The organism is Prevotella ihumii, from assembly GCF_900155655.1.
GTDB lineage: Bacteria > Bacteroidota > Bacteroidia > Bacteroidales > Bacteroidaceae > Prevotella > Prevotella ihumii.
Genome location: NZ_LT706987.1, coordinates 2076775 through 2134445 on the forward strand (window position 1 = coordinate 2076775; position 57671 = coordinate 2134445).

Annotated in this window: 45 protein-coding genes and 3 pseudogenes (1 of these 48 running past the window's edge); 25 read left to right on the plus strand and 23 right to left on the minus strand. The window is 43.3% G+C overall.

Annotated features, from left to right (window positions below):
* The coding region (locus CZ367_RS09300) for an IS66 family transposase (RefSeq protein WP_144006029.1) at positions 1 to 303 on the plus strand (303 nt) is incomplete at its 5' end.
* Between the two features lie 399 nt (positions 304 to 702).
* Here CZ367_RS09300 and CZ367_RS09305 read toward each other — a convergent pair.
* The 3 genes and pseudogenes from CZ367_RS09305 to CZ367_RS09315 form a co-directional block, all read right to left on the minus strand.
* Complete coding sequence (locus CZ367_RS09305) at positions 703 to 975, minus strand: hypothetical protein (RefSeq protein ID WP_394334143.1); 273 nt, start codon at positions 973 to 975, stop codon at positions 703 to 705.
* 307 nt (positions 976 to 1282) lie between these two features.
* A pseudogene (locus tag CZ367_RS09310) lies at positions 1283 to 3175 on the minus strand (TonB-dependent receptor); the annotation flags it as partial.
* Between the two features lie 212 nt (positions 3176 to 3387).
* Positions 3388 to 3609: a hypothetical protein gene (locus CZ367_RS09315; RefSeq protein WP_237581662.1), complete on the minus strand. Its 222-nt coding sequence runs from the start codon at positions 3607 to 3609 to the stop codon at positions 3388 to 3390.
* 314 nt (positions 3610 to 3923) lie between these two features.
* Here CZ367_RS09315 and CZ367_RS09320 point away from each other — a divergent pair, with 314 nt between their 5' ends.
* From CZ367_RS09320 to tnpB, 4 genes are all read left to right on the plus strand, one after another.
* The gene (locus tag CZ367_RS09320; RefSeq protein ID WP_237581664.1) at positions 3924 to 4307 is read left to right on the plus strand and encodes a hypothetical protein; all 384 of its coding nucleotides are present in this window, start codon (positions 3924 to 3926) and stop codon (positions 4305 to 4307) included.
* A gap of 7 nt (positions 4308 to 4314) precedes the next feature.
* Positions 4315 to 8637 (plus strand): CusA/CzcA family heavy metal efflux RND transporter, encoded by a 4323-nt coding sequence (locus tag CZ367_RS09325; protein ID WP_077196641.1) that lies wholly within the window; start codon positions 4315 to 4317, stop codon positions 8635 to 8637.
* A 180-nt stretch (positions 8638 to 8817) separates the two neighbouring features.
* The gene (locus CZ367_RS09330) at positions 8818 to 9801 is read left to right on the plus strand and encodes an efflux RND transporter periplasmic adaptor subunit (RefSeq protein ID WP_237581790.1); all 984 of its coding nucleotides are present in this window, start codon (positions 8818 to 8820) and stop codon (positions 9799 to 9801) included.
* Between the two features lie 105 nt (positions 9802 to 9906).
* Complete coding sequence (tnpB, locus tag CZ367_RS09335) at positions 9907 to 10251, plus strand: IS66 family insertion sequence element accessory protein TnpB (protein ID WP_077195221.1); 345 nt, start codon at positions 9907 to 9909, stop codon at positions 10249 to 10251.
* 503 nt (positions 10252 to 10754) lie between these two features.
* Here the strand turns inward: tnpB and CZ367_RS09345 are convergent.
* Positions 10755 to 11108: pseudogene (locus CZ367_RS09345) on the minus strand (glycoside hydrolase domain-containing protein); the annotation flags it as partial.
* Between the two features lie 158 nt (positions 11109 to 11266).
* Positions 11267 to 12634: a DDE transposase gene (locus tag CZ367_RS09350; protein WP_144005973.1), complete on the minus strand. Its 1368-nt coding sequence runs from the start codon at positions 12632 to 12634 to the stop codon at positions 11267 to 11269.
* A 1073-nt stretch (positions 12635 to 13707) separates the two neighbouring features.
* On the opposite strand from CZ367_RS09350, the gene CZ367_RS09355 reads away from it, so the two are divergent.
* Both CZ367_RS09355 and CZ367_RS09360 read left to right on the plus strand, forming a co-directional pair.
* Positions 13708 to 14733, plus strand: coding sequence for an IS110 family RNA-guided transposase (locus tag CZ367_RS09355; RefSeq protein ID WP_077196643.1), 1026 nt, complete (start codon positions 13708 to 13710; stop codon positions 14731 to 14733).
* 410 nt (positions 14734 to 15143) lie between these two features.
* Positions 15144 to 17495, plus strand: a complete 2352-nt coding sequence (locus CZ367_RS09360) for a TonB-dependent receptor (RefSeq protein ID WP_077197418.1) — start codon at positions 15144 to 15146, stop codon at positions 17493 to 17495.
* Positions 17496 to 17757: 262 nt separating this feature from the next.
* On the opposite strand, the gene CZ367_RS09365 is transcribed toward CZ367_RS09360, so the two are convergent.
* Entirely contained in the window at positions 17758 to 18480 is a 723-nt protein-coding gene (locus CZ367_RS09365) for an SDR family NAD(P)-dependent oxidoreductase (protein WP_077196644.1), read from the minus strand.
* A 287-nt stretch (positions 18481 to 18767) separates the two neighbouring features.
* Between CZ367_RS09365 and CZ367_RS09370 the strand changes: the two genes are divergently transcribed.
* The 11 genes from CZ367_RS09370 (at position 18768) to CZ367_RS09420 (ending at position 30231) form a co-directional block, all read left to right on the plus strand.
* A complete protein-coding gene (locus tag CZ367_RS09370; protein WP_077196645.1) occupies positions 18768 to 19118 on the plus strand; it encodes an NADH-quinone oxidoreductase subunit A in 351 nt (116 codons plus the stop codon).
* Positions 19109 to 20002, plus strand: coding sequence for an NADH-quinone oxidoreductase subunit B (locus tag CZ367_RS09375; protein ID WP_077196646.1), 894 nt, complete (start codon positions 19109 to 19111; stop codon positions 20000 to 20002). Before CZ367_RS09370 ends, CZ367_RS09375 begins: the two co-directional genes overlap by 10 nt.
* Positions 20003 to 20016: 14 nt before the next feature.
* A complete protein-coding gene (locus tag CZ367_RS09380; RefSeq protein WP_077196647.1) occupies positions 20017 to 21591 on the plus strand; it encodes an NADH-quinone oxidoreductase subunit D-related protein in 1575 nt (524 codons plus the stop codon).
* A gap of 45 nt (positions 21592 to 21636) precedes the next feature.
* Complete coding sequence (gene nuoH, locus CZ367_RS09385) at positions 21637 to 22731, plus strand: NADH-quinone oxidoreductase subunit NuoH (protein WP_077196648.1); 1095 nt, start codon at positions 21637 to 21639, stop codon at positions 22729 to 22731.
* 41 nt (positions 22732 to 22772) lie between these two features.
* Positions 22773 to 23306, plus strand: coding sequence for a NuoI/complex I 23 kDa subunit family protein (locus tag CZ367_RS09390; RefSeq protein ID WP_077196649.1), 534 nt, complete (start codon positions 22773 to 22775; stop codon positions 23304 to 23306).
* Between the two features lie 14 nt (positions 23307 to 23320).
* A complete protein-coding gene (locus CZ367_RS09395; RefSeq protein ID WP_077196650.1) occupies positions 23321 to 23857 on the plus strand; it encodes an NADH-quinone oxidoreductase subunit J family protein in 537 nt (178 codons plus the stop codon).
* Positions 23857 to 24165 (plus strand): NADH-quinone oxidoreductase subunit NuoK, encoded by a 309-nt coding sequence (nuoK, locus tag CZ367_RS09400; protein WP_077196651.1) that lies wholly within the window; start codon positions 23857 to 23859, stop codon positions 24163 to 24165. The genes CZ367_RS09395 and nuoK overlap by 1 nt, the downstream gene beginning before the upstream one ends.
* A 7-nt stretch (positions 24166 to 24172) precedes the next feature.
* Positions 24173 to 26197 carry an NADH-quinone oxidoreductase subunit 5 family protein gene (locus CZ367_RS09405; protein WP_077196652.1) on the plus strand — a complete coding sequence of 675 codons (2025 nt, stop codon included), beginning with the start codon at positions 24173 to 24175 and terminating at the stop codon, positions 26195 to 26197.
* 4 nt (positions 26198 to 26201) lie between these two features.
* Positions 26202 to 27713, plus strand: coding sequence for a complex I subunit 4 family protein (locus CZ367_RS09410; RefSeq protein WP_077196653.1), 1512 nt, complete (start codon positions 26202 to 26204; stop codon positions 27711 to 27713).
* 12 nt (positions 27714 to 27725) lie between these two features.
* Entirely contained in the window at positions 27726 to 29165 is a 1440-nt protein-coding gene (locus CZ367_RS09415; RefSeq protein WP_077196654.1) for an NADH-quinone oxidoreductase subunit N, read from the plus strand.
* A gap of 475 nt (positions 29166 to 29640) precedes the next feature.
* Positions 29641 to 30231 carry a hypothetical protein gene (locus tag CZ367_RS09420; RefSeq protein WP_077196655.1) on the plus strand — a complete coding sequence of 197 codons (591 nt, stop codon included), beginning with the start codon at positions 29641 to 29643 and terminating at the stop codon, positions 30229 to 30231.
* Between the two features lie 249 nt (positions 30232 to 30480).
* On the opposite strand, the gene CZ367_RS09425 is transcribed toward CZ367_RS09420, so the two are convergent.
* Entirely contained in the window at positions 30481 to 31848 is a 1368-nt protein-coding gene (locus CZ367_RS09425; protein WP_077196656.1) for a PD-(D/E)XK nuclease family protein, read from the minus strand.
* Between the two features lie 369 nt (positions 31849 to 32217).
* On the opposite strand from CZ367_RS09425, the gene CZ367_RS09430 reads away from it, so the two are divergent.
* Positions 32218 to 33273, plus strand: coding sequence for an asparaginase (locus tag CZ367_RS09430; RefSeq protein ID WP_077196657.1), 1056 nt, complete (start codon positions 32218 to 32220; stop codon positions 33271 to 33273).
* Positions 33274 to 34086: 813 nt separating this feature from the next.
* Here CZ367_RS09430 and CZ367_RS09435 read toward each other — a convergent pair.
* Complete coding sequence (locus CZ367_RS09435) at positions 34087 to 34512, minus strand: lysozyme family protein (RefSeq protein WP_077196658.1); 426 nt, start codon at positions 34510 to 34512, stop codon at positions 34087 to 34089.
* A 592-nt stretch (positions 34513 to 35104) separates the two neighbouring features.
* On the opposite strand from CZ367_RS09435, the gene trmB reads away from it, so the two are divergent.
* A complete protein-coding gene (gene trmB / locus CZ367_RS09440; protein WP_077197419.1) occupies positions 35105 to 35896 on the plus strand; it encodes a tRNA (guanosine(46)-N7)-methyltransferase TrmB in 792 nt (263 codons plus the stop codon).
* Between the two features lie 117 nt (positions 35897 to 36013).
* Here the strand turns inward: trmB and CZ367_RS09445 are convergent, their stop codons facing one another.
* The 6 genes from CZ367_RS09445 to ispE form a co-directional block, all read right to left on the minus strand.
* Complete coding sequence (locus tag CZ367_RS09445; RefSeq protein WP_077196659.1) at positions 36014 to 36952, minus strand: hypothetical protein; 939 nt, start codon at positions 36950 to 36952, stop codon at positions 36014 to 36016.
* 181 nt (positions 36953 to 37133) lie between these two features.
* Positions 37134 to 37832 carry an HAD family hydrolase gene (locus CZ367_RS09450; protein ID WP_077196660.1) on the minus strand — a complete coding sequence of 233 codons (699 nt, stop codon included), beginning with the start codon at positions 37830 to 37832 and terminating at the stop codon, positions 37134 to 37136.
* A 21-nt stretch (positions 37833 to 37853) separates the two neighbouring features.
* Positions 37854 to 38111: a hypothetical protein gene (locus CZ367_RS15095; protein WP_077196661.1), complete on the minus strand. Its 258-nt coding sequence runs from the start codon at positions 38109 to 38111 to the stop codon at positions 37854 to 37856.
* 297 nt (positions 38112 to 38408) lie between these two features.
* Positions 38409 to 38741 (minus strand): hypothetical protein, encoded by a 333-nt coding sequence (locus CZ367_RS09460; RefSeq protein ID WP_084793503.1) that lies wholly within the window; start codon positions 38739 to 38741, stop codon positions 38409 to 38411.
* Positions 38742 to 38860: 119 nt separating this feature from the next.
* Positions 38861 to 39400 (minus strand): hypothetical protein, encoded by a 540-nt coding sequence (locus CZ367_RS09465; RefSeq protein WP_144005974.1) that lies wholly within the window; start codon positions 39398 to 39400, stop codon positions 38861 to 38863.
* A 20-nt stretch (positions 39401 to 39420) separates the two neighbouring features.
* The gene (ispE, locus tag CZ367_RS09470) at positions 39421 to 40251 is read right to left on the minus strand and encodes a 4-(cytidine 5'-diphospho)-2-C-methyl-D-erythritol kinase (protein ID WP_077196663.1); all 831 of its coding nucleotides are present in this window, start codon (positions 40249 to 40251) and stop codon (positions 39421 to 39423) included.
* A 71-nt stretch (positions 40252 to 40322) separates the two neighbouring features.
* Here ispE and dnaB point away from each other — a divergent pair, with 71 nt between their 5' ends.
* Together dnaB and CZ367_RS15535 are read left to right on the plus strand one after the other, a co-directional pair.
* A complete protein-coding gene (dnaB, locus tag CZ367_RS09475) occupies positions 40323 to 41846 on the plus strand; it encodes a replicative DNA helicase (protein WP_077196664.1) in 1524 nt (507 codons plus the stop codon).
* Positions 41797 to 41952 carry a hypothetical protein gene (locus CZ367_RS15535; protein WP_154669325.1) on the plus strand — a complete coding sequence of 52 codons (156 nt, stop codon included), beginning with the start codon at positions 41797 to 41799 and terminating at the stop codon, positions 41950 to 41952. The genes dnaB and CZ367_RS15535 overlap by 50 nt, the downstream gene beginning before the upstream one ends.
* Before the next feature lie 189 nt (positions 41953 to 42141).
* Here CZ367_RS15535 and CZ367_RS09480 read toward each other — a convergent pair.
* Positions 42142 to 43443 (minus strand): annotated as a pseudogene (locus CZ367_RS09480) (IS1380 family transposase).
* A 212-nt stretch (positions 43444 to 43655) separates the two neighbouring features.
* Here CZ367_RS09480 and CZ367_RS15105 point away from each other — a divergent pair.
* Together CZ367_RS15105 and CZ367_RS09500 are read left to right on the plus strand one after the other, a co-directional pair.
* The gene (locus tag CZ367_RS15105) at positions 43656 to 43952 is read left to right on the plus strand and encodes a rhodanese-like domain-containing protein (protein ID WP_237581666.1); all 297 of its coding nucleotides are present in this window, start codon (positions 43656 to 43658) and stop codon (positions 43950 to 43952) included.
* A 413-nt stretch (positions 43953 to 44365) separates the two neighbouring features.
* The gene (locus tag CZ367_RS09500; protein WP_084793504.1) at positions 44366 to 47515 is read left to right on the plus strand and encodes a C10 family peptidase; all 3150 of its coding nucleotides are present in this window, start codon (positions 44366 to 44368) and stop codon (positions 47513 to 47515) included.
* Between the two features lie 561 nt (positions 47516 to 48076).
* Here the strand turns inward: CZ367_RS09500 and CZ367_RS09510 are convergent.
* The 8 genes from CZ367_RS09510 to CZ367_RS09545 all read right to left on the minus strand — a co-directional run bounded on the left by CZ367_RS09510 (position 48077) and on the right by CZ367_RS09545 (position 56362).
* Positions 48077 to 48571: an Lrp/AsnC family transcriptional regulator gene (locus tag CZ367_RS09510; RefSeq protein WP_077196669.1), complete on the minus strand. Its 495-nt coding sequence runs from the start codon at positions 48569 to 48571 to the stop codon at positions 48077 to 48079.
* A 100-nt stretch (positions 48572 to 48671) separates the two neighbouring features.
* On the minus strand, positions 48672 to 49136 hold the full coding sequence (locus tag CZ367_RS09515; protein WP_077196670.1) for an ExbD/TolR family protein: 465 nt from the start codon (positions 49134 to 49136) through the stop codon (positions 48672 to 48674).
* Positions 49133 to 49672, minus strand: a complete 540-nt coding sequence (locus tag CZ367_RS09520) for an ExbD/TolR family protein (protein ID WP_077196671.1) — start codon at positions 49670 to 49672, stop codon at positions 49133 to 49135. The genes CZ367_RS09515 and CZ367_RS09520 overlap by 4 nt, the downstream gene beginning before the upstream one ends.
* Positions 49673 to 49678: 6 nt before the next feature.
* Positions 49679 to 50191 (minus strand): hypothetical protein, encoded by a 513-nt coding sequence (locus tag CZ367_RS09525; RefSeq protein WP_077196672.1) that lies wholly within the window; start codon positions 50189 to 50191, stop codon positions 49679 to 49681.
* On the minus strand, positions 50192 to 51040 hold the full coding sequence (locus tag CZ367_RS09530; RefSeq protein WP_077196673.1) for a MotA/TolQ/ExbB proton channel family protein: 849 nt from the start codon (positions 51038 to 51040) through the stop codon (positions 50192 to 50194).
* A 423-nt stretch (positions 51041 to 51463) separates the two neighbouring features.
* A complete protein-coding gene (locus CZ367_RS09535) occupies positions 51464 to 52723 on the minus strand; it encodes a CobW family GTP-binding protein (RefSeq protein WP_077196674.1) in 1260 nt (419 codons plus the stop codon).
* A gap of 340 nt (positions 52724 to 53063) precedes the next feature.
* A complete protein-coding gene (locus tag CZ367_RS09540) occupies positions 53064 to 55226 on the minus strand; it encodes a tetratricopeptide repeat protein (RefSeq protein ID WP_077196675.1) in 2163 nt (720 codons plus the stop codon).
* Positions 55227 to 55462: 236 nt separating this feature from the next.
* Positions 55463 to 56362 (minus strand): ABC transporter substrate-binding protein, encoded by a 900-nt coding sequence (locus CZ367_RS09545; RefSeq protein ID WP_077196676.1) that lies wholly within the window; start codon positions 56360 to 56362, stop codon positions 55463 to 55465.
* A gap of 61 nt (positions 56363 to 56423) precedes the next feature.
* On the opposite strand from CZ367_RS09545, the gene radA reads away from it, so the two are divergent.
* Positions 56424 to 57671, plus strand: partial view of a DNA repair protein RadA gene (gene radA / locus CZ367_RS09550; RefSeq protein WP_077196677.1) — the 5' portion only. 132 nt of this gene lie beyond the right edge of the window; only the first 1248 of its 1380 coding nucleotides appear in the window; its start codon is at positions 56424 to 56426; its stop codon lies off the right edge, out of view.

The following is a 57671-nucleotide window of genomic DNA, read 5'->3' on the forward strand; positions in this document are numbered from 1 at the left end:
GCACTGCGTTATGCCTTCGCCGTATGGATACGCATTGGCAGGTATGTGCAGGACGGACACTTCAACATAGACAACAACCTCATGGAACAGGCCATCAGGCCCATCACGCTTGGAAGAAAGAACTACCTGTTCTGTGGTAACAATGAGGGAGCAGAGAACAACGCCATCTTCTATACCTTTATGGCGTGTTGCAGGGAAGCAGGCATAGAGCCATACAAATGGATGAAGGAAGTTCTTTCAAGGTCCCTGCCAGATATGACGGAGGAGGAACTCACGAAAATGCTACCTTCAAACTTCAAATAACAAATAACCCTTATATGCTGCCAGACATATAAGGGTTATTTGTTGGTGTGAAAGGCGGCTAATATTGGATGCTTACTAACTAACCATTATTAAAGGCGCTCTATATCAGATACTTACGAGCATATTAAGAAAGCCATATCAAACTCTGTTTTCGAGTGTTGATATGGCACTTTCTATCTTTTAAGAGAGGGTTTGTTTCAATATTATAGATTCGTACTTATTGCAATGGAGCATTGACGCTCCATTTTGACTCATTATTATATACCAGTTCGAAATTCTTAAGAATTATATTCTTCTAATTTGCATCAAAAAATGAACTTTTTGAACATATTATTTGAGAACATTGTTGTAGAGCTCCCAATATATATTTAATGCTGGTCATCATTATGACCTCAGTTTCTAATACTTAAATGTAGCAGTTAATGTTATCTTACGTCCATCAGCATGCGCATACTCTGCATCTCTTGCCATCAACATAGAAGCTGGTGTATAATAAGTATTATTAAGCAAGTTTGAGATACCTAAATTAAGTTCCCAATCCTTTAAACTTATTCTTGTTGAAAAGTTGAGTAAATTTATACTACTAACTTTTCCTTCTCCCTCGTTATATTTACCTTTATCTGTGGTGTTAAAGCGGTTACGGTCTCCTGTATGAACGTAATGTAGCTGCATATACATATTCTTCTATGTTGCTTTCCAAATAATTGGAAAATATTTGTAATTTATTAACTGTTCATTATCAATCACTTAGCGTGAAGTTTATTAGTACGATGACTTTAGAAGAAGCAACAGCCACCAGCCCGGCATGGGAACACCGGGTATGGAAAGGCTACGAACAACAGACCTATCAGACAAACTTCTATGAGTTGACACGGACGTATCCGCCCAACAATTTACTTCTTCAGAATATAGGTAAAACGCAACAATCTTATCGGAGATGACACCCGAAGGTCCATCAATTATGAAAAGGAGTCGTTTTATGAAGTTGTCCGAAAGTCTGTATGTTATTCTTTATCCCATCTGNGGGAGCATAATCAATATACATAGCAAACTTGGCTGCAGGGATAGATATGTTAGACATATAGGTATCCCATTTGTCTGAAGTAGACTTGAGCTTCCCCTCGAACCATGTGAAATTGGCACCTGCTTTTAAGTTGTTTAATATTTGCGCATCTGCATTCAATTCCATTCCATATACCTTTTGAGGTGTTCGGTTGACTACCCAAAAACCAGCTTCATCAATTTTAAGGTCGCTTCCCAACTTTGAATAAGTATAAAAAACAGATCCATTTAGCTGTAACCTATGATTGATATCAGAGTATACACCTAATTCAAAGTTATTTGTCTTTACTGGCTCAGTAATAATCTTGGATAAAACGTCTTCTTTAGCTGCACGCAGCGTCCGCCCTAAATCAAAAATAGAAAAACCTTGCGAAAAAGCAGCGAAAGGTTGAAATATCGACAACTTATTGAAAGATATACCTGCATTAAATGAGAAATTATCATATTTTAATTTACCTCCCTTAACATGTACTTCAGGACTGCTGAGTTTTGTACGCAATATATCGTAATCAGGTACATTGACATCTATAACGTCATAACGTCCTCCTAATTTTACATTAAGACATTGCCAAAGAGTTGTCTTTGTTTGCAAGAATGGAGCATGATTACTACTCTGAAGATTAGGAACCCAATAACGTCCATCTACAAGTGGCTGAGAGGTTTTATCTAAAAGATAATCATATCCATAAGTAAGACGAGTGAAGAGATTGTCAGATATTGACAAGAATGTATTAAATTGAGAACGGAAACCAATCTTTTGATCTTTGATGGTAGCTTGTCCACTTTTTTCTTCCCAGCGCGGTTTTTTCGGGTTATGTTTTCTGAAATCAAATATTGTATATAAACTTGTACCATATATGGACGCTTCAAAATCTGTATTTGAAAATAATTTACGAGCGGAAAATTTTAGATACGCATTATGATTATATGGTGTACCTTCATCGACAGCCTGTGGGTCTTTTTCACCGAAGATACCTATAGCTGGACTCTTTAGATATTCTCCTTTTTGCTGAACAAGAGCAGTATGCTGCAAGCTCCGATAGAAATTATACATAAATTCTATTTTATTTTTGGCTGATAATGCATAGTCTAATTTAATAAGAGCGTTTGACGTATAAGTATCACCTAACCCATAGCGTGGAGAGATATATTCACCAGAACCATCAATACTACTACCTGTTTTTACAAAAGAACCGCTAACAAGATAGTTTAATTTATCTATAGAACCATAAAGTTGTTGGTTGACACGATAGCCCATTCCTTGTGTTCCATGATAGAAATTATAAGTTGAACCTGAGAGAGAAGACTCACCGGCAATTTTTTTGTTCTTTGTATTCTTTTTTGTGATAATGTTTATCACACCACCGATAGCACCATTTCCGTATAATGCAGTCGAACCCTTTACTATTTCAATGTGATCAATAGCAGAAACATCTATAGAGCGTATATCTCGGTCTGTAGATCTTAATGGAGTGGATTGTGGAATCCCGTCTATTAATATGAGAGCACCCCTGCCTCGAAGAGTTTGTGAGCGTGAACTTGTTGTATTGCTTGCTAACGCCATGCTTGGAGTGAGTAAACCTAAAAGGTGAGATAAATCAGGTTCAGCTTTACTCATTGCTGCAATTTGCTTTTGATCAATAATTGTTACTGTTGCAGCAGCATTAGACTTTATTTCAGGGATACGCGTAGTATTTATAACGACTTCCTGTAAAAGATACGTTGAATCCGTCTTAATATGCTCTTTGGCATTACCAAATGCATACGTCGCAATAATCATACTAAGAATTAAGTAAATTTTTTTCTTCATGTGAAATAATATTTGTAAATAATTAATTAAGTGATTCATTTTAATGTCTTTGGTGAACACTAAATTATTTTGCAAAGGTATTAAATAAATAAAAATATTACAATACCTAAAATTTATGAATTTTCATCAACTTTTAGTAAATAGTCAATATAAGCCACCCTTCACACTAACATCCACACCGTTGTTCGCAAAAACAAACTTAATTGCCCTGTCTATTTCAGGTTAAAGTCTGCTGCTGACACCCATTGCCCTGCGAACGTAGTGCCAGTAAAGCTCGATTTTGTGGAAACGCTGTAGCGAATGGTGCCTTTGGTACTGCGTATATTATTGACTTCAATGCGGTTCCATCCGTATCCATTGCTGTCGTTAGCGTCAACGATATTCTGATAATAGGTCCTGTCCGGATCGGATGAGAGCGAGTCTGCGACACCCAACCTACGTTTGGCCTCTGCCCAGATATCCCCGCCTGTATTACCATTGGCTGAACGATTAGTGTGCTGACAATCAACACGTTCGACGAATAGCCGTATAAGATAGGTGCGCAAGCGCATCTACATTGAAAACCAAAGTCAATGCAATTGAAAAAACAGATTGATGAGCACTTTGCAACTGAGTTGCAACAAAATTGTGCTACCTTTGCATCATGATGCGGGGAAAAGCTCTCATAGTAAGTCTTTGGCTGGCAATGCTCATGGTGTTGCTGGTTTTGGCCGTGCCTCATCATCACCACCTGAGCAACGTTTGTTTCGTGGAAGAGAGGTGCGAAACAGACGGTCAAATCAATGACCGCCACACCCACCATCATTCTTCCGGACAGGAATCGCAGGCAGACAACTGTCCTGTAGAGCAAATCAGGCACATTGTTAAGGACGACGAGCATGCGCAGCCCATCATACAAGTGGCGCAGCAGCAGCCTCATTGGCTGTGCGCCCACGCTGCCGACATGCACCCGCACGTGCAGATAGTCTCGCCAGTTGGCGAAACGCCCGACCCCATCGTCCGATTGCTTGAGGCACATATAGCCTCAAGTGGACGAAGGGGTCCTCCCGCTTTATCATACCCATTGTTTTTATCTAGTGGCAGAGCAGTTGTCAACAACTGTTCCGCAGTAAGTCGTACATGTTCATACTAATAAGGTTATGATTAACAAGATTATCTATTTTTCCATTCAACACAAATTTCTGGTGGTACTCCTGTTGGCGGCCATCATCGGCGGCGGAGTGTATTCATTGCGAACCATCAACGTAGACTCCACGCCCGACATCACAAACAACCAGGTGCAGGTCATCACGGTTTCTGAAAATCTCTCGACGGCCGACATCGAGCAGTTCGTCACCTATCCCGTAGAGCTGGCCATGTCCAACCTGCCTGGCGTTGAGGGCATCCGTTCCATCTCACGCTTTGGCCTGTCTGTTGTTACCATCGTTTTCAAAGAGGATATGGGCACTTACCTGCCCCGCCAGTTGGTGCAAGAGAAGCTGGAAGAGGTGCGCGAGGACATTCCGGAGGGATTCGGAACGCCCGCGATGGGTCCCATCAGCACGGGACTGGGCGAGATTTTACAGTACACCCTTGTTCCCAAAGACACCGCCCGTTACAGTACGCAGGAGCTGCGCACCATTCAAGACTGGATAGTGAAGCGCCAGCTGTCCATGATTCCGGGCGTGGTGGAGGTCAACTCGTTTGGCGGAAGCATCAAGCAATACGAGGTGGCCCTCAACCCCCAGCGGCTCAACGCCATGCGCGTGAGCGTGGGCGAGGTGTACGAAGCCCTGAGAAAAAATAACGTCAACACGGGCGGCGCCTACATAGAGCGTGACCATATGGCCAGCTTCATCCGGGGCGAAGGACTGGTGAAGTCGGTTGACGACATTGAGAACATCGTGGTGAAGAATGTCAACGGCACCCCTGTTCTCGTGCGCGACGTAGCCGACAAGGTGGGCTTTGGCTCGCAAGTGAGGTACGGCGCTTTCACGCAAGATGGTCATGAGGCCGTCGGGGGCATGATCATGATGCTCAAGGGTGCCAACTCTGACAAGGTGGTCAGGGCGGTGAAGGAGCGCATGGAGAGTGTCAGAAAGTCGCTGCCCGACGGCATCGACATCAAACCTTTTCTCGATCGATCCAACCTTATCGAGCGTACAACGAGCACCATTGCGCGCAATTTGACAGAAGGGGCGCTCATCGTGATATTCGTGCTGGTGCTGTTATTGGGAAGTTTGCGTGGAGGTCTCATCGCCGCATCGGTCATTCCGCTGTCCTTACTGTTCGCCCTCATCATGATGCGGCTTTTCGGCGTGAGCGCCAACTTGATGAGCCTGGGTGCCATCGACTTTGGAATTATCGTCGATGGGGCGGTGATTATCGTAGAAGGCACGGTGTTCGAAATGGAGAAAAGAATCAAGAAACACAGCCAACTGGGCCGGGGCGGCATGAACGCCGTCGCCTTCGAGGCCGCCTCTTCAATGATGCATTCGGCCTTCTTCGGTCAGCTGATTATCCTCATCGTGTTCACCCCCATCATCTTTCTCTCTGGCGTCAGCGGAAAAATGTTCTCCCCCATGGTCTACACCTTCTCGTTCGCCGTACTGGGAGCCATCATTCTGTGTCTGACGTATGTGCCGATGATTTCATCTTTGCTGATTCGTCCACTGAGCCACCAGGGCGGATGGATGGTGCGGATGGAACGCAGCTTGCAGCGCATGGGCAACCGTGTGACGGGGCGCATCATACATGTTTATCACCCGCTGCTGCTGTATGCCCTGCGTCATAAAAAGATGGTACTTGTTTCTGCCGCTGCTTTGTTTCTGGCTGCCGCATTCGCTTTCATACGGATGGGAGGCGAATTTGTGCCTGAACTCGATGAGGGCGACATCGCCATGCAAACCTTCCTCCGCCCCGGCAGTTCGCTCTCGGAAACCATCAAGCGAGAGGAAGAGGTGGAACGCCTGCTGCTTCAGAGCTTTCCGGAAATCAAAACCGTATGCGCTCGCATTGGGGTGGCCGACATACCCACCGATCCGATGGGGTTCGACTACACGGACAGCTTCATCATTCTGGAAAAGGATCGCAGCAAATGGACATCGGCCAAGACCAAAGAAGAATTGATAGAAAAGATTAAAGACAAGTTGCAAATGCTGCCGGGGCTCAACTTCTCGTTCTCACAACCAGTGGCCCTCCGTTTCAACGAGCTGCTCACGGGTGTGCGCGAGGATGTGGCCGTGAAACTTTATGGCGACGATCTCGACAAACTCGGCGAACTGGGTGAGCGGATGGTGAGCATCATCAGTAGGATAGAGGGAGCCGAGGATGTGGCCCTTGAGCGCACGGACGGACTGCCGCAGATTACTGTGAAGTACGACAGGCAGCGAGTGGCGCAATACGGTTTGCACATCGATGACCTCAATGCCTATGTCAGCAGCGCATTTGCCGGAAGTTCGGCAGGGTCGGTGTTTGAGGGCGAGAAACGGTTTGACCTTGTCATCAGGCTCTCTGACGCTTACCGGAAGAGTATCAACGACCTGCGCCAACTTTACATACCGCTGCCCAGCGGGGCACAGATACCCTTGAGCGAGGTGGCGCAAATTGATTATGAGTCGGGGCCCATGCAGATTTCCCGCGAACAAACCTCGCGCAACATCTATGTCGGCGTGAACGTCAGAGGACGGGATGTGCAGTCGGTTGTGGATGAGATACAGGACAAACTCGATCAGCAACTGCGCCTGCCGGCTGGCTATCGGTTGGCGTATGGCGGTGAATTCCAGAAACTTCAGGAGGCCAAGAATCGCTTGATGATCGTCTTGCCCATCGCCCTGCTCCTGATTTTCGTGCTACTTTATTTCGCCTTGAAATCGCTCAAGCAGAGCCTCATGATTTACATGGCGGTTCCGCTGGCCACGGTCGGCGGCGTATTGGCCTTGCTGTTGCGCAGCATGCCCTTCTCCATTTCGGCCGGAGTGGGCTTCATCGTCCTCTTCGGAGTGGCCGTACTCAACGGTCTGGTACTCATCAATCGTTTCAACTCGTTAAAGAAAGAAGGTATGAACAACATCAACCGCAGAATCATCAAGGGTACGCAAGAGCGCATCCGCCCTATCCTTCTCACGGCTACGGCTGCCATGTTGGGTTTCCTGCCCATGGCTGTGTCGGGGTCGGCAGGTGCTGAAGTGCAGCGACCTTTGGCCACTGTGGTCATCGGCGGACTGTTCACGGCTACGCTGCTTACCTTGCTTGTCGTTCCTTTATTGTACGCTTTGGAAGAGAAAGCGCAGCGAAAAACTGCCAATAGGTTACCCAAAGCGGCCTTTGCCCTGATGCTGGCACTGCTGGCACCATGCGGCATGCAGGCTCAACAGCCAGTGAGTTTGCAGCAAGCCCTGCAGCTGGCCGAGCAATATCATCCAAGCATTCGTCTGGCACGGATGAGTGTCAGCCGTGAAGAGGCCATGGTCAAGGGCGTAAGCGAGGTGGGACTTACTGAGCTGTCGGCCGGGGTAGATGAGCTTGGCAGAGGCAACGACGCCACCTTTACCCTGTTGTCTGTCAGGCAAAACATTGACGTACTGGGGAACAAACAGCGCGTGCGCACCCAACGCCAAAAGGTGAATGTGGCTCGTGCGGAGATGAATCTCACCGAACATCAATTGCGCAAAGCCGTTTACCGCGATTATGCGCAGGCTTATATTCTAAGGCAAAGGATGAACGTGCATGCCATGATAGATTCTATCTACCAGAACTTCGAGCATGCGGCGAAAGTGCGTTACGAGGCAAGAGAAACGTCGAAGTTGGCTTATCTGGCCGCTAAGAAGAAGGCTGTTGAAACCAAAGAAAACTTCAAGCAGTCGGTGTTTGATTACCAAGTGGCGTTGAAGGCCTTGTCACGGTGGCTGGGAGAGGGACTCTATGAACCCACTACGGCTCCAGACGAGACGCTTGGAGAGGTAGCAGGCAGTGCAAATCCCGTATTGACTTGTCAGTCGGAGAGGGTCAAATTGGCCGAAGAAAACATCCGACTGGAAAAGTCCAAAGGGCTTCCCGCATTCTTCATAGAGGGTAGTACACAGCGCATTGGCGACAAAAACGGCTACTGGACATTCGACGTTGGCGTGAGTGTTCCGCTGTTCAGACGTTCGTACAAGGCCCGACAAAAGGCTGCCGCCCTGGACAGGGACATCGAAAACACGCAGTTTGACTTGCTGAAAAAACAGCTGGGTGACAACCAAGCACGCTTGCACACTGCGTACCAGAAGTGGCGTCACAAACTGCAATATTACCGGGACACAGCTCTTCCCACGGCCAGGGCGCAGCAACGTGGCGCGTCTTCTGCTTACAAACTGGGTGCAACCGATTACATCGGGTTCATTCAGACTATGGGTGACGCCGTGCAAACCGAGCTTGATTATTGGGAAGCATACGAACAATTCATCGACACAATCATCAATTTACAATATCCAACCATATAAAAAATGAAAACAAAAGCATATCTCATCCTTTCGCTCATCGTCCTTTTGGCAGCTTGTGGCAAGCAAACTAAGGACGCTGGCGAACAAGAAAAACAGTCATCGGACAGCATGACAAAGGTGGAACTCACCGATGAACAGGTGAAAAAGTTAGGCATCAAGGTGGGGAACATCGCCGACACGATGCTCATCAGCAGTGTGGACGTCAATGGAAAGCTGGCCGTTGACCCCCAGAGTGAGGCAACCATAACCCCGCAAATGGGCGGTAACGTCAAACAAATATTGGTTCATGAAGGGCAATCTGTGACCAAAGGAATGGTGGTGGCCTATCTGTCTCATCCTGATTTGGTAAACCTTCAGACGGATTATTTCTCGGCATTGAACCGACAGAGATACCTGAAAAAGGAGTTTGACCGCCAGACCATGATGCTGAACGAAGGTGTAGGAGCCGGCAAAGACTACGACCGTACGAAGTCGGAGCTGCAAACTGTGAGCGGTCAGGTGCAGATGCTTGCCGCCCAACTCAAACAACTGGGCATCAGTACGTCTGCCCTTCGCAAGGGAAAACCTATACTGGCCATCGCATTGACAAGTCCCATCAACGGCACGGTGGAACAAATCAACGTGCAGACGGGGCAATATGTATCACCCGAGATGGCCATGATGAAGATTGCCAACACCAGCAACATGTATGCAGAATTGCAGGTATTCCAACGTGATGTGCCGAAAATTAAGGTGGGACAGGCTGTAGCAATGAAGATAGTTCATGCCGACGGAACCGCCTGCAAGGGAAAAGTGTACTCCATAGGTAAGACTTTTAGAGCCGAAACGCAAACGGTTGATGTGCGTGTTCGTTTGGATGGACAGCACACGGGACTGATTGTAGGGATGTATGTACAGGCGAAGATTGCAACAAGCAGCGAAAGGACGAGAGTCGTTTCGTCTGATGCCATCGTTGAAGTGGATGGAAAATCCTATATCTTCACGGCGGCAAAGCAAGGGAACAACTGGCAGTTTGTCCCCACGATGGTCAAGAAGGTGAAGGAAGAAGGTGACCTCGTGGGCATAGAGACCAAGGAGCCGGCAGATCGTCTTTCACGCATTGTGCAGTCAGGTGCTTACTACCTGATTTCTGAGATGAAGAAAGACGAGACGGGAGAGGAATAAAACATGACCGAAACGGAATGGATGTTTGGTAGGCAGGAAGTAAGCATCCAATATTAGCCGCCTTTGTGTAACATTCTTACTTTACTACCTTTGCCCGAAAAACTTATGTTTGTACTCAACGAAACAAATGTTTTTCGGGTTTGTTGCACTCCTGTGGATATGCGTCAGGGTATTCTTCGCCTGTCCCAATTGGTACGCCGCAATGACTTCAATCCTTCTGATGGTGTTGTCTACGTTTTCTACAATCGAGCCCGTAACCGAATTAAATTGCTGCACTGGGAACGCTGTGGTTTTGTCGTGTATCATAAACAGATGGCACAGGGTTGCCTAAGTCCTAAAATCATACGGGCGAGAGCTGGATTTTATGAACTTCGCTGGGACGAATTGGTACTCTATATTGAAGGTATAAATCCTAATTGCTACCGAAGAAAAAGATACAATAAATCTTAGTATTTTCTTGCCAGTGTCAGATATTTTTTGTAATTTTACATCGTATAAAGAACTGATAATGTGATGGATATGCCTTATTGCACAATGACATCTGACTACCATTCTCTCACTCGGGAAGCTGTTGTTAAACTTCTTGAGCAAAGGGATGCTGAGCTTAAGAACAAGGATACTCAACTCAAGAACAAGGATGCTGAGCTTAAGAACAAGGATACTCAACTCAAGGATAAGGATGCTGAGCTCAAGGATAAGGATGCTGAGCTCAAGGATAAGGATGCTGAGCTCAAGGATAAGGATGCTGAGCTCAAGGATAAGGATGCTGAGCTCAAGGATAAGGATGCTGAGCTNCTTCAAATAACAAATAACCCTTATATGCTGCCAGACATATAAGGGTTATTTATTGGTGTGAAAGGCGGCTAATACTGGATGCTTACGGCAGGAAATTGCCTGGCTACCAAACATCCATTATGTTTTCAATATCAAAAGAACAAAACCGCAGTTGATGTTTATGGACGACGGTCGGTCATGAAGAACTCCAGCGTGCCGCCGGCCATGATATCCTTGTAATCAATGTACAGCTTGTTGTAGAGTTTGCCGTTGAACTTGATATGGCTGACATACATGTTCTTCGGACTGTTGCCATGCGCCAGGATGGTAAACGTCTTGCCATGTCCCACATTCACCTCAGCCTTGTCAAACAAAGGCGAGCCAAACATATACTTTCCGCCAGAGGGTTCCACCTGATAGATGCCCATGGACAACAAGATGTACCAGGCCGACATCTGTCCAACATCCTCGTTTCCGCTCAGACCATCGAAGTCGTTATGGTAGGGCATTTCAGTTAATTCCCTCTTAGAACTCTCCGAGGCAGCCAAAAACTGCATTCTTTTCCTTGGAGAAGTACCCAGAAAAAGAATATGCTGTATTATTTGTTCAAAAATCTCAAATACTGAGTCATATGGGCACACCTGCCCTTTCCATACTATCTATGGACTTGTAAAATTATCCTTAAGTTTTATTAGGCAGCCTTCTTCACACTCCGAGCCATCTCCCTTGCGGCAAGAATGGCAGCATTTGCTGTATGGATTCCGAAGAAGAGTAGTAGCCTCTCGCTAAACATATTGCACGCCTTGATGCGTCCAAGGCTATAGTGTTGCTTTTGATTTCCAAAGCTACCCTCCATTACCGTAGCTCTGAGGTTTCCAATAATCTTTCTCGCTATCTTGAGACATTCAGCTTCTTCTTTGGGTCTTGGACCTTTTCTAGTGAAACAGGTCGTTATGCCTTTTTCAGTACACATAGTGCGGTTGGCATTGTTGGCATATATGGAATCGGCACCGACACGCTTGACTTTGATTCCCGTCAAAGATTCCTGATATTCAATACATTGCTTAAGGCGGACACCCTCGTTGAATGCCTCAAAGCTGTGGTGCTCTATGAATGATATGCCGTCTATCTGTATGTTGTTGACCTTTGCACCAAACTCTACACGCTTGTTTTCCTTGCCCCTGACAATGGGACGTAGATAGGGACGGTCGATGCTGACGATACGGTGCTTGACTTCCTTGCCAGAGAATAGTTCTGACTGTTGGAGGCATACCTCACGCACAGCGGACAGCCGCTTTTCTTGTTCTGCCGACAGACAGATGCAAGGACTGTACTGTTTACGCAGACGATTCCATTGGGAAAGGAGTTTGGACAGGAGCCTCAGGAGTCTTCTCCTGAGCTTGCGCGTGGACGAGGCTGTGTGCTTGCGCTGCTTGGCGTATGCAAGCCTGGCCTTGTCAATATTATTATACTTGCTTCTCGGAATACGCTCTGAAAGGTGTTTACACTCGGAGACCAGCAGAGTGTGAAGCCAATGGCAACACTCCCAGAGCAGCTTGATATCCGTAGGAAAACGCAGGTAGCTCTCGTAACAGGTTGCATCCGTCAAACATAGATCTTTATCCTTGAGACTATCTTGCCATTTGGCGTACAATATGCTCTGAAAACTGTTTATGTCAAGAATGCGACCAAGACGATTGCGTATGGCACTTACAATCTTTCCATCCTTGATGGGACAGGAAGGGTCTAGCAGAACACCACAGAACATCTGCATGTGGATGCTTCCGTTAAACATCTCTATCAGACCATCGTCAGACAGACCTGTGTATGACTTAAGGAACATTAGGGCAATTTCTCCTTCACCCCAGAAAAGAGGCTTGTTGCCTCGCTTGCTCTTATGGCTAAGGTTCGTATACTCTGCTGCCAACTCCTTTAGGGGGAGCTGGGAATGAATGCGTCCAAGTTCGCTTTTTGCAAAGCTTTCACGATAACTCTGTAAAAAATCGAACTCTGTAAAGGGCAAAGTTGGTGTTATATCAGAAATTTTTTGTATCTTCACGACGAATTTTTTAAGTTTTCCCCCGATTCTGCCCGTGATGGGTCGTTCGGGGGATTTTATGTAAAGGTACAAATAATATATGATACTGACAAACAATTAGTTAAGAAAATTCTGAATATCCCTAACTTAGGACGGAAAACAGCGTATTACCCAAGGTGTTTCTAAAGATAGGATAGAAACGCCTTTTTGTGTATATTTATTCTTTTGTTTCGTAGTGGTTTAACACTTAAATTAGCAAAGTGGAACGAATAAAAAGCGTATAAATACCCTCTTTTTCTAATGTCTGCATCCCTTCGTTTCAAAACATATATGTTTGGCAGGATCATAGTTCAACTTTGAGGAGGTGAAAGTTGAACTATGAGGTCGTGAAAGTTGAACTATAAGAAGTGAAAAAGTCTATTTTCCTTCTTGTTTTAGTTCTATTTGTTGTTTTTAATAGCATATATTTCTGTGTTAATTACTCTTATATTACCTTGGTCTTTTCTTCATTTTGCATAAATAACTGATTGATAGTACATTATGTCATTCTGAAATTTAGCCCACTTTTCTGTATTACACCTCTTTTTGTTTTGTATGAGCGAAATATGTGCTGTGTATTTAACGTAAAAGTGAATAGTTTTAATGTTTATTGGTTGTATTTATACGCTTCTTGTGGGTTCTTTTCCTATTCTGATACAGTTTTAACCCTTATGGGCTACTCTTTTTAATCCAAATCGGTCGTCAGACCAGTCGGACCAGTCGGACCAGTCGGACGTGTCAGACAAGTCCGACTGGTCCGACTGGTCTAACGACCTCTAAGTTTGCAGAAGAATGCGACGCAGTCGCATAAACATTAAATAATCAAGGTAAAACTATGATTGCTAAAGACAGTTTCGTACCTTTGTTGTAAAAAGGTAGAATCGGTCTGTCGAAGAGGTAAACCAGCTAACGACCCAGCTAAAAGCTATAAATCGTTTCGGACCTCATCGACATAGTTGCAAAGACCAGATAGAAAGTTATCGACACGAAGCCTATTTAGAGTTCCAGTCCATACAACTATCGACCAATTCTACTTAATAAAATTGTACAAATATATGAAGAATTTATTTATCGGAGTTGATTTTTCGAAAGAAAAAGTTGATGTGGCTATCATTTTTGCAGACGGTCTGACAGAAACGGCCCCAAGAGTGTTCAACGAGTTCAAGACAACAGTGTCTGGCTACAAGCAACTGGTCAAGTGGGTGGAGAAGAATTCCTACGGCATCGATCCTTCCCTGTGGCTCTTCTGCGGTGAAAATACTGGCGACTACAGCAAAGGACTATGCAACTTCCTCTACGGCAAAGGCTACGACATGTGGCTTGAGAACGCCAAGAGCATCAAGGACGCATCAGGTCTCAGACGATTGAAGTCTGACCGCGCCGACGCCTCGATGATTGCAGAATACGCTATGAGAAATCACGACAAAGCCGTTATGTACGAGCCACTTAGCGAGTCACTTGCACAACTACGAGAGCTGTTTCTGTATCGTCAAATGGTGGTACGCCATAGATGCAGCTTTCAGGTGCGTAGAGGCGAGAAGAAGCTCACTATGGAGAAATCGCCTATCAAGACGATGATCTCGCAGAGCGGAAGGCATATCCTGTCAGAACTCAACAAGGAAGTAGAGAAGATAGACAAGCGAATCGCCGAGCTCATTAAGTCGGACGAAGAGCTCACCGAGGTGTTCACAATCGTGACCTCGGTGCCTGGCATAGGAACGCAGAACGCTGTCTGTCTGATGGTGTATACAGACAACTTCCGTCGTTTCAACTACGACTCGCGCAAGATTGCCTGCTATTACGGCTTAGCCCCATTCGGAAAAGACTCTGGCACCAGTGTGCATTCTGATCCGCATGTACATTATATGGCGAACCGCCAGATAAAGGCCATGCTGACACAAGTTGCACTGGCTGCCGTCAAATTCAATCCCGTTATGGCGAGGTACTATATGCGCCTCGTGGAACGCGGAAAGAAGAAGCAAGTTGCATTGAACAATGTCAAGAACAAACTTGTGCATTTGGTCACAGCAATGGTTAGAAACCGCCAAACATTCACCCCTGAATATAAAATCTCAGCATAAATTGAAAATAATGGTCAAAACATTTGGATATTAACATAGAAAGCGATTTGGGTTAAACAGAAATGTGTATAAAGCGTAGCTCTTAACTCGTATGTTTACCACTGATTGCGGGCGAAGAGACGATGCTTGGGAAACCAACTTCTAATACATATTAATCAGATTTAGGTATTTCGTAAGTTGTTAATAACTAACTTATTAAGGTAAAATGTTACTGATTTAATTAATTAGAATACGTCTAAATAGATTTATTTTTCCTTAGTTTTAGGTATTGCGTATCTGTTTACAAAGTTCTACCTTTGCACCCAGAATAGGGAAAGGTGTATATCCTACCTATCTAAAAGTTGTAATATATATAGTAATACTAAGGTTGCAATACTGTAACAAAAACCATTAACTACTAAGAAAAAATGATGGAACAAAACTACAAAAAAAACTACAAGCCACTACAGCTACTCTTTATGCTGATGTTGGCTATTTTACCTTCGGTAGCATTGGCAAAGGGAGAAGCTAAGACCAATGCCACAATTATGGGAACTGTAAAAGAACGCAATACCTCCGAACCCCTTATGCGAGCTACGGTGCGCATTTTAGGCACGTCAGTGGTGAGCGTAACCGACTTGGAGGGCAAATACCATATAGAAGATGTGCCTGAAGGCGAGCAGCGAATAGAAGTGCGATTGCAAGGCTATCACGCTGTTACCCAGACAATAACAGTGGTTGCTAACGAAATGCAGACCCTCAATTTCGAATTAGACAACGACGAAATATCATTAGATGAGGTGGTGGTATCGTCAAATCGCAGTGTGGCTTTGCGCAGAAATGCCCCCACGTTAGTGAATGTTATTGATACCCGAATGTTCAATATGACCAATTCGCAATGTTTGGGTCAAGGACTGAATTTCCAACCGGGTGTGCGCACCGAAGACAATTGTGCCAACTGTGGCTTTTCGCAAGTACGAATTAATGGTTTGGACGGTCATTACTCTCAAATTCTTATCGACTCACGCCCCGTATTCTCTGCTTTGCAAGGTGTGTACGGCTTAGAGCAAATTCCTGCTAATATGATAGAGCGCGTAGAAGTGGTACGTGGTGGCGGTTCAGCCCTTTTCGGTTCGTCAGCCATAGGTGGAACTATCAACATCATAACCAAAGAGCCGTTGAGCAATTATGCTGAAATGGCACACACCTTCTCTGCTTTTGAAGGTGGAAAAACGTTTGAGAACAACACCACGCTCAACACCTCTATCGTGTCTAATAATAATAAGGTGGGATTTTCTATCTATGGACACAGTCGCAACCGAGGCGGATACGACCGTGACCAAGACGGATTTACCGACTTGCCGAAGCTGATTAACAAAACTATCGGTATGAGTGCTTTCCTACGGCTGAACAATTATTCACGTCTGAAAGTGCAATACCACGCCTTGAACGAGTTTCGCCGTGGTGGCAACAACTTGCATCTGCCTGTGCACGAAGCTAATATTTCAGAAAAGTTGGACCACAATATCAATGGCGGAACATTGAACTACGACCTCTTTACCCCTAACGGACAGAACCATTTCACGGCTTACACTTCGTTCCAAAATGTGGCTCGCGACAGCTATTATGGCGGTACGGGCGATGGCTCGGACGAGAGCAAGGCAGAGGCATTAAAGGCATATAGCACCACAAAAGACTTGAACGTGATGGGCGGTGCGCAATATGTGCACAATTTTGATAAAATGCTCTTTATGCCAGCCGACCTCACCATAGGTGCGGAATATACCTACGACAGACTGAAAGACCACTCGTTGGGCTATGATATTATGACCAAACAAGCGGTGCGTACAGGAAGCGTGTTGTTTCAGAACGAATGGAAAACCGACCAGTGGGGCATTCTCTTGGGCGGACGATTTGACAAGCACAACCTCATAGAGCACCTTATTTTCAGTCCACGTGTCAATTTGCGTTACAACCCTACAAAGGATATTCATTTGCGACTGACATACGCTGGTGGTTTTCGTGCACCCCAAACCTTTGATGAAGACCTGCATACAAGTATGGCAGGCGGGGAACGCATAAAAACAAAGTTGGCAAAAGGACTGAAAGAAGAACGCTCTAATAGTGTGAGCCTTTCTGCCGATATGTACCATACCTTTGGACGTGTGCAAGCCAACTTGTTGGTGGAGGGATTTTATACCTATCTCAACAATGTTTTTGCACAACGTGTGTTGAACGAACACGATGCCAATGGTATTCGCATTATGGAACGTTACAATGCCAATAAGGCTGCTGTGTGGGGAATGAATATTGAGGGGAAAGCCGTGTTTGCACGTTGGTTTCAGCTGCAAAGTGGTCTCACCTTGCAACGTAGTGAATACAAAGAAGCTGTAGAATGGGATGAGGATGCACCTGCCGAAAAGAAATTCCTCCGTACACCGAATGTCTATGGTTACTTCACGGCACAGTCGTCGCCTGTCAAGAACTTTTCGATAGTACTGTCGGGCAACTATACGGGCAAAATGCTTGTGGGGCACGCAGCAGGTTCGGGAGTAGAGAAACCTGTGGCTGTAAATGTGCCTTCGTTTATGGTGTTGAGCCTGAAGATGAACTATGACTTCCAACTCTATAAACAGGTGAAAACCCAGCTCTACCTTGGTATTCAGAACATTGGCAATGCCTATCAGAAAGACATAGACAAGGGTTGGAATCGTGATGCGTCCTATATTTATGGTCCATCACTTCCACGCTGTTTCTACGTGGGAATGAAGTTAATGTATTGATTTTCTTAAAGGAGTTATTGCTCGTGCCTCTCTTAACCCTTTCTAACTCCTTAAAATACCTCCTTAAACCCAAATCAATCATTAGCCCGCAAAGGCTTTTTAAAGCGTTTAGATGTTATGCTTTTCTTCGTCTTTGCACCTTATTTTGGCTCTTTTCGTTTGTTTTTTCAGTTGTTTAGCTCGCTAAACGTCTTCAAAAACAACCAAAAAATAGCTCAAAATAAGCTCGCAAATCTCGAAGAAGTCTAACGACCGATTTGGGTTAAACTTTCATCTTTCTCCAAATCCAATTTGGAAGAATAGACCATAAAGTGGTGATAATGCTCCAACGGGTGTCTATCACCACTTTATGTTTACGCTTGTTGAGTGCTTTGATGATGCTTTTCGCCACCTTTTCGGGTTGCATTAGCAAAGGGAAATGCGTACCACTAAGGAGTTCGGTATCGACAAACCCTGGTTGGATATTGGTAAAATGTGTCTTTAGTTTTCGTTTTAATGCTTGCTGTTCTAACGCCTGAATATAAGTGGTTTGCATCGCTTTTGTAGCCGAATAGGCTGGGGCAGCGCCCAATCCCTTGGTGCCTGCAATAGACGAGATACACGCAATGTGTCCTTCTGCGTTATTATCAGCAAAATAGCGGAACGCAAAACCCATCATACGTGTGAATGCAAGTGCATTAGTCTGTATGGTTTTTAGCTCTTTCTCCTCCTCTAAGTTAGGATTTTGCCAACCTATACCAACCGAATAAAAGAACAAGTCTATACCTCCCATCTCCTCAATGAGTTCGGCACACAAGGCAGTGGCGTTCTCTTGGTTCACATCTATTGCTTTTGTTGTTACTCTTTCAGAAGCTAAAGCCTTTATTTTGTCTAACAATTCTGTTCTGCGAGCAGCTACGCCAACAGTCCACCCTTGAGCAATGAGCTGTTCTGCTACGGCTTTTCCTATGCCCGAAGATGCGCCTAATATGATGCAACGTTTCATAATCAGTATATTTTATTCAATTTCAAAATTAACAATTTGTTAGCATATAATATGAATAGGTGTGACGATTTCAGGTTAAACTTCATTAAAACGTTATTTTTGCTGTGTTTTGAGCCTTTGTTTAGGGTAATATAACACTTAGATTTGTAAGGTGCAGTTTGCAAAATTGCATATTTTTCTTAATTTTTCTTGCATTTAATTGATTTATTTTTGTAACTTTGCCACGTTTAAAAAACATCTTATACTTTACACATTAGCGAAATAATAATAGCTATATAAATATTTATATGTATTACACACTTTTTATCACCGTCTTAATAACGGCAGCCTTTTTGGTTTTAGCAGCATACGTTACTGCTAAATTATTGGGTCCCCGTTCATACAATCCTACAAAGGGTGAGCCTTACGAGTGTGGTATCCCAACTTACGGTCCATCTTGGCTGCCAGTACACGTGGGTTACTACCTGTTTGCCATTCTTTTTTTGATGTTTGATGTGGAAACAGTATTTCTGTACCCTTGGGCTGTTGTAGTGAAGACATACGGTCCTTTAGCTTTGGCTACAATAGGATTTTTTATGTTAGTGTTGGTATTTGGCCTTGCATACGCTTGGCGGAAAGGAGCGCTTGAATGGAAATAAGAAAGCCGAAAATTAAGTCAATGCCATACGATGAGTGGAAAGGCAACGACACTTTGGAGAAGATGGCAACCGACCTCAATGACGGGGGTACAAACCTTGTGTTGGGCAATCTTGACCAGTTGATAAACTGGGGGCGAAGCAACTCTCTTTGGTCGCTCACCTTTGCTACATCTTGCTGTGGTATCGAGTTTATGGCTGTGGGGTGTGCACGTTACGACTTCTCACGCTTTGGTTTTGAGGTAACACGTAACTCGCCACGTCAGGCAGACTTGATTATGTGTGCTGGTACTATCACAAACAAGATGGCACCAGCCTTGAAGCGTTTGTACGACCAAATGGCTGAACCTAAATACGTTATTGCCGTAGGTGGTTGCGCTATATCGGGTGGTCCTTTCAAGGATAGCTATCACGTAATGCGTGGTATCGACGAAATTATTCCTGTGGATGTATATATCCCTGGTTGCCCTCCACGTCCTGAAGCCATTATGTATGGTATGATGCAATTGCAACGCAAGGTGAAGGTTGAAAAATTCTTTGGTGGTGCTAACCATAAGCAAACCCAAGAAGAGAGTGTGCTCGGAAAGAGTAACTCGGCACTTATCTTTGAAGAGAAGCTCGGCATTTCTCCCGAAGACATCAAGGAGAAGCGTGAAGCTGCGTGGGCTGAAAGCAAGAAGCCTGCTGCAAAACCTGCACGCCCTGCCGCTGCCGCTAAGCCTGCTGCACCTGCAAAGACAGAAGGCGAAGCTCCTAAGAAGGACACCATCGTGGTAGATAAGCCTGTAACAAAAGAAGATGTGGAGAAGTTGGGAAAAGAGTTGGATAAGCTTAACGAGGCTGCACCAACAAAACCAACTGAAGAGAATACAGCAAACAACAATTAATAAGGTTCGGAAAAATGAAATTAGAAAACAAAGAATTTGGTTTTGAGCGTTTTGCCGACGAAATGGCAAAACTGAAGAAAGAGCAGCATTTCGACTACCTTGTTACGATTGTAGGAGAAGACTTCGGAGCAGAAGAAGGTCTCGGCTGTATCTATATATTTGAAAATACACAAACCCACGAGCGTTGCTCGGTGAAGCAAATGGCAAAGCAGGTGGGCGATGACTATGTTATCCCTACGGTCTGCAAGCTATGGGCTGATGCTGACTTGTTGGAACGTGAGGTTTATGATTTCTATGGCATAAAATTCCTTGGTCACCCTGATATGCGCCGTCTCTATCTGAGAAACGACTTCAAGGGCTATCCTCTTCGCAAGGACTACGATATGGACCCAGCGAAGAATATGTATACCACCGAGGACGACATCGAGGTAGACACCACAACAGAGTGGAACTTGACAGCTGATGGTAAGCTCGTTGCTACTGCTCATAAGCTCTTTACAGACGATGAGTTTGTGGTGAACGTTGGTCCTCAGCACCCTTCTACACACGGTGTGTTGCGTCTGCAAACTGTGCTCGATGGTGAAAAAGTGAAGCGCATTTATCCACACCTTGGCTATATTCACCGTGGTATAGAAAAGATGTGTGAATCGTACACTTATCCACAAACGTTGGCTTTGACCGACCGTATGAACTATCTCTCGGCTATGATGCACCGCCACGCTTTGGTAGGCGTTATAGAAGAGGCTATGGGGATAGAGTTGTCGGAGCGTATTCTTTATATTCGTACCATTATGGACGAGTTGCAACGCATTGACAATCACTTGCTTTACACCTCGTGCTGCGCTCAAGACTTGGGAGCATTGACAGGTATGCTCTACGGAATGCGCGACCGCGAACACGTATTGAACGTGATGGAGGAGACAACAGGTGGTCGCTTAATTCAGAACTATTATAGAATAGGTGGATTGCAAGCCGACATCGACCCTAACTTCGTGGCAAATACAAAGGCATTGTGCAAGTATCTTCGCCCAATGATACAAGAGTATCTTGATGTGTTCGGCGATAACGTGATTACACACCAACGCTTTGAAGGTATCGGTGCGATGAACCAAGAAGACTGTATCAACTATGCTGTAACTGGTCCTGCTGGTCGTGCAAGTGGATGGAGAAACGACGTTCGCAAGTATCACCCATACGCAATGTATAATAAGGTGGACTTTGAAGAAATAGTTTTGACCAATGGCGACTCTATGGATAGATATTATTGCCACATCAAGGAAATGTATCAGAGTTTGAACATCATTGAGCAACTCATTGACAACATTCCTGAAGGCGACTTCTATATCAAGCAGAAACCTATTATCAAGGTTCCTGAAGGTCAGTGGTACTTCTCTGTGGAAGGTGCAAGCGGCGAGTTTGGTGCTTATTTGGATTCACGTGGAGACAAGAGCGCATACCGCTTAAAGTTCCGCCCAATGGGTCTTACCTTGGTAGGTGCGATGGATAAGATGTTGCAAGGTCAGAAGATTGCCGACTTGGTGACAACTGGTGCTGCGTTAGACTTCGTTATCCCAGACATCGACCGTTAAGTGAGTTATGATAAAAAGTAATGAATTAAGAAATAAATCATATACATGTTCGATTTTAGTATAGTAACAAGATGGTTCGATGAGCTGCTAAGGGGAACTTTAGGGCTTGGTGATTTCGGTGCCATTCTTATCGAGTGTGTGATAGTTGGCTTGGCAATTATTATTGGCTATGCCGTTCTTGCTATCATACTCATCTTTATGGAACGCAAGGTTTGTGCTTATTTCCAATGTCGTATCGGTCCTGTTCGTGTGGGCTGGTGGGGAACATTGCAAGTATTTGCCGACGTGTTGAAGATGTTGATTAAGGAAATCTTCGTAGTAGATAAGGCTGATAAACTGCTCTACTACTTAGCTCCGTTCCTTGTCATCACAGCCTCTATCGGTACTTTCTCGTTCCTTCCTTGGAACAAGGGAGCAGCCGTGTTAGACTTCAACGTGGGTATCTTCCTTGTAACAGCTATTAGTTCTATTGGTGTTTTGGGTGTTTTCATCGCTGGTTGGGCAAGTAACAACAAGTACTCGGTGCTTTCTGCTATGCGTGCAGCCGTTCAGATGATTTCATACGAGCTCTCTTTGGGTATCTGCTTGATTTCTGCTGTTATCCTTACAAATACAATGCAGATTTCGGGTATTGTGGAAGCACAGACAGGTCCTTGGCAGTGGCTTATCTTCCAAGGCCATATTCCTGCAACGTTGGGCTTCTTGGTGTTCTGTATTGCTGGTAACGCTGAGGCTAACCGTGGTCCTTTCGACTTGGCTGAGGCTGAAAGCGAGTTGACAGCAGGTTATCACACCGAGTACAGCGGTATGGGATTTGGCTTCTACTACTTGGCAGAATACCTCAATCTCTTTGTGATTTCGGGTCTTGCTACAACCATCTTCCTTGGCGGTTGGGCACCTATTAATATAGGTATAGAGGGCTTCGATGCCTTGATGAACTACATCCCGGGCATCGTTTGGTTCCTTGGTAAGACCTTTGTGGTAGTATTCCTTCTTATGTGGATACGTTGGACTTTCCCTCGTTTGCGTGTTGACCAGATTTTGAAGCTCGAATGGAAGTATCTTATGCCATTGAGCCTTGTTATCTTGGTGCTTATGACAGTTTGTGTAGCGTTCGGTTGGACATTCACAATAGCATAAGAGGTTAATCATAAAGTAGAAATAAAGAATTCATTATTCTAATGGAAAATAAAGAATCATATTTCGGTGAGATAGGAAGTGCTTTTAAGACCTTGGCAACCGGTTTGAAGACCACAATGAAGGAATACTTCACGCCAAAGTCGACAGAGCAATATCCTGAAAACCGTAAAACAACGCTTCACGTTGCCCAACGCCACCGTGGTCGCTTGGTGTTCAAGCGTGATGAAAGCGAAAATTATAATTGCGTTGCTTGCTTGATGTGTGAGAAAGCGTGTCCTAATGGCACTATCCGCATCACAAGCGAAATGCGTACAGACCCTGAAACTGGTAAGAAGAAGCGTGCGCTTTTGAACTATCAGTACGATATGGGCGACTGTATGTTCTGCCAACTTTGTGTAAACGCTTGTAACTTTGATGCTATCGAGTTTACAAACGACTTTGAAAACGCTGTTTTCGATCGTTCGCAACTCGTTATCCATCTAAATGAAGAAGTGTACAAGGGCGGTTCGCTACCTAATATTATTGATGGTGGAGCTGATTGGCAAGTAGGAACGTTTAACACTAAAACCAAGTAATAGGAGATAAAGTTATGGCTAAATTAATTGTATTTGCTATTTTGGCGGTGGTGATACTTGCTTCTGCGGTATTCTGCGTGTCAACAAAGCGCATTATGCGAGCTGCAACAGCATTGTTGTTTGTGCTCTTTGGCGTAGCAGGACTTTATTTCCTGCTGGATTATACATTCCTCGGTACTGCCCAAATCAGTATTTATGCGGGTGGTATTACAGTAATGTATATCTTTGCTATTCAGTTGGTTAGCAAGCGTACACTTCAAGGTTTGTCTGAGAGATGGATGGGTAAGCGTACACTTCTTGCTGCATTGATAGCTTTGGTAGGTGCTGCCACAGTATTGGGTGTATTCTGTAAAAACAAGATTCTTTCAGAACTTGTGTCTACCAATACGCCAAACACTGAAGTTACAATGGAAGTTATCGGTAAGAACTTGATGAGTGCCGACAAGTATGGCTATGTATTGCCATTCGAGTTTATCTCAGTGTTCTTGTTGGCTTGTATCATCGGCGGCTTAGTTATTCTTAATATTCGTAAAAATGAGGAGGTAAAATAATGATACCAGTAGAATATTTTTTCGTCCTTAGTGGATTGTTATTTTTTATTGGAGTCTTTGGTTTTGTAACTCGTCGCAACCTTGTTGCAATGCTTATCTCCGTAGAGTTAGTTCTCAATAGCGTAGATCTCAATTTTGCTGCGTTCAATCGTATGCTCTATCCAGATGGATTTGAAGGTATGTTCTTTACCATCTTTTCAATCGGTGTGAGTGCGGCTGAGTCGGCTGTTGCCCTCGCTATTATTATTAATGTTTACCGTCATCTCCACAGCGATCAGGTGAACAGTATTGAAAATATGAAATTATAAGAAAGCTATGTTTGATTACGCATTTTTGATACTTCTCCTTCCATTCCTGAGCGCAATAGTTTTGGGATTGGCTGGTATGAAGATGCCGAGACCCGTAGCTGGTTTCATCGGCACAACGATGTTGGGCGTGCTTTTTGCAATGAGCCTTTACACTGCTTATCATTACTTCTTCTACACGGGCGAATACACTGCTATGGGGCAGACGTTCAATGTGGTGGACGGACGATTGGCAAGTGGTGTTTATCCAACAGTAACGGTCTTCAACATCACTTGGTTGAAGTTTTCTGAGTTCTTGACCTTTAACATTGGTTTCCGTTTGAGCCCAATCAGTGTGATGATGCTTGTTGTTATCACAACGATTAGCTTTATGGTTCACATCTATTCGTTTGGTTATATGGCTGAACGCGATGAGAAATATAAGTTTGAGGAATATGAACACGGTTTCCAACGTTTCTATGCCTACCTCTCAATGTTTACAATGTCAATGTTGGGCTTGGTAGTTGCAACTAACGTATTCCAGATGTATCTCTTTTGGGAGTTGGTGGGTGTATGTTCTTACTTGCTCATTGGTTTTTATTATCCAAAGCATACAGCAGTTCACGCAAGTAAGAAAGCGTTCATTGTTACACGCTTTGCCGACTTGTTCTTCCTCATTGGTATCTTGTTCTTTAGCTTCTATGTAGGCACATTCAATTATGATTTGTCTGCCGATCCTTCATTGGTTGGCAAGTTGACAGCCGTAGCTACCAATCCTAACACAGCTTGGGTAATCCCAACAGCATTGTTCTTGATGTTTATTGGTGGTGCAGGTAAGTCTGCAATGTTCCCACTTCACATTTGGTTGCCAGATGCTATGGAAGGTCCAACACCTGTTTCAGCGTTAATTCACGCTGCTACAATGGTTGTTGCAGGTGTATTCCAAGTGGCAAGTATGTTCCCAATCTACATTAAGTTCGGGGCTGTTGAACAGTTGCACTGGATAGCTTACATTGCTGCATTTACAGCGTTCTATGCTGCTGCAGTAGCTTGTTGTCAGCGTGACATTAAGCGTGGTTTGGCATTTTCAACCATCTCGCAGATTGCTTATATGCTCGTTGCACTCGGTGTATGTTTTGCTATTGAGAACGAAGAAGGCGGTTTGGGCTATATGGCTTCAATGTTCCACCTCTTTACCCACGCTATGTTCAAGGCGTTGTTGTTCCTTTGCTCTGGTGCAATTATTGTTATCATCGGCAGCAACTTCAAGGAATATATGGGCGGCTTGCACAAATATATGCCTATCACCAATGCTTGTTTCTTGATAGGTTGCATTGCTATCAGCGGTGTATGGCCTTTTGCAGGCTTCTTTTCTAAAGACGAAATCGTTAGTGCTTGTTTCCAATTCTCTCCAGCTTTGGGTTGGTTTATGACTTTGGTATCAGGTATGACCGCTTTCTATATGTTCCGTTTGTACTACGTTATCTTCTGGGGCAAGTCTTATTATGAAGAAGACCCTGAAAACCGTCGCAAACCACAGGAAGTACCATTTGTTATGTGGGGTCCATTGGTATTCCTCGCTATTATTTCTATCTTTGCTGGTTGGATACCATTTGGTCATTTTGTGTCAGCCACAGGTCAGAGTGCTGAAATCCATTTGCAGCACTTCCATTTCTCAAGTGTAGCTTGGTTCAGTCTTTTGGCAGCAGCTATTGGCATCAGTCTTGCCACATGGATGTATATGCCAAAGAACAATCCTGTTGCCGACATGCTTGCTAAGCGTATGCCAGTGATGCACAAAGCAGCTCTCAATCGTTTCTACATTGACAACGTTTGGCAGTTCTTTACCCACAAGGTGGTATTCCGTTTCTTCTCAATTCCTATTGCTTGGTTCGACCGTCAAGTTATCGATGGTACATTCAATTTCCTTGCTTGGGGAACTCAAGAGGCAGGCGAGAGCATTCGTCCTTGGCAGAGTGGCGACGTTCGCCATTATGCAATATGGTTCATTACAGGAACCGTGGCTTTAACATTAGTAATACTTTGCTTGATATAAAGAGATGAGTTGGATTTTAACGATATTTGTAATAATCCCCGTACTGATGCTCTTAGGCCTTTGGGTGGCTAAGAACGACAATCAGGTACGTGGCGTGATGGTAGCAGGTTCTACGGTCTTGTTGGCTGGAGCTATATGGCTCACCATCTATTTTGTGCAGCAGCGTGCAGCAGGAAACACCGATACAATGCTGTTGGCTAATTCTATGATGTGGTTCAAACCACTGAACATAGCTTTTGCCGTAGGTGTTGACGGTATTTCTGTTGTAATGATATTGCTTTCAGCTATCATCGTGTTCACAGGAACTTTTGCCAGCTGGCAGTTAGAACCAATGAAGAAGGAATATTTCCTTTGGTTCGTATTGCTTTCATCAGGTGTATTCGGTTTCTTTATCTCAACCGATATGTTCACGATGTTTATGTTCTATGAAGTAGCTTTGATTCCTATGTACCTTTTGATTGGTGTTTGGGGAACAGGCGCAAAGGAATATTCGGCAATGAAACTTACCCTTATGTTGATGGGTGGTTCAGGTTTGTTGATTTTCGGCTTCCTTGGCATCTACTACTTCAGCGGAGCTTCAACTATGGACGTTATCGAATTGGCAAAGATGCACGCAATGTCTAAGGAGGTTCAGAACATCTTCTTCCCATTCGTCTTTGTAGGTTTCGGTATTCTTGGCGCATTGTTCCCATTCCATACTTGGTCGCCTGACGGTCACGCTTCAGCCCCAACCGCTGTGTCAATGCTCCACGCAGGTGTATTGATGAAGTTGGGAGGCTATGGCTGCTTGCGTATCGCTATGTTCATTATGCCTGATGCACTCGAAATGTGGGCACCTGTGTTCCTTGTACTTACTACTATCTCTGTGGTATATGGTGCGCTTTCGGCTTGTGTACAGACCGACTTGAAGTACATCAATGCTTACTCATCAGTTTCACACTGCGGTATGGTGCTTTTCGCTTTGGTTATGACCACACAGACTGCCATTACAGGTGCTATCCTTCAGATGCTTTCACACGGATTGATGACCGCACTCTTCTTTGCTTGTATCGGTATGATTTACCATCGTGCAGGCACTCGTGATGTGCGTTATTTGGGTGGTTTGATGAAGGTTATCCCATTCCTTGCCGTTTCATACGTTGTGGCAGGTTTGGCAAACCTTGGTCTACCGGGCTTCTCAGGCTTCGTTGCCGAAATGACCATTTTCGTAGGTTCGTTTGAAAATGCAGGACTTTTCCACCGTGTTTGTACCATAACTGCTTGTACCTCAATTGTGGTTACAGCCGTTTACATCCTTCGTGTGGTAGGTAAGATTTTGTTCCAAACCATTCCAAATCAGAAGTTCTACGAGCTTCACGATGCTACTTGGGACGAACGCTTTGCCATTGCAGGACTCATTTTCTGTGTTGCAGGACTTGGTCTTTGTCCTCTCTTCTTCGAGAATATGATTATTGATGCTGTTGGTCCTATCTTCGACCACATCATTGCATACGTTCCAAATTTGGGTAATCTTTAATAAACTGACGAAATGAATTATAGTGATTTCTTTCAAATGATTCCAGAGGCAAGTCTTGTTGCCATTCTGATAATCTTGTTTGTTGCCGATTTTGTTTCGGCAAATACCGAAGAGCGCAAGTGGTTCAATCCGTTGGCTTGTGTTTTGATGCTCGTTAACACCATCGTTTGCTTGTTGCCAATGGAGGCAGTAACAGCTTTTGGTGGTATGTATGTTACCTCTACGGCAGTCAATGTGATGAAGGCTATCCTCTCTTTGGGTACATTCATCGTTGTATTGCAAAGCCGTGTGTGGGCAGCAAAGAGCGGAAAAGAAGGCGAGTTCTATATGCTCATTGTTTCTACCCTTTTGGGAATGAATATGATGATGAGCGCTGGCAACTTCTTGATGTTCTTCCTCGGACTCGAAATGGCATCTGTGCCTATGGCTTGTGCGATAGCTTTCGATAAGTATCGCAACAATTCAGCCGAGGCTGCAGCTAAGTTTATCATCACCGCAACCTTCTCAAGCGGTGTTATGCTCTATGGTATCAGCTTCATCTATGCAGCTTACGGCACAATGTACTTTAGCGATATTGCTGCAAGTCTTCAGGCTACACCGCTCACCGTTATGGGTTTGGTGTTCTTCTTCAGTGGTCTTGGCTTCAAGATATCTCTTGTTCCTTTCCACTTCTGGACAGCCGATACCTATCAAGGTGCGCCAACCACCGTTACAGGCTACTTGAGCGTTATCTCTAAAGGTGCGGCAGCTTTCACCTTGTTGAGTATTCTTTTCCACGTCTTTGGTGGAATGATAGCTTACTGGCACGTGTTGATGATGATTGTTATTGCTCTTTCTATCACCATTGCCAACCTCTTTGCTATTCGTCAGAGCGAATTGAAACGCTTTATGGCTTTCAGTTCCATCTCACAAGCAGGCTACATTATGTTGGCAACATTGGGCAACGACTGGAACACATCTATCGCTTCGTTGAGCTATTACGTACTTATCTATGTGGTAGCCAATATGGCTGTGTTCACCATCATTTCGGTTGTTGAGCAGAACAATGGCGGCAAGACCGAAATTTCAGACTACGATGGTTTCTATAAAACCAATCCACGTCTAAGTTTCTTGATGACCCTCGCAATGTTCTCTCTCGGTGGTATCCCTCCATTTGCTGGTATGTTCTCTAAGTTCTTTGTCTTTATGGCAGGCGTTAAGGGTGCAGACATTACCACAACCGAAGGAGCTTGGATTTATGGCATTCTTTTTGTAGCTTTGATTAACACTGTCATCTCGCTCTACTACTATCTCCAGATTGTAAAGGCGATGTACATCAATCACAGCGACAACCCAATGCCAACCTTCAAGAGCGATTGCAACACCAAGTTTGCTCTTGCCATCTGCACTACGGGCATTGTCCTCTTTGGTGTGTGCAGCTTTGTGTACGAATGGATTGCAGCAGCGGTTTAAGCCCTGCTTTTTATAACTATAAACTTATTCAAAACTCCCATTGGCTTTGCCGATGGGAGTTTTTTTTGTTTTCACATTATATATATAATCCCAAATCGTTTATTCTATTTCTTCGATATTTGTAAGCTACACAACTGATAATCCCAAATCGGTCATTAGCCCGCAAAGGCTTTTTAAAGCGTTTAGATGTTATGCTTTTCTTCGTCTTTGCACCTTATTTTGGCTCTTTTCGTTTGTTTTTTCAGTTGTTTAGCTCGCTAAACGTCTTCAAAAACAACCAAAAATAGCTCAAAATAAGCTCGCAAATCTCGAAGAAGTCTAACGACCGATTTGGGATAATCCCAAATGAAAAGGACCAAAACAAGTAGTAAAGCCGAAGAAAAGCATCAAACTTAACCGACTATAAACGATATTGCACTCTAATAATAATCGTTTTAGGATAATATCCTCCGTCTGTTTTCGTTATTCTTAATAGATGAAAATATTTTGCTCCATATTGCTATTTTTTATGTGCTTGACCGTCAATGCTCAAGTGCCAACCTCTGCTGATGCGTCTTCGTTGCATTTCTTGGGTATTCCTATGAATCTACCTCTCGATGCTTTTGTCGATTCGTTGCACATACGAGGCTTTAAGGACGGGGCAACCCTTCTTCCCGAATTGCGAAACGAGAATGTTACTTATTTGTCGGGACGATACCAAAAAGTGAATAGCAACATTGCTCTTCACACCACCTCTACACAGCAGATAGACACCCTCCGTGTGTATCTCTTGAACGTGAACAACCCCATCTTGAGTTACAAAATTCACAACCACTTTTACCGCACACAATACGGTGAACCTATTTTCGATAATTTTTATGATGTGAAACTTGTAGACCGTGAGCCAAAACTCCAGCTCGCTGCCGACCCTTTTATCACCACTTTCAGACTCACAGGCGGCATTATGCAGATGGAATTGCGCTACGATGCCCGTCTGCACGACTATCTCTACACTCTTCTTTTTCTTCCCACAGCTAATGCCCAACCCGTGCTTTCACCCGAAGACGATAGCGTGATAGAGTGGTAGGGGGAGAGTAAAGAAAAACCGCCATTAAGTTTTACTTTAGTAAGGCTTGATGGCGGTTTTGGGGGAATAATAATGTTGTCAGTGTAGAAATGAGGTAGGCTTAGTTTAGGATGACTATCTTACAACAATCTTTTTCACTTTTCCATCGCTCATTCGCACAATGTTTATCCCTTTGTGTAGTTGAGTTCGGGCTGTGCCATTGAGGTTATATTATTTCACAGGTGTAGTAGATTTGGGTTTAACAATGTTTTATTTTGTTATTTCTATTTCAAGGTCGGGAAGGACTTTATGGACGGCAGTAAGTATGTGTGGCATCTTCTTAGAGCTCCATTGGGAATCAATCCAAAGTGGTGGGTGCTTCTCTATTTCTATTTTGTGTGCTCTTACCTGTCCATATTTATCTCTTCCGTTTTTTAGGTCGTAGCGTAAAATTCTTAATGTTGTTCCGTTGTAGTTTTGTTGCGCAAGGGTTTCAAATTCTTTTATTTTTGCCAAACTTTCGTTATATGCAAAGTTTTGGCGTTTGGCAAGTATGCGACAAATCATCTTAATAAATTCTATTTTGTTGAGCAGGGTACATTCTTTTGCTGTAAAGTCGGGCTCTCCTTTTGTGAAATGAATTGTATAACGTGAGTAATCGCGCGTAGAATTATAGGTTTGTGTGGCAAGGTGGTACAACTTTTTGAATGTTGCTTGTTCCTCTTCGTCCTCAGCTGTATTCTCCATTGCTTGTATTGCCATTAAGATAAGGTCTTTATTGTTGTTCCAAAACTCGTTGAGTAGTTTGGTTTCGTTCTCGCTTGTTGCCATAATTGTAATTTGTTTTGTATTTTTGTTGTCTTTTATTTCTGTTATGCTTGGAAATGTAAGACAGTTGATGTAATCTTTTATTTTAAATTCGGTCTCTTTAGGAATATCACGCATTAGGCAGGGGGATAGCACTTTATCCATTATCTGCTGATAGTTTATTTGTATAAAAGCTTTACATTCGCAGTGTGGTTGGTATTCCTCATTATAGCAGAAGTCCAAATCACTATTGGTTATAGGTGAAAGATAGAGGAAGATATTGGTCTTTGCTTTACCTTTTAAGTCTTTTGGAAATTGCGTGTAATACGTATTTGTTTGATTATCGTGTTCGCTTGATAGCACTTTGTTTTCGATGATAATATTTATTTCTTCTTCATCTATTTGTATTCTTTCTATAAGAATATCAAGTCGCTTTCTGCTTTCTAAAGTGTATTCTGTTGTTGAAATAGCACGATTTAGATTATACTTTTGTAGTAAAATATTGTTGATAATGGTGTCAGTCAGTGGACAAACCCCCTTTATCATCAATGCCCTTTGCGCAATTATTTGTAAAAGCATTTCTAATGGAAATATACCTAAACCGTGGTGCGAATTAGGGTTAAAGAGCCAAGAGAGGAATGAACTATGTGCAGTTTCGTTACGTGCTACATTTAGTATTTCGGCTAACGACTTTTGAGCGTAATATTCTTTTAGCTTGTGTACGTTTGCATCTGTATTGTATGCAAGAAGCATTTGCCTTAATGTAGTTTTATCCGCTTTACTTTCGTGGTCGATTATTTTTAATTGCTTGTTTGATTGTTCTTCAGCCATCGTGAATTATGTTTAGATAAGATTTATTGCAATGGACATACAAAGATACTGCTTTTTTAATATAATAGGCACTAAATATTTGACATTAGCCAATTTATTGTATCGAAGAAGTAGTTTATGGGTAGGTAATGACGAGTAATTAAATTAAAATACATTATGGCAAATTGTAATGAAAGTATCTTTAGAGAATTTAGGAAGATGGTGAATGAAAGCTAAATTAATATCAAATGGATAGCGATGTGCGGTAGATTATAACTTAATGATTGCTTGTGGCTTACATTATCATATATCGATGGCAAAAAAGAAACCGATAAAATGGAGAGATACTAAAATCTTTTTCTTAACTTTGCGGTAAAGTTTTATAATCCTATGAAAAGAACAGAGAAAGTTTTATTGATTTACACGGGCGGTACTATCGGAATGGGACGAAACCCCAAAACGGGTGCTTTAGAACCCTTAGATTTCAATCATTTAGCCGAAAACGTCCCTGAATTTAAGCAAATTCCTACAGAGGTGCACACTTATCAGTTTGTACCTGCTATTGACTCATCTAATATGTCGCCAAAGTTTTGGGGCGAGATTGTGAAGATTATTGTTGATAGATACGATATGTATGATGGCTTTGTTATTCTTCACGGTACGGACACTATGGCTTACACTGCCTCGGCTTTATCGTTTATGTTCGAAAATCTTACCAAGCCTATTATCCTTACAGGATCGCAGTTGCCTATAGGTCAGCTTCGTACAGATGGTAAGGAAAACTTAATGACAAGTATCGAACTTGCTGCTGCTCATCATAAAGACGACACACCAATGGTACCCGAAGTGTGCATCTACTTCAATGGACACTTGCTGCGTGGTAATCGTGCAACGAAGCAAAATGCTGATGAATACAATGCTTTCGACTCGTTCAACTATCCGCACCTTTGCGAAGCTGGTGTAAGTTTCAACTTCAGAAAGCACGCTATATTGATGCCCGACTATTCTAAGCCAATGGTTCCGCATACCAATTTTGATAGCAATGTGTTTGTGTTCTCGCTCTTCCCAGGTGCAGAGGAAAACATTGTGCGCCACATACTTGATGCGCCAGAGTTGCGAGGTATCGTAATGCGAAGTTTTGGTAGTGGTAATGCGCCATCAATGCCTTGGTTGATGAAGTTGTTGAAGCAAGCTTCAGGACGTGGCGTGGTAACTGTTAATGTGAGCCAATGTATTAGCGGCCAGGCAGATATGAGCCGTTACGACACGGGCTATCAGTTGCAAGACGCTGGCGTTATTAGTGGTTTCGACACAACGGTTGAGGCTGCTGTTACCAAACTTATGTTCCTTCAAGGTCAATTTAGCGATACCGAACGTGTGCGCGAGTATATGCAACGCTCTATTGCAGGCGAGATAACTATCCCAAATATCGAAAGCTCGCTTTAACCCAAATCGGTCGTCAGACCAGTCGGACCAGTCGGACCAGTCGGACCAGTCGGACAAGTCAGACACATCCGACTGGTCTGACGACCGATTTGGGTTTAAAAAACTTACCCTCAAATTTTTCCTCTTCGTTGTGTGACGCCTCAATTTAACATTTCAATCTTCAAAATAGCATTGTTCCTTATTTCCTATTTTAAGGTTGAAAACACGCATTGGCTACTAACCGTGTGTCAAAGTTGGTCTTTGAGACGGCTAAACATATATGTTTGACATTGCCAAAGATGAACTTTGAGGAGGTGAACGATGAACTTTGACCTTTCCAAATCTCACCAATTGCCCCTTATTTTGTTCATATTTAGTTTTTCATAGATCTGTATTTACTTACTTTTTACAATATGTTTTGCACACCCCTCTTTACTTTTTAGGTAACCATTTGTATATCAATATATTACGATTGCACACAAATTAGCCCTTATTTTCTGCATAAAACTATTCTTAGTGCAAAATGCGCAAAATATGACGAGTGTATTTAACATTTGCGTGAGCTATAGCCGAGAAAGAGAATGATGGAAACGACAAACAGGAGGACAACAGTGTGGGGTATGCAAGAGCTATTCTTTAAACTTAAAATTCGTTCCTTCTATCAAGAAATTAGAGGAGTTAAAGGGAATTATATTCAAATGCTTACATGCTCTTGCACACATTAAAATCTATTTCAATAGGAGCTTTCTGATGAATATTTTGGTTAAAGAAAGATGCGTATAGGTTGGTTCTATAAATTACCACCGCATATCGTCATTAAACCCAAATCGAATGTTATTTCAACAATCTCATAACCCTGTTCACATAACTCTGGGTTGCTTTAATGCTGTAGCGTGTGCCCCCTTTCCACATTCTTATTGCCTTATCAATGCAGTTTGTAGGGTTGTAGCGTTCCATAAATAAGGTGAACATTTGGATAGATTTATCTTTGTTGTATCTATCGTTTAGGGTAAAGCGGTCAGAGCTGCCTTTACTCTTTAGAATGTTATTGCACACGTTTACTAAGCCTGGCGATATTTGGAGTATGCCGATATACTGTCCGTTGCGTGCCTTGGGGTTTCCTCCACTTTCAAGTTTGCTTATGGCTGTTATAAGCGGAGTCCAATCGAATGTGCTTTTGTTATCACCATTACTTGCTTTAATGTTAAGTGTAACAAGTGTAACTAATAAGCTGAATGTAAGTAGTTTAATTAATCTCATCACGTTTATTTTTTTGAAACTTATAGCAGTACACAAATGGTGTTCTACTGCGGCACGTTCCTATGTGAGATTGAGTTACCACCGTGCCTTTGTTTCATATTAACACAACAAAGATAGGGAAAATATGATGAAAAAGGAGTGAAATGTACATATCTTAACGCAAAAAGCGGTTCTTTAAGATAAAATATTATAATTCTTTAAATAAGTCTTAAAGTTTCAAAATATATTTGTGAGTTTAACGCATTGATACATTGCGTGTTTCTTACTCTTATTTATAGCATTAGTTTGTGCTGTTTTCTCTTCTTTTTCTGCTCTTTTAGGGCAGAAATAAATTAAACCCAAATCGGTCGTTAGACTTCTTCGAGATTTGCGAGCTTATTTTGAGCTATTTTCGTTTGTTTTTGAAGACGTTTAGCGAGCTAAACAACTGAAAAAACAAACGAAAAGAGCCAAAATAAGGTGCAAAGACGAAGAAAAGCATAACATCTAAACGCTTTAAAAAGCCTTTTGCGGGTTAATGACCGATTTGGGTTTAATTATCGGAGTATGGTTGTCGGCAAAACAAAAATATTTGTTTAACTTTGCAACCATTATGAGCAAAGGAAAGTTACAGAAGTTTGCAGAGATGGAAACATTTAAGAATGTTTTCCAATATCCATACGGCGTGATAAGTGAAGTGCCTTTTGAGATGAAGGGGCATTGGCGTGAGCAGTATTTCCACAACGACAATCCTATTGTATTGGAGTTGGGTTGTGGCAAAGGCGAGTACACGGTAGGTTTGGCACGTGTTTATCCCAATATCAATTTTATAGGGGTCGACATTAAGGGCGCACGCATTTATACGGGAGCTAAGCAAGCCTTGGAGGAAGGATTGGATAATGTGGCTTTCTTGCGAACGAGTATTGAGATTATCGACCGCTTCTTTGCAAAAGACGAGGTGCAGGAGATATGGCTTACTTTCTCAGACCCTCAGATGAAGAATGTACACAAGCGATTGTCGTCCACCTTTTTCCTCAATCGTTACCGCAACTTCTTGATAGACGGAGGACTGGTACATCTAAAGACCGACTCTAATTTTCTCTTTACTTACACCACATACCTTGTAGAACGCAACAAGTTGCCTTTGCTTTTCCGCACCGAAGACTTGTATAGCAACGAAACAAATGGCGTGCAAGCAAGCGATTTCGATGAGCGTACAAAGGAGATACTTGGTATTCACACGTATTACGAAAACCAGTGGATAGAGCGTGGATTGAATATAAAGTATATGAAATTTAGCCTTCCTACAGCAGGAGTGTTGGAAGAACCCGAAGTGGAGATAGAGCTTGACGACTATCGTTCATTCAAGCGCACAAAGCGAAGTGGGAAGAATAAGGCGTTTTAATAGTGGCTTTTTATTGCTAAGGGCTTTATAAACGACAGATAATTCGGACGAGTCGGACGAGTCGGACAGGTCGGACAGGTCTGACTTGTCCGACCTGTCTGAATTATTTAAAAGTCTTTACCAATTCTTTGAAACAATCTTTTGTTCTCCATCAATTTTTAAGTCCATGCCCATCAACTTTACAGCAGCATTGGTTGATGATGTGCTTACCCACCCATTAGGTTGGTAGTCTGCTATTTCTTTGCTTGTGAAGTAGAGGTTAGTCATACCCATTTGTTTCATTTGTCCCCAACCCATTTCTATTTGTGATTTAGCAGTTTCGGCGTCCATGCCCATCTTCTGCATATTTGATATTATCATCTGCTTTACCTCGTTTTCGGTCATATCACCTTTGGTGTCGCCTTGCAAGGTAGTTACATTGCCTGTAGTGGTAAGGGTGTAGGTTGTTTTGCCTTTTACACCCTGTTGGAAGGTTCGTGTTTCCACATCTCCCGTCTTTATCGTCTTGCCATAGAACGAGAATATGCTATTGTTGGTTATAAAACTGATAACATTTTCTTCGCTCAGTTGGTCGCCTAATGCCATTATTGCTGTAGCTTTTGGCATAACCTGTTCGAGCATAGGGTTCTTTTTGTACATTTCGTCAAGGTCGGCTATGGCATGTTTGCTGGTTGTTTCTATCACTGCATCGTAGTTTTCTATCTTGGTTATCTTGCCGTTAGCATCGGTGAGGAACACGATAGGTTGGTTAAGCATATATTTGAAGTTTTGCACTCCGTTTTGTTGCATCACCATTTCATCGCCTTTAGTGTCAACATTGGTAAAGGTTGACTCTATTTTAAATCCCTTATTGCTCTTATCTAATACCACATAACGTTGTGTTAAGTCCATAGAAGCCTCTTTTCTTCCACCTCCCATAGGCAAGTCCATCTTAAAGTTATAGGCTGATTGATAGATGGTTGAGTCGCCTTTGTTGAAGTTAGCTTTAATGCTTGTTTGTGCATTTACTACAATTGCAGCGCTGCAAAGCATTGCTGATAAAATGAATGTTTTCATATTAATAGTTTTTTATTGATTGTTATTTCTGTTCCAAAAGTACGGATTTCTTCTTTTTCTGCCAAATAAAACCTCCTTTTATCTTTGGCTTTTTATTTTTTAGCCCCAGTCGGAATAGTCGGACGTGTCGGACAAGTCGGACGTGTCAGACAAGTCAGACAAGTCAGACAAGTCAGACAAGTCAGACAAGTCCGACTGGTCCGACTGGTCTGACTGGTCGGACGACCGATTTGGGTTTAACGATGGCGAGCAACTGGTCGAAAGTATCAATGATATAGTCTGCTCCTGCGGTTTTAAGTTCTTCGTAAGTGCCATTTCCGTAAGTTACCCCACAAGTTTTCACACCGCCATTCTTGCCCATTAGAATATCGAAGGTGGTATCGCCCACTACCAAGGCATTGTCTGTCGAGATGTTGAAGTGGGAGAGTGTTTTCTCCACCGGTTCACCATTAGGCTTAGGGTGTTCCACATCGTCAGCGCCCAAAATGAAGGTGATGTATGGCTCAAGGTGCATTTCGTCAACAAATTGTGCAAGCGAATGATGGTGGCGACTGCTTGCTATGGAAAGAATAATTCCCTTTTCGTGCAGCAAACGTATGGTTTCGATGACCTTTGGGAAAGGTGGCACAGCTCCACGAACGTTCTTTTGTCGGAAAATGTCGCTGTACACGGCAGCGCATTCTTCAGCTTTCTCGTCGCTCATCTCAATGATTGATGAGAAACACTTTGCTAAAGGCAGTCCTATAGTTTTGGCACACGCTTCACGCGTTCGAGGCTCAAGTCCCAATTGGTCAATGGTGGCGAGCATTGTGTCGGTAATAAGCTTTTGAGAGTCGCCCAATGTGCCATCAAAGTCGAAGATTATCAGTTGTATATCCATTTGTGTTGAAGTGCTTTTGTGCTATTTCTTAAACTTGTTCTTTAGTCGTTTGTACCCCTCTACGCCCAAGATAGTTATTCCAGCGTATTGGAATGTTTTAGCAAGACCAAAGAGAATAATCCACAACACCCCTTTTGTAGAAGTGGATAAAGGCAATGCAAACTGCGCAAACGAAAGAATGTAGAACGGAATGCAACAAAGCAAAACAATAACACCCGTGCGAAATGATAGGGTAGACAACCAGTGTTTGGCTTTGCCGAATGTAGACTTTATTGACATACAAAGAAACTTTATAGTGATAAGATGTGTGTAAATGTTGAATGTAAGATGGACTGCAAACAAAATAGGAACGCGACTAACACGTTCCTATCCTTTTATGGCTGGTTCTATAAATTACCACCGCATATAGTCATTAAATTTTTATGAAATACGTTTTGTTATCTTTTGGCTTCTTTTTGGTTCAAAATGTAAGTTCGTTCAGTCGTGTAGCTCGCTACACTCCTTCACTCCCTTGCATTTTGACCTCAAAAATAAGCTCAAAATCTAACAAAGCTAATTTATAGAACCAGCCATATTTTATTGTGTTTGCGCATTAGGGTCGAGTTCCTCTCTACGCACCTCTACTACGCCTTTTATCTTCTTAAAGAAAGCACGAGCTTCCTCTAAGTCCCATGTTTCGGGGATTTTTATTGTTGTTTTGTTGTCTTCTTTAAGGTTGCGCACTATCTTACACTTCTTTTTCTTTGCAGCTTTTATGGCATTTCCCTTTGTATTATCAGCCGTAAAGGTGATAACCAATGTATTTGGGGTATAGAAGTTTTCTTTATAATCAGAGTGGCACACAAACTGTGCGTTTGCATTGCTTGCCAACAAAAAACAAGCAAAAAGCAAGGGAAGAAATCGTTTCATATACTTTAATATCTTATTGTTATCTAAAAAAAACGTGCTACAAAGTTACGCTTTTCTTCTCGTTTTATCTTCAATATATGGTTATATTATATTCTCTTTCGATATTTTAAGGCTGCCATTTATTCATCGTAAATGGTGATATGTGCCTGTGGTTGGTAGGCTTCCACGTCCAATTCTACGTCCATCACCACATTTACGCCTGTCGGGAGTGGAACGATTTTGCGAAACGAGTTGCCATATCCTGTCGTATCTTTAAAGCCTGAGTGTGCCAAATATTTACCAAAGAGTTTGGCTTCGTTCGAGTCGTTGAATACGATAAATAAATCGTTTACTTGAAATCCTGCAACCTTTTGTAAATGAACGATTAATCCGTTATGCGGTGAACCAATACTTTGGAAGTCGCCAAGCCTATATTCCATATTCTGTGCGGCTACGATTTGCATCGAATTGTCTGAAGGGTCGTCGTCCATTTCAAGAACTTTCCAATTGGTACGCTCTAAAAATGGTTTCAAACTTTGTAGTTCTTCAGGCGTTATATTGCGCATCTTTGCCAATCGTTCTATCATCTCTAGCGATATGCTACGGCGCAATCGCTGTGCCATTCCTTGTGTTGGGGAACTGAAAAGGAGGACGAAAAAGGCGAAAACTATCTTTTTCATAGGCTGTGGGGATTGATGTTTTAGAGTTGGCAGACGTAAGTAAACATTCCGTTGAATGTATTTTCAATGCCCTTTGGTTCGTTTTCAAAGATGCCAAAGAAAGCACTACCGCTGCCCGACATCTGTGCATAAACTGCCCCCGACGCATATAGGCGTTCTTTCACCTCACGTATTTCAGGGTAGATTTCGAACATTGAAACCTCAAAATCGTTGTCGAGCCTGTCTTTCCACGATGTGATGGGTTGCAAAACAATATCCTTGCAACACATTGTCGGTTGTTGTGGACGAATGAAAGAGAAGGCTTGAGCTGTAGAAATAGCTACGTTGGGTTTCACTATTGCGATGTATTTCCCTTTGAGCGGTAATTGTTCCGCTTCCATAGATTGAAGTTGGTCGCCTATACCAGTAGCAAAAGCAGACTGTGCGGTGATGAAAAAAGCACAGTCAGCTCCTAACTTTGCGGCATAGCGTTCCATTTGTGCCGTGGTGAGGTTGAGGTTACAGAGCGCATTGATGCAGTTTAGTGTGTAAGCCGCATCAGCCGAACCACCTCCAAGACCCGCTTGCGAGGGGATTTGCTTGGTCAAACAAAACTCGATGTGCGGCAATTGGAACTCGTTAGCCAAAATGCGATAAGCCTTTACTACAAGGTTTTTGTCCACATCGCCCTCTATAGGGTTGCCGTCTATTCGCAGTGTGCAAGTGTTAGGCTTACCCTTTACGATGTTGGCTTCCAACCTGTCGCACAAAGGGATAGGGTAGAATACGGTTTCAAGGTCGTGATATCCGTCCTCACGTTTGCGTGTTACGTTGAGTCCAAGATTTATTTTACAGCAAGGATATACTTTCATATTGCAAAGATAAAAAAACTTATAGGAATACCTTACCTACTTTCAGGATTTTTGATTAATTTTGTACCGTTATGCCAGAAAATAAAAGTACAAGTACACGAAATAGCCGTAAGCGACAAGCTGCGCCTATTGATACCACCTTTGGACACCTTCAACCACAGGCTTTAGACATAGAAAAAGCCGTGTTGGGTGCATTGATGATAGACAGAGATGCGTTTACGGTAGTATCAGAATTGATACGACCCGAGACCTTCTACGATGCTCGCCATCAGAAAATTTATGATGCCATACAGTCGCTCAATATGCGTGAGAAGCCTGTCGACATTATGACGGTGGCTGAAGAACTAAAAACCAAGGGCGCATTGGAGGAAGTGGGTGGCCCAACCTACATTGTAGAACTGAGTTCGCGTGTGGCTTCGTCGGCTCACATCGAATATCACGGCCACGTATTGGCACAGAAGTTCTTGGCACGCCAGCTCATTCAGTTTGCTTCAATGATTGAAACAGACGCTTTCGACGAGACGGTAGATGTAGACGAATTGATGCAACGTGCCGAAGGCTCGCTATTTGAGCTCTCTCAAAAGAATATGATTCAAGAGTACACCCAGATTGATCCTATCGTGAAACAAGCACACGAAATACTCTTGAAAGCTGCCAACAATAAGGAAAATGGCGGTATAACGGGTGTGCCCACAGGATATAACAAATTGGACGAGATAACTGCAGGTTGGCAACCATCCGACCTTGTGATTATAGCAGGTCGACCTGCGATGGGTAAAACCTCGTTTGCCCTTTCTTTGGCAAAGAATATTGCAATAGATTATCGTGCTCCGATAGCCTTTTTCTCCCTTGAAATGAACAATGTGCAGTTGGTAAATCGATTGATTTCCAACGTGTGTTCTATCCCTGGTAACAAAATATTGAATGGTCAGCTCACACCCGACGAATGGGAACGCTTCGACACGAATATCCGCAAGATGGACGGTGCGCCTATCTTTGTAGACGATACCCCAGGCTTGTCGGTATTCGAACTGCGTACAAAGGCGCGTCGATTGGTGCGGGAACACGGCATAAAGGTACTAATGATAGACTACCTTCAGTTGATGAACGCCAACGGAATGCGCTTCAACAACCGACAAGAAGAGGTGTCTACCATTAGCCGTTCGCTAAAGGGATTGGCAAAAGAGCTGAACATTCCTGTACTTGCTCTCTCCCAATTGAGTCGTAATGTGGAGCAACGAGAAGGTCCTGAGGGCAAGCGACCTCAACTGAGCGACTTGCGTGAGTCGGGTGCTATCGAGCAAGATGCCGATATGGTATTGTTTGTGCATCGCCCTGAATACTATCACATCTACCAAGACGAGAAGGGCAACGACCTACACGGCAAGGCGCAAATTATCATAGCTAAGCACCGTAAGGGTGCTACGGGTGATGTGTTGCTCGAATTTAAAGGTGAATACACTCGCTTTGCTAATCCTGATGAAATGAGTTTCCCACCTCCTGGCTTTGGCAATGGCGGCGAGATAATGGGAAGTAGAATGAACGATGGTCCGCTGCCTCCTCCACCTGATATGGGGGGTGCACCACCATTTTAACCCAAATCGGTCGTCAGACCAGTCCGACGGGTCGGACGTGTCAGACAAGTCCGACTGGTCCGACAAGTCCGACTGGTCTAACGACCGATTTGGGTTTAATAAATAATTAAAGATATGAAGAAGATCCTTAATTCCGCAGTATTTTTTCTTGTGAGAAAATTTTATATGTTGAGATGTCTTTTTGGGCTCTATATGTTGATATGAGGTGCTTCGGTGTTTTTTTTGGGTCTTTTTTAAGCATAAAATCCCCCACCCAAACCAATGGGGAAGTATGAAAAACCACAAAAAATGATGTTTATTCAATGAAGACCTCAGAGTAGTAGATTTTATTTGTATATAGGTTCAGAACGTTCCGCCTTCCAGTGCGCACCCATTTTGCTGGCACGCTGACAAAATGCAGGATAAAGGCTTTCAGCCTGCTTGTCTTTTTCAATGGCTTGACCTTATCGCTGATATGACGGACGAGATAGAGATAGAAGTTCTTCAGCATGGCGGTAACCATCATGAAAACCATGTTCTCAGCCATAAAGGAAAAGGGCAGATGTGACCATCCGAAGTCATTGTTCTGTATGTCGAAGTTCTTTTCGCTTGCTCCACGCTCATTATAAAATGTAATGATGTCTTTCTCGGTAGACATCTAATTATTGGTGAGGATACAGCGGTATGTGTATATCACTCCGAACATATCCGTCTGTTGCTTGCCATCCTTGTCTTTCAAAGGACTACGCTGTACGACAAGCCTGTATGACTTTCCTTCTATTAAGTTGTCTATGCTGATGGATGTGACATCGCATCTCTCATAATCAACCTCAACACTCTTCCATTCTTTCAGCTGGCGGAAGTCCTCGTGTCGGCTGCCGCAGTTGGCAGCACGTATATAGAACGTGTTGCAGCGCTGCTCTACGGTTTGGATAATTTCCTTTGAGAACGATCCGCAATCAGCACGGAAACGCTCTATTACCACACCAAGTTCTGAGGTTACACGGTCCATAATGCGACGGAGCGTGTCTTCTTGATGGAATCTCACATTGGTGTTTCCGTCACGATTCTCACCTCCGACTATGATTCCCCCAATGGAAGCCCAACCAGGGAAATAGCCAAAATCCTGCTTGTAAGAATACTTTGCATCGAACTTGTGGGTTGGAATAAACTGGTGATCAAAGTCTAAGTCTACATGACTGCCCACCTTTATAAGCCCCATTCTTCGTATCATCCGTAAAAGTAAGGTATTCAACTTTTCTGCTGTGTTGAAACTATACGACTTGTCGGAGGTCTTGCTCTTATAGACAATATTTTTCTCGGTAAGCTCCTTTAGTCCGCGCCCCACAGTGTCGGCACCGGGTAACAGCGTATCAGGTCTTTGCTTGAACTGCCCAATAAGCGCATTGATGTCCTCAAGGCATTCTCCACCACAAAGGTAACTGAAGAAGAGAGATCCAAAAATACTTCCATAACAGAATGCTTTGCCGCTACTTCCACGTTTGCCCAATACAGATTCGGTAAGTTTTTCAAAGCCCAACTTTGAGAAAACGTCCATAATATGATAAATTCCACCGAAAGAAGTGATATTCTCGTTTTTAATTGCTACCTTTGCCATATCAGTTTTTTTTGCTTACTTGTTATGTTTACAGCACCAAGATAGGTGAAATTTCTGACATATCCAAGTGTTTTGAGAACTTTGTTTCTCAGTCACTTGGAGTTCTCACAAGAATTTATGCTGCGGAATTAAGGAAGATAATATTTTTTGCAGTAGCTTTGTTTGCGTTAGTGGCTTGCAAAACAGGGCTGACACAAGTGAATGATGTGTCTGTGACACAATTTGAGCGCTTTATTCAACAAAATGATGTGCAGCTCGTTGATGTTCGCACACCTGAAGAGTTTGCCGAAGGCCACATTAAGGGTGCTATTAATATAAATGTGAAAGATGCCAACTTTGTGGCATCGGCCGAAAAACAGCTTCGCAAAAGCAAACCCGTAGCGGTGTATTGTCGCTCGGGCAAGCGTTCGGCTATGGCTTGTGCATTGCTTAAAGCTAAAGGGTTTAAGACCACCAACCTCCTTGGCGGTATTCTTGGGTGGCAAAGCGAGGGTAAGGCAGTAGAATAGTAAGCGGGTGTGTCAAAATAGGCACCTCACCTGTTTGGCGGAATTAAAAAAAGTTCATCATAATTTTGGAGTGATATTCTACTATAGAACCAGCCTAAACGGAAATGTGTATAAAGAGTAGTCCCAACGGAGGGGCGGCGTCCAATATATATAAGGTTCGCGCGAGTGACTTACGAAGCAATACAATGGGGTAGAAGAAAGTTATATTTATTCGTTTTACCAAATACTTTACTTTGATTTGCTCAAAAAATTGAGATATTTTTTGTTGTTTTTGAAAATAATTACTATCTTTGGCAATCATTTATAAATGAAGGTTTTAATCACTGACGACAGATACAAAATATTTGAAAGTTGAAAGATAACCTATCCTTAAACAAAAACAGTTAATAAATAATCCAATAACAAAAGAGTAAATGATGAAAAAGAGAAATTTTCTTGCGCTGATGGTACTCGCTGCGGTTCAAACTACGTTTGCTGCACCTGTATCACAATCAAGCGCATTTGCCGTAGCTAAGCAGTTTTGGGCAAAGAAGGGCGTTGCGGTAACATCAAGAGTTGCGGCTTATGCTCCAGGAGCTAAGAAGCTTACAAAAGATGTCGTTGCACCTTACTACGTGTTCAATGCTGGTGATAACAAAGGTTACGTAGTAGTTTCGGGCGATGATCGTACACGCGAAGTGCTTGGTTACGCTGACTCAGGCTCATTCGATTACGCAAATATGCCTGAAAACATAAAGAGCTTCTTGCAGACTTATGCTAACGAAATTACAAACCTGGACGACTACAACAAGCAATTGGGCAACCAATCATCTAATGGTGCAAACCAAACACGCAAGGCAGTTCACCCTCTCTTGTCTTGTCTTTGGGGACAGGATAAGGCTTACAACTATACTTGCCCTAAGGGTCCTAAGGGTGAACGTCTTGTAACAGGATGTGTGGCTACAGCTATGTCGCAGGTAATGTACAAGTACAAGTGGCCTGAGGCTGTGGCAGCCGAAATTCCTGCTTATACAAGTTATGGTAAGGATGCTAAAAGCGAGTTGGCAGCTGTACCACAAGGTACACCTATCGAATGGAGTAAGATTAGTGATGTACATACAGCGTACGATGGAGCAGATAAGAAAACCGCTATAGGTAATCTTATGTTGTACGTAGGTTGTAGTGTAGAAATGACTTACGATACCAATGAAAGAGGTGGTTCGGGCGCTTTAGCAACATCTATTGCACCTGCGTTCAACAAGTATTTCAACTATTCTGCTTATACATTGGACCGCAGTAGTGTAAGCTTGGCTGACTTTGAAAACATTCTCTACAATGAAATGTTGGCAGACCGCCCTGTAGTGTTCTGTGGTACTGTGGCAAGCGGTGGTGGTCACTGCTTTGTTATTGACGGATACGATGGCAAGGGCTATTTCCACGTAAACTGGGGTTGGGACGGTGCATCTAATGGCTACTTCCTTATCTCTGCACTCGACCCACATTCTACTTCTGGTATCGGTGCAAGCTCTGTAGCAGGTGGTTACGACACACAACAGTTTGCTATCATTGGTATCGGTAAGAACAAACAGGCTTCTAACTTGGCTACAGAATTGTTGACTAAGGTTACAGGTGCTAATGGCGCAACCATTAATGTAAACCTCTCAAATCTTACCAAGAAAGGCGCTAGCTTTGAATTTGCATTGGGCTACCTTGATGAGAATGGCAAATTGGTAGCGGCAAGCGATGCTAAAACTAAGTATGTAGCTTCTATCTTGACACAGAGGGCCGACCCAGTAGATCTTCCTATTGTACTTAAGGGCGATGCAATGAAGGTGGGCGAAACCTACAATATATTTGTTATGTCACGTGCCAGAGGTACAGAAGATTGGTCGTACAACAAGTATAGCACAGCTATGGTAAAGAAGAACGAAGATGGTTCTTTCACTTCCTTGGCACACGATTATACAAAAATATCAAATATAAATACTAGTGCCTCTATCCAAGTAGCTGATGGCGAACACATTGTAGGCGGAATCTATCCTGCAAAAATAAAGCTTACGAACAAAGGTACTGATGATTACTATGGTCGCATTATTGTAGCTACTATGAATCAAGTTTCAGTTGGTAGCCGTTACCAAATAGCATCTACCATTGCTGTAAATCTTAAGCCAAACGAAGTTAAGGAGTTTGATGCAACTTACACACTCTCTAGCGCAGGCGACCACTTTGTAAGTGTATTCTCTGAAGATGGCAAGCTCATTGCAACTGAAAGCGTATATGGTGTTAAGGCTGCTAAAGCTAATTCATCTATCGCAAGCGAATATGCTATCGAAAAGATGGAAAGTAATATGCTTTACTCTCGCACTGTAAAAGGTAAGGCTACATTCAAGACAACAAATGGTCTCCCTGTTGTTGGTGGTTACAAGCTCGTTTGTGTAGACAATAACACTGGTGGTATCATTGGTGCAGCACAGCCTGTCAACTTGGACATTCCTGCTAATGGCAGTCAAGATGTAGAGTTCTCATTCTCAGGTATTTCAAAGACAGGTTATTATTCCCTCATCTTGTGTACACCTGACTTTAATCCATTCTCTGATACTCAAGCAAGCTTCAGTGTAAAGGTTCCTGTTGTATTCTACAAGAAGGACGGTTCTGAACTTGAAGTTAAACCTACAAAAACTATTGAGGTAACAGACGATGTTTTGGCTGCTGACCTCTCTACCTTAGGTTACTCAGTTTCTGACGTAAAGCCAAACAACAATCCTAACACCTTGTACTACAGTGTAAGAAGCATCGCTTCGCTTGCTAATCGTAACCTTGTAAAGGTTAACTCTCAGGGCTTGTGTACAGCTGAAAAGATTACATTGACAGATGCTAATGACTTCTTCTGCCCACGCTCGTTTACAGCTAAAGAAGCTATATACACTCGCACCTTTAACAATGTTATCGACAATAATAAGGGTTGGGAATCACTCTCATTGCCATTCGATGTTACATCGTTCACAGCTGACGGTCAACCTATTAGCTGGTTCAAAACACGTGAGGACACAGGTAAGCAGTTCTGGTTGATGCGCTACGATGGTCAGAAGGGTCAAGATGTGTTCTTCTCTTACACACAGGCATTCTACAGCAACACTCCATACATTATGGCTGTACCTAACGACTTGAAGGGTAAGGCAATTACATTCAAGGGTACAGATGCCAAGTTTGGAGGCAAGCTGACCTGCATAACATCGGGTGATGAATACAACTACTACGGTACAAGCAAGACAATGAATGATGCTGATATGTATGTGCTCAATTCTGAAGGTAACACCTTTACAAAGGCCGGCGCATTGAGTCCATTCCGTGCTTACTTCAAGGCTAACAACGGAACTGCAGGTGCTGATCAATTGAACCTTAATATCATTGGTTTCGATGTTGCAGGTATCAATGATGTATCGGCTGAGGCTCCATTTGCTAAGGCTGAAAACGTATTCGATATTCAGGGTCGCAAGGTGGCTACAGTTTCTTCAATTGACGAACTTAACAAGTTGCCAAAGGGCATCTACATCGTTAAGGGTAAGAAGATGGTAGTGAAATAATAGTCTCCTTATAACAATAAAACGCTCTCAACCAATGGGTTGGGAGCGTTTTTTTTGTTATAGGAGCACAAGGTTAGGGGCTCGATTTATTCGCAAGCTCATCAGCACGTATCGATTCCCGCTCATCAGAAGTATCGATTCCCGCTCATCGGAAGTATTGAATTCCGCTCATCAGAAATGGTGTTTGATATTTGTTAGCGGAACTCGATGAATCGAGCCCCTACATCATTCGCCCTAACAGCCTTCCCTCCGTTGGGTGAGGAGTGTTGGTTTGCCACAGCTTGGCTATTTGGGTTTAAGAGAACTTCTTTGCAGAGAAAAAACACAAATATGCCAAAATGACATAGGGCAAGAGTTGTTTTTTGATTTCTTGGGACACTAATGAGTCGGACTAGTCGGACTGGTCGGACCTGTCTGACCTGTCCGACCAGTCCGACCTGTCTGACCTGTCTGACTATTCCGACTTGTCCGACCTCTCTTTTTAAAAAATAAGGGCGCAATCTACAAAGATTACGCCCTTATTGTTAACTCCGCTAAATTGTTTCTTTCTGTTAATCCCTTTTATTCTTCTGTCTCATTTGCTTCCTCTGTTGGAAGTTCCGCAATAGGAAGTGGTCTGTCTATTACTGCATTGTAAGAGATAAGACTCACGCTGCGCGATAATCCTAATGTTTGAAGCTTGTCGTGAATGATATTCAACAAGTGATGGTTGTTGTAAGCGTACAATTTGATAAACAAGTCGTACTCACCTGTGGTATAGTGACATTCTACAATCTCTGGAATTTTCTTTAAAGCCTCTACTACTTCATCGAACTTCTCTGGGTGCTTGAGATTCAAACCCATATATGCGCAAGTTTCGTAGCCTATTTTTTCAGGGTCAATTATAAACTGTGAACCTTTCAAAATGCCTAAGTTCGTCAACTTTTGTATCCTTTGATGTATTGCTGCTCCACTCACATTGCACTCACGAGCTACTTCTAAGAATGGAATACGTGCATCTTCTGCAATAAGACGAAGAATTTTCTTGTCTAAATGATCTAAACTTCTATGTGCCATTAATTTTGTAAATTTGGCGCAAAGTTACAATAATATCTCGGAATGTACAAATACTTTCTGCAAATTAGTATTAATTTGTAAGCAATAAATGTTATAATGGCTAATTTCTCTGGTTGGTTGCTGCCAAATTGATATTTAAAGCGTTGGCTTTGCGCAATGCTTGTTTCACATCGGTAATAGTGCCCATTGGGGTGGATTTATCGGCTCTGATGCTCACCACCATTTGTTTTCTGTCTTCAGCACTCATTGTTTTGCGCTCTTCCACCATATATTTTGTTACCTCATCTATGTTGACGAGTTTGTCATTGAGCTGTATTTGGGTGTTATTGCTTATAACGCTGCCGTCTGCTGCTGTAGGTTTACCTATATATATATAGGAGTTGGTCGACTTTTTGGTTAGTCGGGTAAGTTCTTTACCTTGTGGCACTTGGTATTTTACCTTGACCGTTACTTTGCGCATATTGGTGACCAACATAAAGAAAAATAAGATGGTGAAGATAAGATCGGGCAACGAAGCTGTGTTTAGTTCGGGTATGGCGTGGCATTTGTGTCGGTAGATACTCATTCTGCGCCTCCTTTCTGTGTTGCTTCGGTGGACATTGTATATACTTCGGATATACGTTGTGGCACTTCTTCGTTGATGACTGCTTTCTGTTCGTTGCTACATAGGTCGTAACCCTTGCCAAATGTGGCAAGCGAATGTTCGTTGCGTAGGGCGTTGTAGGCAGCTATGATTTGGTTTTGAAGCTGAAAATAAGTGTCGTACGAGGCTTTTCGGTCTGCCTGAATTTGAATGATATGCTCCTTTCCCCTCGCTTTTATAAAGTTGAAAGCAAGATTTTTTATTTGTTTTTTGTCAATGGTTTTGTCGTCAATTACAATTTTATTGTCTGCCGTAATGCTACATTTCATCACCATTCGGGCATTGATGGGCGTTGGGCGTTGGTCTTCGGTCTTGTCTATGGGGGGCAATTGTCGGTCTACACCTTTGTTCATATCCATCGAGGTGGTAACGAGGAAGAGTATCAGCAGCATAAACGAAATGTCGGCTGTTGATGAAGTGTTGAGTTTGGGAATATCTCTTCTTTCTCGTTTGAACATATTGTGTTAGTTTTTCTTTCGTTTGCGATGATAACGCGTTGCACCAAAAGCCACTGCAAGGGCAGCTGTGAGGAGCATAATGAGCGACGTATTGACCAACATATCAGCAGTTTTTAGCCAGAAAGGGTCGGTAAATGGTACGCCATTGATGAGCATTTGTGCCGATGAACCTAAAAGTAGGGTAAGTCCAAGACAAAGCATTGTGCCTAAGCTGACCATCAGCGAGATGCGTCGGGTAGGTATTCCGTTTACCATCTTTTCACTTTGCGAGCTGTAGCGTGCCTTTTTTATAAGGGTAACAACGGCTGCCAATGTGGCAACACCCAGCATACCCCACATTAAAACAATGAGGGCAGAGGTAAATAAGGGTGCATTGAAGGAGGGATTGGCTGCAAATGGTGTATCGAAACCCACAAGGAAAAAGAGGGCAAACACCACCGCAATAACCGCAACAAGGGCATAAAGCACTCGTTGTGAGATACGTTCGGTGGAAAGTGGGAGCTTGTTTGGCGTAACCATTTATGCTTTATTTTTAAGTTTATACTTCATTATCGAGTCGAGCAAGGTGATGGCAGACTCCTCCATTTGTGCCGTGAGATGCTCTATTTTTGACAAGATATAGTTGTAAAATACCATCAGCACCAAGGCAACAATGATACCAAAAATAGTTGTAATCAGGGCTACTTTCATTCCCGAAGCTACAATTGTGGGACTAATGTCGCCAGCCATTTGGATTTGATCGAACGCCATTACCATACCAATAACCGTGCCGAGAAATCCTAAAGAGGGTGCCATTGCGATGAAGAGGGTTATCCACGAACATCCTTTCTCCAAGTTGGCACTCTGCACACTGCCGTATGCTGCTACGCTGCGTTCAATATCATCAATCGAACTATTGATGCGCAACAAGCCTTGATAGCAAATGGAAGCCACTGGACCACGTGTGTTGCGGCTCAATTCCTTTGCTCCTTCAATGTCGTTTTGGGCTATTCGCTCGTCTAAGTTGGCCATAAAGCGTTTGGCGTCTATCTCTGAAAGACTTAAATAAATGATACGTTCGATGCAGAAAGCCAAGCCTAAGACCAAGGCGATGGCTACTAAAGACATAAAGCCAGCATTGCCCTCGATGAATTTCTGCTTCAACGATTGGTTAAAACTCAAGCTTTCGCCCTTTGCATTTGGAGCTGTAGCGGGCATTTCTTCCTCTTTTACATCGTCTAAGGCTTCATCGTTAATGGTGGTAGATGCAGTCGAAACTTGCTGTGCAGCAGGTTGTGGCTTGTTGTCAACCTCCTGTCCCACAGAAAGGGTTGGAACTGTAAGTATCACGAGCAATGCTATAAGGGTGTATGCTATTCGTCTCTTCATATTAATAGGTGTGTAAAAATTGCTGTCAAAGGTAGTTAAAATCTATATTGTAGCCAAATATTTTCACTCAAAATAGCACTTCTAAAACATTCTTAGTTTGGTGTTTCCTCGCTCCTTCATTTCTTTTTAATGGGCGTGAAGGTTAGTGTTTCCTTATTCTTTTCTTCTTTTTAAACCCAAATTGGTCATTAGACCAGTCAGACCAGTCGGACCAGTCAGACCAGTCGGACTTGTCTGACACGTCCGACACGTCCGACTATTCCGACTATTCCGACTGGGGCTAATGACGATTTGGGTTAAAACAATCATCGCACTAAGTATAAAATAAAAAAAATAGAACAATGGCGTTTGTTACACTGATGTAACATCCACATTGTTCTATTCTATTGCGTTTGAAAAAGAGCTCTTAGGACTTGAAAAGCCTTATTTCAGACACTTATCCATTTCAGCCTTAATCGCCTCTTTGTCCATATCTTTGCCTATGAATACCATCTTTTGCATACGGTCGCCATAAGGTTCTTCCCAATCTTTCTTTAGTTTTGGGTGCTTGTCCAACATTTCTCTGAGTTCTTCGGTTGGCATTGTGGCATACCATTGCCCCGCATTTCGCAAGCTCACTTGTTTGCCTGCTTGTTCGAAAACATAGCAAATGTCGGGTTCGTTGTCGAAATAGCAGATACCTTTACAACGAATGATGGTTTTTGGCCAATTGCGTGCAATGAAGTTGTCGAAGAAGTTTAAGTCCATCGGGCGGCGTGCATAATACACAAAGGTATCAATGTTGTACTCTAAAGCTTCGCCACTCTCTTCGTTTTCCAGTCCGTGATGGTGGTGATGGTGGTGATGGTGTCCGTGGTGATGATGGGCTTCTCCGTCTTCGTGGTGATGCTCTTCGTGCTCGTGGTGTTCGTGTTCATCTTCGTGGTGGTGATGTTCCTCTTCTGTTTCCTCATCGCCTTCTATGGCAGCTATCCACGATGCAGATGTAGCCACTTCATCAAAGTTGAACTCGTGTGTATCGAGTATTGCGTCAAAATCTACATCGCCGTAATCGCAAGTTATGATTTCTGCCTTAGGCTGTAGTGCTCTGATAATCTTTTTCACCAATTCAAGCTCTTCAGGCGTCACGTCTGATGCTTTATTGAGCAATATTTTGTTGCAAAACTCTATCTGTTGGATAAGCAAGTTTTCTATGTCGTCCTCGCCTAAGTCCTTTTTCAGCAAGTCGTTACCTGATGAAAATTCGTCACACATACGGCGTGCGTCCACCACGGTGATGATAGAATCCAACACCGCAATCCCATCTTTGGTAAGGTTAGGGTAGAGCTGTGGATAAGCCACGATGCTTTGCGCGATAGGTGCAGGTTCGCATACGCCACTTGCTTCGATAACGATGTAGTCGAACTTCTTCATACTTACGATGTCGCTCAATTGCTGTATCAAGTCCATCTTTAGTGTGCAGCAGATGCAACCATTCTGAAGCGCCACGAGCGAGTCGTCTTGTTGGTCTACTATGCCTCCTTTTTCTATCAAGTCGGCATCAATGTTCACTTCCCCAATGTCGTTCACGATGACGGCAAACTTTATGCCTTTGTTGTTTGCTAAAATGTTGTTTACAAGTGTAGTCTTACCGCTTCCAAGATAGCCTGTTAGCAGTAACACCTGTGTTTGATTATTGTTCATATCGTGTATTTTAAAACTTTTATATTGTTGTATGAGTACAAATATACAATAATTATGCCACACATCGATAAGAAGAGAAAAATCTTTGTTGCTTTTTCAGAAAAAAGTTTGCCGTTCTATATATTTCTTGTACATTTGCAGATGTATAATAATAGGCTGGTTCTATAAATTACCACCGCATATAGTCATTTAACCCAACTCGGTCATTAGAATTTCTCTTTGCCGTACGACACAGAGAAATTCTAATGACCGAGTTGGGTTAAAGAAAATACTTTTGTAATATATTTCATTCTGAGTGGAGGGTATTTGCGGAGTTTTATACTTCGCAGATACCCTTTATTTATCCTTTTATAATGCTCACCATCAGTATTTCGTCTACGGCTGTGATGCCATTCCTGTTGAGCATATAGCGGTCTTTGGCAAACTCAAGTTCGATGTCTTTCGCAGGTTCGTTGGTTTGCCACTTTGTAAAAAACTCGTTGGCGCGCACCAAGTTATGGCACACCCAGTAAGCATAACCCAAGTTTAAGTAATCCTCGTTTGCAGACTTTTCGCTGATAATGCGTTCATATAGCGCAATAGCCTTTTCGGCATTGGTGTCGCAAAGGTGTGCCCAAGCCAAGATGCGTTGTATGCTTGAGTCGTTTGGTGTGCGAAAATCTAATTCGTAAAGTTTGTTCAATGCCTCTTTGGTGCGCCCACGATAAAGCAGACAGAGGCTATAATTGATGGCATACAACTTGTTTTCAGCGTGTGCGCTCATCAGTTTTTCGTAACAAGCCGCTGCATCTTCATACTCCTCCATCTTCATTGCTACGCTGCCCATACCTTTGAGCAGCCACTCGTTATCAGGCTCTATGGCTGCCGCAAAACGGAACTGCTCCAAGGCTTCGCTATACTGTTCGTTGTGGAAAAGCAAATATCCTTTCAGTATGGTGTAGTTGATATGCTCGGAAGAGAACGAATGTAGCAATACTTCCAACTCATTGTAACGCTTGTGCTTATAGAAATATATCCCCAAGCGGAGCTTAATATCGTTGAGCTCACGATACACAAATGCGCTATCTAATAGGAAGTTAGCTTTGCTTTCTATTGATGTTGCAAAAGGGTCTACAAGGTCTTTTCGGTGCGCTATGTTTATTCGGAAGAAGCGATAAAGGTCTTGCAGATACAATCGACGTAGGGAAATGCTCTGTTCGCCCATTGGTGGCATACCGTTCATCGCCAAGCCCTCGCCCGAACTTACCACCTCTCGCATATTCTCTGGCAATTGGGTCAGCACTTGCGACATTGCAAGCGCTAAGGAATATTTGTCAGAGTCGCAGAAGAAACTCTGTGATGCAAGCAATTCCAAAAACTTTGCATCACCCATCTTCCTCACGGTCTCGCTCAGTGCAGGGTGCTGTATATAGAAAGGTGTAAACCAATTAGAAAGGTCGTTGAAGAAGCCGAAACGCTTCATCTGTTTAAATCCTCCGAAGTAAATATCCGAACCCTGTTGCTGCATTTTCATCATCTTCTGAATGTTCTGCTCCATTATTTCCATCTTTTCCTCGTCAGCCGATGGGTTCATAATGCTTTCCAATGGGTCTTCAGTCTTTTCGGTTATGCCGAACCTACTTATATTGAGATTGGAGTTTTGCATTAGGTTGGGCATTATATCCTGCTGTATTTTGTCGTTGTCCTTTTCAGCCGACATACAGCTAAGCAATTGTATTTGAATACTTAACAGCTCCTTTCGGAAGTTTTCGTCAGATAGTAACGGCTTTATCAGTCGGTCTTGCGCTTCTGCGAAAAGCACATTGCCCGTCATAGCAAATACCCAACCCACAAAAGCACGTTGCTTTACGCTTTCCTCCTGTGCATCGGTATAAACGTGGAAAAGCGTACTAAACTTGTTAGGGTCGTACACGTTCATCGCCGAAAGTGTAATGGCACTTACCAATACTTGCTGGTCGATGGTGCTAAGGGTGGGCGAGATCAGCAACCCTTGGTAGAAGTCAGCGTCTTCGGTTGTCCATTGGCACGAAGTGAGAATAGCACAGAACAGCCGGTTAAGGAATACCTGATGGCGTGCATACAGTTCGTCCAACTTTGTTAGCCTTACCGTTTCAGCCTCTAACGATGCCAACGCCACGTCCGAAACATAACCTTCGAGCACCGAACGTAGGAAGTTATGACTTGTGTTAAGGCGGTCGGCAGCGTGGAAAGCATTGACATACGAGGTGTGATTTTTACATTTCCAACTTATCATAAGGTCGGCTGCCACCCTGTAAAGGCGTTCTATGAGCGTGTTATACAATTGTTCGCGCTGTGGGTCGACAAAGCCTCTGAGCATATAGTCTTTCATCAGTTGAAAGTCGTTCACAATGGCTTCGTATTCGTTATATCCCACAAGCGATGCCTTATTCTCGTAGAGCGGTTTCAAGTAATTGAGTGCTTCGCCCAATCGTTTTATCGTCAGACTCTCTATGGCTTGCTGTATGTTGTATTCTGCGTTCACGTTTTTTTCTTTTTGTTTGGTTTCTGGTATGCTTTTGCCTTAAGGATGGTTCTATAAATTACCACCGCATATAGTCATTCAATTTTTATGAAATACGTTTTGTTATCTTTTGGCTTCTTTTTAGTTCAAAATGTAAGTTCGTTCAGTCGTGTAGCTCGCTACACTCCTTCACTCTCTTGCATTTTGACCTCAAAAATAAGCTCAAAATCTAACAAAGCTAATTTATAGAACCAGCCTTAATATTTTCTGTGTTGCGCCCTGATAATGTCTACTGGTCGAGGTGTTATGATGCGCTTAAAGGTGGTTTTTGGCAATGCCGCTACCACTTGTTCGTTCACCTTCATATATTTTTCTATCAGTGCCGCATAATGTTGCACCCCATTGCGGTTTATCAAGTCTACCGCCTTGTTGTATGCCTCTTGAAATTCTGCCTGCTGTTGTGCATCTCCGCTATCTACAAAGACGATAGCCCCTGGTACAAACTGGTCTTCAGCAGAGTTGTACAATATGGTGTTTCCTGCCAATCGCACCTGTGTGGTCTGTGGTTCTGATGCCCATATAGCGTCCACCTCGTCTGCCTGAAGCATCTTTTGTCTTACAAGCACATCATTGATTTGCGCCTTGTAAACAGCATACTTTGGTTTGGCTTTGTCTATTATCTTGTTCGTAAGATAGTCGGTTATGGAATGTCGAGCCATAGCTACAATCTTGTCGCTAAGGTCTGCCAACTTCTTCACGTTCGACTTCTTGTTTACCACCAACTGCCACGAAGCATTGGTTTCGGTGAGATAAATGAGTGGCACACGGCGTTTGGCTTTCAGTCGCTCTGCACGTATCAGGTCGGTAACACACGCTTGCACGCTTCGCCCTATCATTGCAGTGTCGCAATCCATCTGAGCCGTAAAAGGCTTTAGCCTAATATCTACTTTGGCAGTATCGTATAACACACTGTCTTTCAGTAGATATATGGGCAGGCAATCCATCGTTGGCAGCACGCCTACTTTGAACGCTTCCGCCTCAGCTTTGCGCTCTTTTGCAGCCTGTCGTTGTCGTTCTAAATCCTTTTCCTTATCAGACGAACCACAACCATAGAGGACAAGCATTGCTATGATTAACAAGTAATTGAATTGTTTCATACCTTGCAAAATTAAATATAAATTTTGTAACAAGGAAAAATATTCTTACTTTTGTCGTGTTATGGCAAAGGATAAGACAGCATACGTCTGCAACAATTGCGGACAAGAGAGTGCAAAATGGATAGGCAAATGCCCCAATTGTGGACAATGGAACACGTTCAAGGAGATACACATTGCTCCCGAAACATCGAAAAGCATCGGTGAGAAACTCTCGCACGGTGTGATGGGTTATGCCAATAAGAATGTTCCGCAGGCACTCAATAAAGTTTCGTCAACAGAGGAGGTACGCATTGATATGCTTGATGCCGAACTCAATCGTGTATTGGGTGGAGGATTGGTGGCAGGCAGTATGGTGCTTATAGGTGGCGAACCCGGTATTGGAAAGAGTACGCTCACCCTCCAAACGCTGTTGAAGATAGACAAGCGCATGTTGTATGTGAGTGGTGAGGAGAGTCCGCAACAAATAAAGATGCGTGCCGAACGCATCACCAACGTCATTCCCGACAATATTATTATCCTTTCGGAAACATCGTTGGAACGTATCTTTGCCCACATTAAGAATGTAAATCCCGAACTGATAATCATCGACTCCATACAGACCATTGCCACAGAGGCGGTGGCAAGCAGTGCAGGAAGCGTAACACAGATACGCGAGAGTGCGGCAGCCTTGCTCCAGCTGGCTAAGGCAAGCAACATTCCGATAATCCTTATAGGGCATATTAATAAGGAGGGGTCGATAGCAGGACCAAAAGTTTTGGAGCATATTGTAGATACAGTGCTTCAGTTTGAGGGCGATCAGCATTATATGTATCGTATTCTTAGAAGTATAAAAAACCGCTTTGGGTCGACCTCCGAATTAGGTATTTACGAAATGCAACAAAACGGATTGCGCCCTGTGAGCAACCCTTCGGAACTCTTGCTTACCGATGAGCCAAAAGACCTTTCGGGTATAGCCATATCAAGCACCATCGAGGGCGTACGCTCGTTCCTTGTAGAAACCCAAGCTTTGGTTTCGTCGGCTGCCTACGGCACACCCCAACGCTCGGCAACAGGTTTCGACCAACGCCGCTTGAATATGCTTTTGGCAGTGTTGGAGAAGCGTGTGGGATTTAAGTTGATGCAGAAAGATGTGTTCTTGAATATCGCTGGCGGACTGCGCATTACGGATATGGCGATGGACTTGAGTGTTATTTCGGCAGTGCTTTCGTCTAATGTGGATACCCCAATCGAAACAGGGTGGTGTATGGCAGGCGAAGTGGGACTTAGTGGGGAGGTGCGTCCCGTGAGCCGAATAGAACAGCGCATTACC

Coding starts and splice junctions, on each gene's coding strand:
- CZ367_RS09305 (WP_394334143.1), bottom strand. CDS start 975: ATGCAGCTACATTACGTTCATACAGGAGACCGTAACCGCTTTAACACC.
- CZ367_RS09325 (WP_077196641.1), top strand. CDS start 4,315: ATGATTAACAAGATTATCTATTTTTCCATTCAACACAAATTTCTGGTG.
- CZ367_RS09330 (WP_237581790.1), top strand. CDS start 8,818: ATGCTCATCAGCAGTGTGGACGTCAATGGAAAGCTGGCCGTTGACCCC.
- tnpB (WP_077195221.1), top strand. CDS start 9,907: ATGTTTGTACTCAACGAAACAAATGTTTTTCGGGTTTGTTGCACTCCT.
- CZ367_RS09355 (WP_077196643.1), top strand. CDS start 13,708: ATGAAGAATTTATTTATCGGAGTTGATTTTTCGAAAGAAAAAGTTGAT.
- CZ367_RS09360 (WP_077197418.1), top strand. CDS start 15,144: ATGGAACAAAACTACAAAAAAAACTACAAGCCACTACAGCTACTCTTT.
- CZ367_RS09365 (WP_077196644.1), bottom strand. CDS start 18,480: ATGAAACGTTGCATCATATTAGGCGCATCTTCGGGCATAGGAAAAGCC.
- CZ367_RS09370 (WP_077196645.1), top strand. CDS start 18,768: ATGTATTACACACTTTTTATCACCGTCTTAATAACGGCAGCCTTTTTG.
- CZ367_RS09375 (WP_077196646.1), top strand. CDS start 19,109: ATGGAAATAAGAAAGCCGAAAATTAAGTCAATGCCATACGATGAGTGG.
- CZ367_RS09380 (WP_077196647.1), top strand. CDS start 20,017: ATGAAATTAGAAAACAAAGAATTTGGTTTTGAGCGTTTTGCCGACGAA.
- nuoH (WP_077196648.1), top strand. CDS start 21,637: ATGTTCGATTTTAGTATAGTAACAAGATGGTTCGATGAGCTGCTAAGG.
- CZ367_RS09390 (WP_077196649.1), top strand. CDS start 22,773: ATGGAAAATAAAGAATCATATTTCGGTGAGATAGGAAGTGCTTTTAAG.
- CZ367_RS09395 (WP_077196650.1), top strand. CDS start 23,321: ATGGCTAAATTAATTGTATTTGCTATTTTGGCGGTGGTGATACTTGCT.
- nuoK (WP_077196651.1), top strand. CDS start 23,857: ATGATACCAGTAGAATATTTTTTCGTCCTTAGTGGATTGTTATTTTTT.
- CZ367_RS09405 (WP_077196652.1), top strand. CDS start 24,173: ATGTTTGATTACGCATTTTTGATACTTCTCCTTCCATTCCTGAGCGCA.
- CZ367_RS09410 (WP_077196653.1), top strand. CDS start 26,202: ATGAGTTGGATTTTAACGATATTTGTAATAATCCCCGTACTGATGCTC.
- CZ367_RS09415 (WP_077196654.1), top strand. CDS start 27,726: ATGAATTATAGTGATTTCTTTCAAATGATTCCAGAGGCAAGTCTTGTT.
- CZ367_RS09420 (WP_077196655.1), top strand. CDS start 29,641: ATGAAAATATTTTGCTCCATATTGCTATTTTTTATGTGCTTGACCGTC.
- CZ367_RS09425 (WP_077196656.1), bottom strand. CDS start 31,848: ATGGCTGAAGAACAATCAAACAAGCAATTAAAAATAATCGACCACGAA.
- CZ367_RS09430 (WP_077196657.1), top strand. CDS start 32,218: ATGAAAAGAACAGAGAAAGTTTTATTGATTTACACGGGCGGTACTATC.
- CZ367_RS09435 (WP_077196658.1), bottom strand. CDS start 34,512: ATGAGATTAATTAAACTACTTACATTCAGCTTATTAGTTACACTTGTT.
- trmB (WP_077197419.1), top strand. CDS start 35,105: ATGAGCAAAGGAAAGTTACAGAAGTTTGCAGAGATGGAAACATTTAAG.
- CZ367_RS09445 (WP_077196659.1), bottom strand. CDS start 36,952: ATGAAAACATTCATTTTATCAGCAATGCTTTGCAGCGCTGCAATTGTA.
- CZ367_RS09450 (WP_077196660.1), bottom strand. CDS start 37,832: ATGGATATACAACTGATAATCTTCGACTTTGATGGCACATTGGGCGAC.
- CZ367_RS15095 (WP_077196661.1), bottom strand. CDS start 38,111: ATGTCAATAAAGTCTACATTCGGCAAAGCCAAACACTGGTTGTCTACC.
- CZ367_RS09460 (WP_084793503.1), bottom strand. CDS start 38,741: ATGAAACGATTTCTTCCCTTGCTTTTTGCTTGTTTTTTGTTGGCAAGC.
- CZ367_RS09465 (WP_144005974.1), bottom strand. CDS start 39,400: ATGAAAAAGATAGTTTTCGCCTTTTTCGTCCTCCTTTTCAGTTCCCCA.
- ispE (WP_077196663.1), bottom strand. CDS start 40,251: ATGAAAGTATATCCTTGCTGTAAAATAAATCTTGGACTCAACGTAACA.
- dnaB (WP_077196664.1), top strand. CDS start 40,323: ATGCCAGAAAATAAAAGTACAAGTACACGAAATAGCCGTAAGCGACAA.
- CZ367_RS15535 (WP_154669325.1), top strand. CDS start 41,797: ATGGTCCGCTGCCTCCTCCACCTGATATGGGGGGTGCACCACCATTTT.
- CZ367_RS09500 (WP_084793504.1), top strand. CDS start 44,366: ATGATGAAAAAGAGAAATTTTCTTGCGCTGATGGTACTCGCTGCGGTT.
- CZ367_RS09510 (WP_077196669.1), bottom strand. CDS start 48,571: ATGGCACATAGAAGTTTAGATCATTTAGACAAGAAAATTCTTCGTCTT.
- CZ367_RS09515 (WP_077196670.1), bottom strand. CDS start 49,136: ATGAGTATCTACCGACACAAATGCCACGCCATACCCGAACTAAACACA.
- CZ367_RS09520 (WP_077196671.1), bottom strand. CDS start 49,672: ATGTTCAAACGAGAAAGAAGAGATATTCCCAAACTCAACACTTCATCA.
- CZ367_RS09525 (WP_077196672.1), bottom strand. CDS start 50,191: ATGGTTACGCCAAACAAGCTCCCACTTTCCACCGAACGTATCTCACAA.
- CZ367_RS09530 (WP_077196673.1), bottom strand. CDS start 51,040: ATGAAGAGACGAATAGCATACACCCTTATAGCATTGCTCGTGATACTT.
- CZ367_RS09535 (WP_077196674.1), bottom strand. CDS start 52,723: ATGAACAATAATCAAACACAGGTGTTACTGCTAACAGGCTATCTTGGA.
- CZ367_RS09545 (WP_077196676.1), bottom strand. CDS start 56,362: ATGAAACAATTCAATTACTTGTTAATCATAGCAATGCTTGTCCTCTAT.